This window comes from Pseudomonas sp. GD04091, assembly GCF_029836165.1.
GTDB lineage: Bacteria > Pseudomonadota > Gammaproteobacteria > Pseudomonadales > Pseudomonadaceae > Aquipseudomonas.
The window spans coordinates 56685-111542 of the sequence record NZ_JAOEBG010000015.1; the positions used below are offsets into that span (position 1 = coordinate 56685).

58 protein-coding genes and 3 tRNA genes (2 of these 61 running past the window's edge) are annotated in these 54858 nt (G+C 64.7%); 37 read left to right on the forward strand and 24 right to left on the reverse strand.

What is annotated here, in order from left to right:
- Positions 1-1177 carry the 3' portion of a diguanylate cyclase gene (locus N7422_RS17890; protein ID WP_279807797.1) on the forward strand. Its footprint begins 254 nt before the window's first position, so only the last 1177 of its 1431 coding nucleotides appear in the window; its start codon lies beyond the left edge, outside the window; its stop codon occupies positions 1175-1177.
- 1 nt (position 1178) lies between these two features.
- Here the strand turns inward: N7422_RS17890 and N7422_RS17895 are convergent, their stop codons facing one another.
- On the reverse strand, positions 1179-1940 hold the full coding sequence (locus N7422_RS17895; RefSeq protein ID WP_279807798.1) for a TSUP family transporter: 762 nt from the start codon (positions 1938-1940) through the stop codon (positions 1179-1181).
- A gap of 101 nt (positions 1941-2041) precedes the next feature.
- Between N7422_RS17895 and N7422_RS17900 the strand changes: the two genes are divergently transcribed.
- A complete protein-coding gene (locus N7422_RS17900; protein ID WP_279807799.1) occupies positions 2042-2959 on the forward strand; it encodes a LysR family transcriptional regulator in 918 nt (305 codons plus the stop codon).
- Between the two features lie 118 nt (positions 2960-3077).
- Here N7422_RS17900 and N7422_RS17905 read toward each other — a convergent pair whose 3' ends face one another.
- Positions 3078-3272 (reverse strand): hypothetical protein, encoded by a 195-nt coding sequence (locus N7422_RS17905; protein ID WP_279807800.1) that lies wholly within the window; start codon positions 3270-3272, stop codon positions 3078-3080.
- A gap of 500 nt (positions 3273-3772) precedes the next feature.
- Here N7422_RS17905 and N7422_RS17910 point away from each other — a divergent pair, with 500 nt between their 5' ends.
- Positions 3773-4333: a cysteine hydrolase family protein gene (locus N7422_RS17910; RefSeq protein ID WP_279807801.1), complete on the forward strand. Its 561-nt coding sequence runs from the start codon at positions 3773-3775 to the stop codon at positions 4331-4333.
- Between the two features lie 2 nt (positions 4334-4335).
- On the opposite strand, the gene N7422_RS17915 is transcribed toward N7422_RS17910, so the two are convergent.
- From N7422_RS17915 to N7422_RS17925, 3 genes are all read right to left on the reverse strand, one after another.
- Positions 4336-4689, reverse strand: coding sequence for an SH3 domain-containing protein (locus N7422_RS17915; RefSeq protein WP_279807802.1), 354 nt, complete (start codon positions 4687-4689; stop codon positions 4336-4338).
- Positions 4690-4736: 47 nt separating this feature from the next.
- Positions 4737-5228 (reverse strand): GNAT family N-acetyltransferase, encoded by a 492-nt coding sequence (locus N7422_RS17920; protein WP_279807803.1) that lies wholly within the window; start codon positions 5226-5228, stop codon positions 4737-4739.
- Positions 5229-5306: 78 nt separating this feature from the next.
- Entirely contained in the window at positions 5307-6011 is a 705-nt protein-coding gene (locus N7422_RS17925) for an SDR family oxidoreductase (RefSeq protein ID WP_279807804.1), read from the reverse strand.
- A gap of 103 nt (positions 6012-6114) precedes the next feature.
- Between N7422_RS17925 and N7422_RS17930 the strand changes: the two genes are divergently transcribed.
- The 3 genes from N7422_RS17930 to N7422_RS17940 all read left to right on the forward strand — a co-directional run bounded on the left by N7422_RS17930 (position 6115) and on the right by N7422_RS17940 (position 8767).
- A complete protein-coding gene (locus tag N7422_RS17930; protein WP_279807805.1) occupies positions 6115-7026 on the forward strand; it encodes a LysR substrate-binding domain-containing protein in 912 nt (303 codons plus the stop codon).
- 339 nt (positions 7027-7365) lie between these two features.
- A complete protein-coding gene (locus tag N7422_RS17935) occupies positions 7366-7551 on the forward strand; it encodes a hypothetical protein (protein WP_279807806.1) in 186 nt (61 codons plus the stop codon).
- Between the two features lie 490 nt (positions 7552-8041).
- Positions 8042-8767, forward strand: coding sequence for an META and DUF4377 domain-containing protein (locus N7422_RS17940; RefSeq protein ID WP_279807807.1), 726 nt, complete (start codon positions 8042-8044; stop codon positions 8765-8767).
- 446 nt (positions 8768-9213) lie between these two features.
- Here the strand turns inward: N7422_RS17940 and N7422_RS17945 are convergent.
- A tRNA-Ser gene (locus tag N7422_RS17945) sits at positions 9214-9301 on the reverse strand.
- A gap of 147 nt (positions 9302-9448) precedes the next feature.
- Here N7422_RS17945 and N7422_RS17950 point away from each other — a divergent pair.
- From N7422_RS17950 to N7422_RS17985, 8 genes are all read left to right on the forward strand, one after another.
- On the forward strand, positions 9449-10120 hold the full coding sequence (locus N7422_RS17950; protein ID WP_279807808.1) for a Bax inhibitor-1/YccA family protein: 672 nt from the start codon (positions 9449-9451) through the stop codon (positions 10118-10120).
- Positions 10121-10341: 221 nt separating this feature from the next.
- Positions 10342-11721, forward strand: coding sequence for a uracil-xanthine permease family protein (locus N7422_RS17955; protein WP_279807809.1), 1380 nt, complete (start codon positions 10342-10344; stop codon positions 11719-11721).
- An 86-nt stretch (positions 11722-11807) separates the two neighbouring features.
- Positions 11808-12200, forward strand: coding sequence for a sulfurtransferase complex subunit TusD (gene tusD, locus N7422_RS17960; protein WP_279807810.1), 393 nt, complete (start codon positions 11808-11810; stop codon positions 12198-12200).
- A 1-nt stretch (position 12201) separates the two neighbouring features.
- Positions 12202-12561: a sulfurtransferase complex subunit TusC gene (gene tusC / locus N7422_RS17965; protein ID WP_279807811.1), complete on the forward strand. Its 360-nt coding sequence runs from the start codon at positions 12202-12204 to the stop codon at positions 12559-12561.
- Positions 12561-12857, forward strand: a complete 297-nt coding sequence (tusB, locus tag N7422_RS17970) for a sulfurtransferase complex subunit TusB (protein ID WP_279807812.1) — start codon at positions 12561-12563, stop codon at positions 12855-12857. The genes tusC and tusB overlap by 1 nt, the downstream gene beginning before the upstream one ends.
- Positions 12854-13189, forward strand: a complete 336-nt coding sequence (locus N7422_RS17975; protein WP_279807813.1) for a TusE/DsrC/DsvC family sulfur relay protein — start codon at positions 12854-12856, stop codon at positions 13187-13189. Before tusB ends, N7422_RS17975 begins: the two co-directional genes overlap by 4 nt.
- A 14-nt stretch (positions 13190-13203) precedes the next feature.
- On the forward strand, positions 13204-14187 hold the full coding sequence (locus N7422_RS17980; RefSeq protein WP_279807866.1) for a glycosyl transferase family protein: 984 nt from the start codon (positions 13204-13206) through the stop codon (positions 14185-14187).
- A gap of 97 nt (positions 14188-14284) precedes the next feature.
- Positions 14285-15244, forward strand: a complete 960-nt coding sequence (locus tag N7422_RS17985; RefSeq protein ID WP_279807814.1) for a glutathione S-transferase family protein — start codon at positions 14285-14287, stop codon at positions 15242-15244.
- A gap of 46 nt (positions 15245-15290) precedes the next feature.
- Here the strand turns inward: N7422_RS17985 and N7422_RS17990 are convergent, their stop codons facing one another.
- Positions 15291-15836 carry a thioredoxin family protein gene (locus N7422_RS17990; RefSeq protein ID WP_279807815.1) on the reverse strand — a complete coding sequence of 182 codons (546 nt, stop codon included), beginning with the start codon at positions 15834-15836 and terminating at the stop codon, positions 15291-15293.
- Entirely contained in the window at positions 15826-16101 is a 276-nt protein-coding gene (locus N7422_RS17995) for a DUF2790 domain-containing protein (RefSeq protein WP_279807816.1), read from the reverse strand. Before N7422_RS17995 ends, N7422_RS17990 begins: the two co-directional genes overlap by 11 nt.
- 219 nt (positions 16102-16320) lie before the next feature.
- Here N7422_RS17995 and N7422_RS18000 point away from each other — a divergent pair, with 219 nt between their 5' ends.
- From N7422_RS18000 to N7422_RS18020, 5 genes are all read left to right on the forward strand, one after another.
- The gene (locus tag N7422_RS18000; RefSeq protein ID WP_279807817.1) at positions 16321-17061 is read left to right on the forward strand and encodes a response regulator; all 741 of its coding nucleotides are present in this window, start codon (positions 16321-16323) and stop codon (positions 17059-17061) included.
- Positions 17058-18344, forward strand: coding sequence for a HAMP domain-containing sensor histidine kinase (locus tag N7422_RS18005; RefSeq protein ID WP_279807818.1), 1287 nt, complete (start codon positions 17058-17060; stop codon positions 18342-18344). Before N7422_RS18000 ends, N7422_RS18005 begins: the two co-directional genes overlap by 4 nt.
- Positions 18345-18470: 126 nt before the next feature.
- Positions 18471-19169 (forward strand): AzlC family ABC transporter permease, encoded by a 699-nt coding sequence (locus tag N7422_RS18010; protein ID WP_279807819.1) that lies wholly within the window; start codon positions 18471-18473, stop codon positions 19167-19169.
- The gene (locus N7422_RS18015) at positions 19166-19480 is read left to right on the forward strand and encodes an AzlD domain-containing protein (RefSeq protein ID WP_279807820.1); all 315 of its coding nucleotides are present in this window, start codon (positions 19166-19168) and stop codon (positions 19478-19480) included. Before N7422_RS18010 ends, N7422_RS18015 begins: the two co-directional genes overlap by 4 nt.
- Positions 19477-20310: an AraC family transcriptional regulator gene (locus N7422_RS18020; RefSeq protein ID WP_279807821.1), complete on the forward strand. Its 834-nt coding sequence runs from the start codon at positions 19477-19479 to the stop codon at positions 20308-20310. Before N7422_RS18015 ends, N7422_RS18020 begins: the two co-directional genes overlap by 4 nt.
- Here N7422_RS18020 and N7422_RS18025 read toward each other — a convergent pair.
- A complete protein-coding gene (locus N7422_RS18025; protein WP_279807822.1) occupies positions 20289-21062 on the reverse strand; it encodes a helix-turn-helix transcriptional regulator in 774 nt (257 codons plus the stop codon). The genes N7422_RS18020 and N7422_RS18025 overlap by 22 nt on opposite strands.
- 106 nt (positions 21063-21168) lie before the next feature.
- Between N7422_RS18025 and N7422_RS18030 the strand changes: the two genes are divergently transcribed.
- Positions 21169-22320 (forward strand): Bcr/CflA family efflux MFS transporter, encoded by a 1152-nt coding sequence (locus tag N7422_RS18030; protein WP_279807823.1) that lies wholly within the window; start codon positions 21169-21171, stop codon positions 22318-22320.
- A gap of 15 nt (positions 22321-22335) precedes the next feature.
- On the forward strand, positions 22336-22563 hold the full coding sequence (locus N7422_RS18035) for a hypothetical protein (protein ID WP_279807824.1): 228 nt from the start codon (positions 22336-22338) through the stop codon (positions 22561-22563).
- Between the two features lie 110 nt (positions 22564-22673).
- Here the strand turns inward: N7422_RS18035 and N7422_RS18040 are convergent, their stop codons facing one another.
- From N7422_RS18040 to N7422_RS18065, 6 genes are all read right to left on the reverse strand, one after another.
- Positions 22674-23156 carry a copper chaperone PCu(A)C gene (locus tag N7422_RS18040; RefSeq protein ID WP_279807825.1) on the reverse strand — a complete coding sequence of 161 codons (483 nt, stop codon included), beginning with the start codon at positions 23154-23156 and terminating at the stop codon, positions 22674-22676.
- A complete protein-coding gene (locus N7422_RS18045; RefSeq protein WP_279807826.1) occupies positions 23157-23765 on the reverse strand; it encodes an SCO family protein in 609 nt (202 codons plus the stop codon).
- 184 nt (positions 23766-23949) lie between these two features.
- A complete protein-coding gene (locus N7422_RS18050; RefSeq protein WP_279807827.1) occupies positions 23950-24660 on the reverse strand; it encodes a hypothetical protein in 711 nt (236 codons plus the stop codon).
- Between the two features lie 120 nt (positions 24661-24780).
- Positions 24781-25365, reverse strand: a complete 585-nt coding sequence (nfuA, locus tag N7422_RS18055; protein ID WP_279807828.1) for a Fe-S biogenesis protein NfuA — start codon at positions 25363-25365, stop codon at positions 24781-24783.
- 57 nt (positions 25366-25422) lie between these two features.
- Entirely contained in the window at positions 25423-26457 is a 1035-nt protein-coding gene (locus N7422_RS18060) for an acyltransferase (RefSeq protein ID WP_279807829.1), read from the reverse strand.
- 192 nt (positions 26458-26649) lie between these two features.
- Positions 26650-28950: a fatty acid cis/trans isomerase gene (locus N7422_RS18065; protein WP_279807830.1), complete on the reverse strand. Its 2301-nt coding sequence runs from the start codon at positions 28948-28950 to the stop codon at positions 26650-26652.
- Between the two features lie 174 nt (positions 28951-29124).
- Between N7422_RS18065 and metH the strand changes: the two genes are divergently transcribed.
- Together metH and N7422_RS18075 are read left to right on the forward strand one after the other, a co-directional pair.
- A complete protein-coding gene (metH, locus tag N7422_RS18070) occupies positions 29125-32832 on the forward strand; it encodes a methionine synthase (protein WP_279807831.1) in 3708 nt (1235 codons plus the stop codon).
- Positions 32833-32919: 87 nt separating this feature from the next.
- Positions 32920-33138, forward strand: a complete 219-nt coding sequence (locus N7422_RS18075) for a DUF2970 domain-containing protein (RefSeq protein ID WP_186659654.1) — start codon at positions 32920-32922, stop codon at positions 33136-33138.
- Positions 33139-33418: 280 nt separating this feature from the next.
- Here the strand turns inward: N7422_RS18075 and N7422_RS18080 are convergent, their stop codons facing one another.
- Positions 33419-34495: an ABC transporter substrate-binding protein gene (locus N7422_RS18080; protein WP_279807832.1), complete on the reverse strand. Its 1077-nt coding sequence runs from the start codon at positions 34493-34495 to the stop codon at positions 33419-33421.
- 216 nt (positions 34496-34711) lie between these two features.
- Here N7422_RS18080 and N7422_RS18085 point away from each other — a divergent pair, with 216 nt between their 5' ends.
- Both N7422_RS18085 and N7422_RS18090 read left to right on the forward strand, forming a co-directional pair.
- Positions 34712-36364, forward strand: a complete 1653-nt coding sequence (locus N7422_RS18085; protein WP_279807833.1) for a nitrite/sulfite reductase — start codon at positions 34712-34714, stop codon at positions 36362-36364.
- On the forward strand, positions 36348-36842 hold the full coding sequence (locus N7422_RS18090; RefSeq protein ID WP_028691443.1) for a DUF934 domain-containing protein: 495 nt from the start codon (positions 36348-36350) through the stop codon (positions 36840-36842). Before N7422_RS18085 ends, N7422_RS18090 begins: the two co-directional genes overlap by 17 nt.
- Before the next feature lie 286 nt (positions 36843-37128).
- Here N7422_RS18090 and N7422_RS18095 read toward each other — a convergent pair whose 3' ends face one another.
- Complete coding sequence (locus N7422_RS18095; protein WP_279807834.1) at positions 37129-37989, reverse strand: AraC family transcriptional regulator; 861 nt, start codon at positions 37987-37989, stop codon at positions 37129-37131.
- 259 nt (positions 37990-38248) lie between these two features.
- Here N7422_RS18095 and dkgB point away from each other — a divergent pair, with 259 nt between their 5' ends.
- Complete coding sequence (gene dkgB, locus N7422_RS18100; RefSeq protein ID WP_279807835.1) at positions 38249-39052, forward strand: 2,5-didehydrogluconate reductase DkgB; 804 nt, start codon at positions 38249-38251, stop codon at positions 39050-39052.
- 74 nt (positions 39053-39126) lie between these two features.
- Positions 39127-40308, forward strand: coding sequence for an MFS transporter (locus N7422_RS18105; RefSeq protein ID WP_279807836.1), 1182 nt, complete (start codon positions 39127-39129; stop codon positions 40306-40308).
- 93 nt (positions 40309-40401) lie between these two features.
- Here the strand turns inward: N7422_RS18105 and N7422_RS18110 are convergent.
- Positions 40402-40478, reverse strand: a tRNA-Val gene (locus N7422_RS18110).
- A 252-nt stretch (positions 40479-40730) separates the two neighbouring features.
- A tRNA-Val gene (locus N7422_RS18115) sits at positions 40731-40807 on the reverse strand.
- Between the two features lie 202 nt (positions 40808-41009).
- Between N7422_RS18115 and N7422_RS18120 the strand changes: the two genes are divergently transcribed.
- Positions 41010-42293 (forward strand): FAD-binding oxidoreductase, encoded by a 1284-nt coding sequence (locus N7422_RS18120; protein WP_279807837.1) that lies wholly within the window; start codon positions 41010-41012, stop codon positions 42291-42293.
- A 117-nt stretch (positions 42294-42410) separates the two neighbouring features.
- Here the strand turns inward: N7422_RS18120 and N7422_RS18125 are convergent, their stop codons facing one another.
- Positions 42411-43079: a peptidase C39 family protein gene (locus N7422_RS18125; protein WP_279807838.1), complete on the reverse strand. Its 669-nt coding sequence runs from the start codon at positions 43077-43079 to the stop codon at positions 42411-42413.
- A 228-nt stretch (positions 43080-43307) separates the two neighbouring features.
- On the opposite strand from N7422_RS18125, the gene N7422_RS18130 reads away from it, so the two are divergent.
- Complete coding sequence (locus tag N7422_RS18130; protein ID WP_279807839.1) at positions 43308-43487, forward strand: hypothetical protein; 180 nt, start codon at positions 43308-43310, stop codon at positions 43485-43487.
- 74 nt (positions 43488-43561) lie between these two features.
- Here the strand turns inward: N7422_RS18130 and N7422_RS18135 are convergent, their stop codons facing one another.
- The gene (locus tag N7422_RS18135) at positions 43562-44317 is read right to left on the reverse strand and encodes a TerC family protein (protein ID WP_279807840.1); all 756 of its coding nucleotides are present in this window, start codon (positions 44315-44317) and stop codon (positions 43562-43564) included.
- 26 nt (positions 44318-44343) lie between these two features.
- Entirely contained in the window at positions 44344-44583 is a 240-nt protein-coding gene (locus tag N7422_RS18140; protein ID WP_279807841.1) for a hypothetical protein, read from the reverse strand.
- 132 nt (positions 44584-44715) lie between these two features.
- On the opposite strand from N7422_RS18140, the gene nhaR reads away from it, so the two are divergent.
- The 3 genes from nhaR (at position 44716) to N7422_RS18155 (ending at position 47724) form a co-directional block, all read left to right on the forward strand.
- Positions 44716-45609 (forward strand): transcriptional activator NhaR, encoded by an 894-nt coding sequence (gene nhaR, locus N7422_RS18145; protein ID WP_279807842.1) that lies wholly within the window; start codon positions 44716-44718, stop codon positions 45607-45609.
- Between the two features lie 94 nt (positions 45610-45703).
- Positions 45704-46915, forward strand: coding sequence for a serine/threonine transporter SstT (gene sstT / locus N7422_RS18150; RefSeq protein ID WP_279807843.1), 1212 nt, complete (start codon positions 45704-45706; stop codon positions 46913-46915).
- A 170-nt stretch (positions 46916-47085) separates the two neighbouring features.
- On the forward strand, positions 47086-47724 hold the full coding sequence (locus tag N7422_RS18155; protein ID WP_279807844.1) for a DUF480 domain-containing protein: 639 nt from the start codon (positions 47086-47088) through the stop codon (positions 47722-47724).
- Position 47725: 1 nt separating this feature from the next.
- Here N7422_RS18155 and N7422_RS18160 read toward each other — a convergent pair whose 3' ends face one another.
- Positions 47726-47917, reverse strand: a complete 192-nt coding sequence (locus N7422_RS18160; protein ID WP_279807845.1) for a hypothetical protein — start codon at positions 47915-47917, stop codon at positions 47726-47728.
- A gap of 174 nt (positions 47918-48091) precedes the next feature.
- Between N7422_RS18160 and N7422_RS18165 the strand changes: the two genes are divergently transcribed.
- A complete protein-coding gene (locus tag N7422_RS18165; RefSeq protein WP_279807846.1) occupies positions 48092-48556 on the forward strand; it encodes a DUF1348 family protein in 465 nt (154 codons plus the stop codon).
- Between the two features lie 272 nt (positions 48557-48828).
- On the opposite strand, the gene N7422_RS18170 is transcribed toward N7422_RS18165, so the two are convergent.
- Positions 48829-49887, reverse strand: coding sequence for a sigma-54 dependent transcriptional regulator (locus N7422_RS18170; protein WP_279807847.1), 1059 nt, complete (start codon positions 49885-49887; stop codon positions 48829-48831).
- A gap of 327 nt (positions 49888-50214) precedes the next feature.
- On the opposite strand from N7422_RS18170, the gene N7422_RS18175 reads away from it, so the two are divergent.
- The 4 genes in view from N7422_RS18175 to N7422_RS18190 are tightly spaced (at most 15 nt apart) and all read left to right on the forward strand, a layout consistent with a single transcriptional unit that may run on beyond the window.
- Entirely contained in the window at positions 50215-51282 is a 1068-nt protein-coding gene (locus N7422_RS18175; RefSeq protein ID WP_279807848.1) for a PhnD/SsuA/transferrin family substrate-binding protein, read from the forward strand.
- Positions 51283-51297: 15 nt separating this feature from the next.
- Positions 51298-52521: a lipase family protein gene (locus N7422_RS18180; RefSeq protein ID WP_279807849.1), complete on the forward strand. Its 1224-nt coding sequence runs from the start codon at positions 51298-51300 to the stop codon at positions 52519-52521.
- A 15-nt stretch (positions 52522-52536) separates the two neighbouring features.
- A complete protein-coding gene (locus N7422_RS18185; RefSeq protein WP_279807850.1) occupies positions 52537-53736 on the forward strand; it encodes an LLM class flavin-dependent oxidoreductase in 1200 nt (399 codons plus the stop codon).
- Positions 53737-53740: 4 nt separating this feature from the next.
- Positions 53741-54858 carry the 5' portion of an ABC transporter substrate-binding protein gene (locus tag N7422_RS18190; protein ID WP_279807851.1) on the forward strand. It continues 436 nt past the right edge of the window, so only the first 1118 of its 1554 coding nucleotides appear in the window; its start codon is at positions 53741-53743; its stop codon lies beyond the right edge, outside the window.

Here is a 54858-nt window from a genome sequence, read left to right on the forward strand (position 1 = left end):
ACCCGCGCTATGGCTCAACCTGTGCAACCTCGGCGCCATCGTCACCATCTGGTACCTGATGTCGCGCCTGCCACGCCTGCATCGTCGACTGCGCACGCCCCACGGTACGCTTTGCCTGTTCGCAGCCTGCGCGGCCGGGGCCGTGGTCGCTGCAAGCCTGGCCTGCGTGATGGCTGCGCCCTGGTTCCAACAGTCCCTGCAAGCGACCTGGCTGGCCTGGTTCAGCGAGCAGTTTTCCACCAGCGTGCTGGTGCTGCCGGTGCTGCTCACCGCGCCCTCGTCAAGGGCCTTGACCCGTGGCGGCAGCGCCAGCCAGCCGATTCGCCTGGCGCCGCTACTGGTACTGCTGGCTTCGCTGGCGCTCAGTATCGCCTTCGGCGGGCCCGGCGCGATCGCCTTCCCGATCGCCGCGTTGCTGTGGTGCGCACTGAGCTACTCGCCGTTTCTCGTGTCCCTGCTGGCTCTTACCGCAGGCAGCACGCTGATCGTCGCCGTGGCGCAGAACCTCATGCATTTCAGCGTGCCGCAGAGCGAGCCGGGTGTCTCCACCCTGATGTCGGCACGCCTGGGTATCGCCATGCTGGTGCTCGGGCCGTTGGTGCTGGCCTGCGTGAGCAGCGCCAACCGTAGCTTGATGGCTCGCCTGGCCCACCAGGCGACCATCGACCACCTGACCGGCACCCTCACTCGCAGTGCCTTCACCCGACGCGCCAATGCCCTGCTCGACGAGCGCCAGCGTCCTCCCTCAGGCCTGCCGCTCACCCTGATGATGCTGGACATCGACCACTTCAAGACGATCAACGACCGCTACGGCCATGCGGCCGGAGACCTGCTATTGCGCCAGTTCGCAACCACGCTGCAGGACCAGTTGCATGAAGGCGAACTGCTTGCCCGCCTGGGCGGCGAGGAATTCGCCATCGTCGTGCCGGGGCTGGCGCCCGAGCAGGCCAAGTTCACCGCCGAGCGCCTGCGTCGGGCGGTCCAGGACCTGCACACCACGCATGCCGACCCACGCCTGCAAGTCACGGTGAGCATCGGCCTGGCCGGCTGCGGCGCCGATACTCCGGCGCCCAGCCTGGACCAGCTGCTGGCCCAGGCCGACCAAGCCCTGTACCGGGCCAAGGCTCACGGTCGCAACCGTATCGAACAGGCCGATCCGCAGCGCCAGGTCGTCTGAGCTATCCGCCCAACAGGTCCCAGCTCAACTTGGCGATCAGCACGCACAACAGGACCAGGAACAGCCCCCGCACGAACCCCGCCCCCTTGCGCACCGCCAGCCAGGTACCGGTCAGCGCGCCCAGGATATTGAACAGCGCCATTGGCAGAGCGATGGCCCACAGTACGTTGCCCGAAGGAATGAAGAACACCAGCGCGGCCAGGTTGGTGGCAATGTTGACCAGCTTTGCCGAGGCCGACGCATGCAGGAAGTCCAGGGCGAAGAAACGGATGAACAGGAAGATCAGGAAACTGCCGGTACCCGGCCCGAACAACCCGTCATAGAAACCGATGGCACCCCCGATCAGCACCGCCAGGCATTGCTCCTTGCGTCCGATGGCCGTCGGCTTGTGCAAGGTACCGAAGTCCTTCTTGCAGAAGGTGTAGATGGCCATCAACACGATCAGCACCAGCACCGCCGGACGCATCAGGCTTGCCGGCACCAGCGACACGGTGGCGGCGCCGAAGAACGACATCACGAACGCGCTCAGCGCCGCCGGGACGATCAACCCCCAGTCCAGCTTTACCTTGCGAATGAACGAACGCGCGGCGAAGGCGGTGCCGCAGACCGAGGCCAGCTTGTTGCTGCCCAGCAGGCTTGCAGGTTGCGCGGCAGGCAACACGTTGAACAACGCCGGGATCTGGATCAGCCCACCGCCCCCCACGGCAGCGTCGATCAGGCCAGCAGCGAAAGCGAACAGCGAAAGCAGGGCAATATCCATCATGGCGAATGTCCAGGCGGTACAAGGCAGGCCGCCAGACTAATAAAAGCGTTGCGCTTATGTTGAAATACCACGTTGCGAAAACTGCAACGAGGATAGGCCAGATGGCACTGGACATGCTGCGTGAAATACAAGCTTTCGTCACCGTCGCCCACAAGCGCAGCTTCGTCAGTGCGGCCCGCGCCCTGGGCCGCTCACCCAGCGCCGTGACACGGGCTGTGCAGGCCCTGGAGGACAATAGCGGAGCCAAGCTGCTCAACCGTAATGCCAGCGCCGTGACCCTGACCGAAGCGGGTGAACGCCTGCTGCCCCACGCCGAACGCTTGCTGGATGTGCAACGGGATGCAGCCGATGAACTCGCCGCGCTGTCCGGTAGCGCACAAGGCTGGATTCGCCTGGCCGCCCCCGAGGTGCTTGCCCAGCAAGTGTTGCCGGAGGTGTTGGCCGAGTTCTCCTGCCGCCATCCGCAGGTCACCCTCGACGTGCAGTTCAGTGACCAGGCCCTCGACCCGTTGCAGGGCAAGTTCGACTTCGTGATACGGGGCGCCTTTCCACAATCGAGCGAACTGATCGGCTATCCCCTGTGGCGGTATCGCCGGCACCTGTATGCCAGCCCCCGGTACCTGGCGCATGCCGGCATACCGCTGGAGCTGGACGACCTGGAGCGGCACGCGCTGATCCTGCACACCGCCCCGCGCATCCTCAAGGCCTGGCATTTCTGTCGCGACGGCAGGATCAGCAGCCTGCGCCCCCGGCCACGACTACGGCTGGGTTCAGGCGTCGCGGTGCTGCAGAGCACGCTCGCTGGCGCGGGCATCGCACGCCTGGCCGACTGGCTGGGCGAGCCCGAAGTGCTTGCCGGCCGCCTGGTGCGGGTGTGCCCCGACTATCACTTGACCTCCAGTAGCGGACATGACCCGCAGATGCACGCGGTCTACCCGGCCGGCGACGTGCCGGCGCGAGTCCGCGAGCTGCTGCAGGCACTGCGCGAAGCCCGCCCGCGGCCGGGCAAAATGGCCTGAACAACGCTGCTCAAATTCTGCTCAATCTGACAGAGGCCTTGCCAGACAACATCTGCAGCGTTTTATCCACAGACCTACCCACGTTTTTTGTGGACAGTTTCAGCAAGCCTTGAAGGAATTATCGCAAACGCAGCAAGGCGGCATTGGCCAGTCTTACCAATTCGATCCACTCGCTTGCACTGATCACCCCGGAACGCTCCAACTCTTCGGCACGGCGCAGTGCCTGATCGTATTGCTCTTCGTGAAGGATATCCTCGCCGAGAAAACGACCGCGCCACTCCAGCATCGCTGCAGTGCCTTTCTTGCATTCCATAGTGTGTATCGACTCCAAGGCAAGTGATCGGCCCGTGTGCCCGGGCCCTGGGGTTGGGGGCGCGAGATTACACGAGCGACTTGCACTTGAGAATGACTTGCAGCTACCGCTTGTCCAGACAACCGCGGCGAGGCAAGACAGAGAGCCCGCCTTCAGGCCGGGCGGGCTGGCAGGAAAATGCGGCTCAGCTTGGCGGAATGGTACCGAGCAAGCCAATCATGATAGTCAGCAGCAGAAAACCACCCAGAAACAGCGCGAGCTTGCCCATCGGAACCTCTACAGTGTGATGACGGAACGGCGGGGCTGGCCGTTGCTGGAGCGAAGCGGCGCAGCCTGCCCAGCGCACACCGTGTTGGAAGGCTGGGCCTGGGCATATTGTCGGGCAGTGACTGATACGATCACAGATTCAGGTTCGCGCAAAAAAAGCGGATCAGATGATCCCGCCCCGCTCCTTCACCACTGTGCTACGGTCGCGGCACAGCCAAGGAGAACCGCCGGACATGACCGCTCTCGCCGACAACGCCGCTCTGCTGATCATCGACATGCAAAATGGTATCAACCATCCGCGCCTAGGCCGACGCAACAACCCCGAGGCTGAGCTGCGCATGGGCGAACTCCTCGGCGCCTGGCGCCTGGGGAGGCGCCCGGTGGTCCATGTCCGCCACATCTCCCGCGACCCAGGCTCGGTGTTGCGCCCGGGCCAGAGCGGCTGTGCATTCCAGCCAGCCTTCACCCCACTGGCCAGTGAAACGGTGTTCGAAAAGCACGTGCCAGACGCTTTTTGCAACAGCGGCCTGGAACGCTGGCTGCACCAACGCGACATCAACCAGCTGGTCATCGTCGGTGTGATCACCAACAACTCGGTGGAGTCCACCGCGCGCTCGGCGGGCAACCTGGGGTTCGAAACGGTGGTGGTGGCAGACGCCTGCTACACCTTCGACCAGCACGACCTGCCAGGGCGGTTGTGGTCGGCGGAAGATGTGCACGCATTGGCCCTGAGCAACCTGGCCATGGACTATGCGCGTATTCTCGAAAGCGCCGCGGTGCTCGCCATGACCTGAACTCAGCCGAGCAGGCGCAGCTTCGCCATCGGTACCCAGCCAAGCTCCCCGTTGGCTACCCGGCGACACCAGAGCCAACCGTTCAAGGGGCGCAAGCCTTCCAGTTGCTGGCCAGGGTCGATGTCCAGCTCATGGGCCGAGTAGGCTTCCAGCGCCCTGCCCCGATCGACACCAAGCCGCTCGATCACCTGGGCAGGCACCCAGCCAGGCTCCTGGCCGTGGCAGCCGCACAGGTACCAGTCCTCCCAGTGCTCGTCGCCCTCGTAGCGTTGGCCGATGCTCAGCAACGCGCCACGGGCGAAAGTGATGGGCGCAGGGTACTCACTGCGGTGTGCTGCGATCGCGACGTACTTCACAGGCCTCTCCCTGGCTGCGAAAAACGTCGATGCTAGTCGAAGGGCCCTCAGAGCACCATGACCATTTCATGCCAGGCCATGCCGCCGTGATCGGAGGCTGACGGACGGACGTACGCGTAGCCCATCCTCTCGTACAACCCGACATGCCGCGCCTTGCACATCAGGTGAATGGTCGCTTTGCCTCGTTCGCGCATCTGCTCGACGAACCGCGTCATCAGGCGGCTGGCATGACCCTGACCTTGGTGGACCGGGTCGAGCACGACCGACATGATCACCACATTGGGCGCCTGCGGATCATGCCCGACCAGCTCCTTGAACGCCTCGTCCGACATCAGCACCTCATGGGCGCAGCCGCTGTTGATGAAGCCGATCACCTGGTCATCCGCCTCCAGCACCAGAAAGCCGTCCGGGTACTGGGCGATGCGCGTGGCGATCTTTTCCCGGGTGGCAGCTTCGTCGCCTTCGTAGGCGCTGGTTTCGATCTGGTAGCAGCGGTCTACGTCGGTTGACAGGGCATGGCGGAACGTCAGGGTGCTCATGGGGCGGATCCGGATGGCGGGAAACAGGGGCGGCATGCTAACGGAAGTCGCCGCCCGGCTGCATGCGCCGGGCGCCACTCAGACCGACCGGGTGATACCCCCATCGACCCGCAGGTTCTGCCCGGTGATGTATCCCGCGCCCTCGGAAGCCAGGAAACTGACAGTCGCCGCGATCTCTTCGGCCTTGCCGTAACGCTCCATGGGAATCCGGCTACGAAATTCTTCCTTCTCCGGCAAGCTGTCGATGAAGCCCGGCAGCACGTTGTTCATGCGGATGTTCTCGGCAGCGTAGCGATCGGCGAACAGTTTGGTGAAGGCCGCAAGCCCGGCGCGGAACACCCCCGAGGTCGGGAAGGTCGGATCCGGCTCGAAGGCCGCGAAAGTCGAGACATTGATGATGGCGCCGCCCTTCTGCCGCTGCATGATCGGCGTCACCAGCCGAGTCGGACGCACCACGTTGAGGAAGTACACCTCCATGCCACGATGCCAGTCCTCGTCGGTCAGCTCGAGGATAGGCGCACGCGGTCCGTGACCGGCACTGTTGACCAGCACATCGACCCGCCCCCAGCGCTGCATCACGCTGTCGACCAGACGCTGCAGGTCTTCTACCGACTGGTTGGAGCCGGTCACGCCAATGCCGCCCAGCTCTGCCGCCAGCGCCTCGCCCTTGCCGGACGAGGACAGGATGGCGACCTTGAAGCCATCGGCGGCCAGCCGCCTGGCGGCCTCGGCGCCCATGCCACTGCCACCTGCGGTGATGATTGCCACTTTCTGAGAAGCCATGTGCCGTTCCTTTCAGGAGTTGATCAGGTAGGTGCATGAAGCCAGAATCCGCTTGACCGCACCAATCACAAATACTGGCACGAGCCTGCAGGAAATCTACCGGATGAGCGCTCCCAAGCGACGCAACGCCCCCGCCATCATCAATCACCTGACGGCATTCGAGGCAGCCGCCCGCCTGGGCAGTTTCCGCGCTGCGGCCGACGAGTTGCATGTCACCCCCGGTGCTGTCGCCCAGCAGGTGCGCACGCTCGAAGCCAAGCTCGAGCGCCCGTTGTTCGAACGGCTGCCCCGTGGCCTGCGGACCAACCGGGACGGTGCCGACTATCTCGCCCGCGTGCGCCTGGCCCTGGACATCATCGAAGACGCCACCGGCGAACTGCTGGAGCGTGACAGGCAGCACGACCCTCGGCAGATCCTGCTCAGCACCACGCCGGCCTTTGCCAGTCGCTGGCTGATCCCGCGCCTGGGCCAGCTGGCTCAGGCGCACCCTGAGGTGGCCGTGATGATCGACGCCTCCGACAGCACCCGGCCACTCAGCGGCAAGGGGGCCGTCGACCTGGCAGTGCGCTGGGGGGCGCCGCCTTTTGCCGAGTCCTATGCCCTGCCCTTGCTGCCCGGCGTGGCGGTACCCGTCTGCGCGCCCGCGTTGCGTGGCGAACATCAGTGGCAGCGGGCCATCGACCTGGTCCGGCAGCCACTGATTTCCGATAGCCACAACAATTGGAAACGCTGGTTCGACCACCATGCGCTGCCCGGCACCCGCTTCAACGGCCCTGTGTTCTCCCAGACCATTCTCGCCATCGAAGCCGCCGAGCAAGGCATGGGCATCGCCCTGGTGCCTCGCCTGCTGGTGGAAAACGCCCTGAAGGCCGGCACGCTGGTGCTGGCGCTGGAAGAACACGAACTGCACAGCAGCGCGGGGTTTCATTTGCTCGCAGATCACACGCCGGAGCCGGGGTCTGCCGCCGAACAAGTGGCACGCTGGCTGGAAAGCGAAGCGAAAGCCCAGGCCTGAACGCTGTGTACAGATGCAAACGCCCAGAGGGTGGCCTTCGGATAGCCAATTGCAACATATCGTTTCAGCATGGTGTGGTAAGCCATGCCCTGCTCCGATCCTCGCGCCAAGCCAGCCGTTCAGCGCCAAGGCGTGCCAGGAAAGGCCTGGCGCTGAGCAGGCGGAAGCAAGTGGAAATACTCATACCTACTGTTTCGTAAGACTATTCCTGCGCACTAGTAGGACGCTTCAGCCGCAACGGCTGTCGGTGTATGAATAATCAGTATTGAAGGGTGGATTGAACTGATACCGTCGAGTCTTTCCTACAACGGCACGGATGCCAAGGCATGTGAGAACGACATGGATAACTACGACACCTCGGCCCTCGGATTGCAGAAATGCCTGCTGAACATGCGGCGGGATCACGCAAGGCTCGAAGCACAAGGCGAACTGGAAAAAGCAGCGAGCCTGGCTCGCGTGATTGCGACGCTGGAAGAGGGGTTGAACAGGACGCCCGAACCATTGAAGCCGACGACGTTGCAGTGATCGTTTCAGCTGCCAGGCGCAGCAGTAGCGTAACCAGCAAGCGCCCTCGACAAGCATTGCCGTCACTGATACGACCAGCGCCGGCGCGCTGGTCGAGCGGCTGACGTACAGCCGTCCGGCCAGGTCCTGTCGATCGCCACTTCAGGATTCACGAGGCATGCGAACCACCTCGTAAAATCTAGTAACACTCCCCAGGCAGCCCATTCATGAAACCGAACGGCGTGAATGCTGTCCGATTGCCATCGGTAACGGCAGAGGCCGCCCATCCCGACCAGAAGGCCGGGCAGGATCCGCGCCGCGTGACAATCCTTGAACGGCCTCGATACCCCGGTTTACCGGCGCGTGCATCCCGCCTGCGGAGAATGCCGCACCAATTCAAACAAGGCTGAAAGAGCGAACCATGAAACAGAACATTCTCCTCGTTGCCGTCTGTGCCGCCCTGCTCCAGGCGTGCACCCCGGCTTCCACTTCCCATGAAGGATCGCCCTCCATGCCCGCCTCCACTTCGTCTGTCGCCGCCCAGCCAGAGCTGACCGCTTACTACTGGAACCTGGTATCGGCCAACGAGGCCTCGGGCGCCCCCATCGACGCCCTGACCAAAGGCATCGAGCGCAAGCTACGCCTGAGCTTCGCCGAAAAGAACCTGAATATCAGCGGCGGCTGCAACACCCAGTTCGGCGGGTACAGCTATCAGGACGGCGTATTGAAAGTACAGTCACTGGCCTCGACCCTGATGGCCTGCGACAAGTCTCTGATGGACGTGGATACCCAGGTCGGTCGCCTGCTCAAGGGCGACTTGCGCGCCGCTATCGGCGGCGACACCTCGGAGCCGGTGCTTCAGCTGACCACCCAGGACGGCTCGGTACTGAAGTTCCAGGGCGAAGCCACCCCGCAGACCCGTTACGGCAGCAAGGGCGAGATCAAATTCCTGGAAGTAGCCGCCAAGACCGTCAAATGCAGTCATCCGCTGATCCCGAACTATGAGTGCCTGCAAGTGCGCGAACGCCGTTATGACGACGCCGGCCTGCAACTGCCGACTCAGGACACCTGGCATCCGCTGTACCAGTCCATCGAGGGCTACGAGCACCGTGACGGCGTGCGCACGGTGCTGCGGGTGAAGCAGTACGAGTGGAAGAACCCGCCAGCTGACGCCCCATCGAACGTCTACGTGCTGGACCTGGTGGTCGAGCAGGACACTTCGGGCAAACGCAAGTAATCGCAGCAGAGGCAGGCCGGCATCCACCGGCCTGCAACTCGACGGCGATCATTGCTTCCCGTTCGCCACAGGCATGAAAGCACCGACCAAAAGGACACTCGCAGGCCCCAAGAGGAAACTCACGCTCGTTCCTGGGCTCATCACCGGCACGACAATGGTCATTGCGAACAGGCCTGCGCCTATCCAGAACCGTCGACGCGGCGTGAGCCACCCTCGAATACGCTCCAGCCACTTGGGCATTGCCAGACTCCTGTCTTTTATGGGGCACCACTGCACGGCCGCGCGCTCAAAAGGCGACATTACCGAACGGGCTTATCGCCGAACTGGAGCAACTAGCAAAGTATCGGAAGCGTTTCCGAAATAAACCATTCCCAAGGGTGTTCCCATGGGTAGTTTTTCTGTGCCCCAGAAACGCAAAAAGCCCTGAATAATCAGGGCTTTGAATATGGCGGAAGCGTAGAGATTCGAACTCTAGGATAGTTGCCCATCGACGGTTTTCAAGACCGTTGCCTTAAACCACTCGGCCACGCTTCCAGCTGGTTTTGCGGCGGCAATCATACCGTAATGAAACAAGCTGTCAAACTCTCTGTGTCGCGGGTTGCGGCAGCTCTGATATGCTCCGCATCATACGTTCCAATACCGCAGGTCCCGAACCGCGGTCTCACCCCAAAGGAGTGCGCCATGCGCGAACAGGATTATGCCGTCCAACACGGCCAGCAGGTCGAGCAGCAGGAGGTCAGCAAGGTCCTGCGCAACACGTACAGCCTGCTGGCCCTCACCCTCGCCTTCAGCGGCGTCATGGCTTTCGTCGCCCAGCAGATGCGTGTCGGCTACCCGAACATCTTCGTCGTGCTGATCGGCTTCTACGGCCTGTTCTTCCTCACCGCCAAGCTGCGTGATTCGGTCTGGGGCCTGGTGTCTACCTTTGCCCTCACCGGTTTCATGGGCTTCATCCTCGGCCCGATTCTCAACCGCTACCTGGGCATGGCCGGTGGCGCCGAGGTAGTCAGCTCGGCCTTCGCCATGACCGCCCTGGTGTTCGGTGGCCTGTCGGCCTACGTGCTGATCACCCGCAAGGACATGAGTTTCCTCAGCGGCTTCATCACCGCCGGTTTCTTCGTCCTGCTGGGTGCCGTGGTCGCCAGCTTCTTCTTCCAGATCAGCGGCCTGCAACTGGCGATCAGCGCTGGCTTCGTGCTGTTCTCGTCGGTCTGCATCCTGTTCCAGACCAGTGCCATCATCCATGGCGGCGAGCGTAACTACATCATGGCGACCATCAGCCTGTATGTATCGATCTACAACCTGTTCGTCAGCCTGCTGCAGCTGTTCGGCATCATGGGCCGCGACGACTGACCGGATCAGTTGAGCGCCCCGCGAAAAAGCCCGCCTCGGCGGGCTTTTTCGTACCTGTGGGTTAGGCAACCGGGCCAGTGAATGAGCAAAGAGACATTGACCTAAAAGTCAGCTTACTGCCTGTTTCCTCCCCGATCGTGTGGCCATCGTGCTTGCCTCTACCCCAATGGCTTTTCAGCCCGTAGAATGCGCTCCTTTTTTCTTCCGGGGCAGCATTTCCCATGAGTTCACACGAACACGGCCCGGGCGCGGCGGCGCCTGCCAATGAACTGGTCCTTGGCCTCGAGGACAAGCCACGCCTGCTGATCGGCCTGCTGGCGGCACTGCAACATCTGTTGGCCATCATCGTGCCAATCGTCACGCCGGGCCTGCTGATCTGCCAGGCGCTGGGCGTGTCGGCGCGAGACACCAACCTGATCGTATCGATGTCGCTGGTGATCTCGGGTATCGCCACCTTCGTCCAGTGCAAGCGCTTCGGCCCCTTCGGCGCCGGGCTGCTGATCGTCCAGGGCACCAGCTTCAACTTCGTCGGGCCGCTGATCGCCGGCGGTGCGCTGATGGTCAAGCAAGGCACGCCGGTAGAAAGCGTGATGGCGGCGATCTTCGGCGTGGTCATCGCCGGATCGTTCGTGGAGATGGGCGTTTCGCGCATCCTGCCCTTCGTCAAGCGCCTGATCACCCCATTGGTCACCGGCATCGTCGTGCTGATGATCGGCCTGACCCTGATCAAGGTCGGCCTGATCAGCATGGGCGGCGGCTTCGGCGCCATGGCCAACGGCACCTTCGCCGATGGCGAGAACCTGCTGCTGTCAGGCGTGGTCCTGGCGATCATCGTCATCCTCAACCGTATCCCGGTGGTGTGGATGCGCAGCTGCGCCATCGTCATCGCCCTGGCCGTCGGCTATGCCCTGGCCGGCTACCTGGGTCGCCTGGACTTCACCGGCATGCACCAGGCCGCACTGTTCCAGGTGCCGACACCGCTGCATTTCGGCCTGGGCTTCTCCTGGTCGCTGTTCATCCCGATGCTGGTGATCTATCTGGTCACCGCCCTGGAAGCCATCGGTGACGTGACCGCCACCAGCAAGGTCTCGCGCCAGCCGGTCGAAGGTCCTGTATGGATGCAGCGGATCAAGGGCGGCGTACTGGTCAACGGTGCCAACTCGTTGCTGGCCGGCCTGTTCAACACCTTCCCCAGTTCGATCTTCGCCCAGAACAACGGTGTGATTCAGTTGACCGGCATCGCCAGCCGCCATATCGGTATCTGGATCGCGGTCATGCTGATCCTGCTGGGCCTGTTCCCCAGCGTTGCCGGGGTGATCCAGGCCGTGCCGGAGCCTGTGCTCGGCGGGGCAGCCATGGTGATGTTCGGCGCGGTGGCCGCGTCGGGGATCAATATCCTCGCCAGCACCCGTCTCGACCGCCGCGCCCTGCTGATCATCGCCGTGTCGCTGTCGCTGGGGCTGGGCGTGGCGCAGGTCCCTGAGTTCCTTGCGCATATGCCATCGGCACTGCGCAATGTGCTGGAATCGGGCGTCGCCACCGGCGGCATCTGTGCCCTGGTGCTCAACTGGTTCCTGCCGGAGAGCAAGGAGCAGGCCTGATCCGCACCCGCCTGACCCAAAAGCCCGCGCCCACCCGTGCGGGCTTTTTGCTTTATCATGGCCGAATTCCTTCGCACGAGCGTTCCATGAAATTCGCCATCGCGGTTTTTTCCCCGGCCCATGCGCCCTCCTCGCGCCGCGCCCTGCGCTTTGCCGAGGCAGTGCTGGCCGGCGGGCATGAAATTGCCCGATTGTTCTTCTATCAGGACGGGGTACACAGCGCCTCGGCCAATATTGTCGCGCCGCAGGACGAACTGGACGTGGCCGCGCAGTGGCGCGCCTTCGTCAACGAACACCGACTCGATGCGGTGGTGTGCATCGCCGCCGCCTTGCGCCGGGGCGTGCTCGATGACACGCAAGCCAATCGCTACCAGCGTCCGGCGGTCAATCTGCCGATCATGTGGGAGCTGTCCGGTCTCGGCCAGTTGCACGAAGCCGCACAACAGGCCGATCGCCTGGTCTGCTTCGGAGGTGATTGAGATGGCCAAGTCCTTGCTGATCATCAGCCGCCAGGCCCCCTGGAACGGCCCAGGCGCCCGTGAGGCGCTGGATATCGCCCTGGCCGGCGGCGCCTTCGATCTGCCGCTGGGCATGCTGTTCCTCGATGACGGCGTGTTCCAACTGGCCGCACAGCAGCAACCCGATGCCCTGGAGCAGAAAAACCTGGCGGCCAATCTCCAGGCCCTGCCGATGTTCGGTGTCGAGGAACTGTTCGCCTGTGGTTACAGCCTGGCTCGCCGAGGCCTGGATGGCGGCTCGCTGAGCCTGCCGGTCGAGGTGCTAGACGACGCCGCGCTGACTGCGCTGATTGCCCGCTTTGACCAGGTGGTAACGCTCTGATGACGACCCTGCACGTAATCGCCCACTCCCCCTTCGGTGACGAGCGCCTGGCCAGCTGCCTGCGCCTGCTGGGCCCACAAGACGCGCTGCTGCTGTGCGGCGACGCCACCTACGCTCTCACCCAAGGCAGTGAACCCTGGCAAGCCCTGCAAGCCGCCGCGCTGGACGATCGCCTGTTCGCCCTCACCGAGGACCTGCAGGCCCGCGCGCTCGCCAGCGACCTGGCCCGGGCCGTGGATTACCCAGCCTTCGTCGAGCTCACCCTGCACTACGACAAGGTCAACAGCTGGCTATGAGTACCCTGACCGTCGGCGATCATGCCATCGCCCTGGACAAGGACGGCTTCCTGGTCGACCTGCGGGACTGGTCCCGTGACGTCGCGGATGCCCTCGCCACACGCGAAGGTATCGCGCTGACCGAGGACCACTGGGAAATCCTCGCGCTACTGCGCCAGTTCTATCAGGAGTACCAGCTGTCACCGGCCACCCGCCCGTTGATCAAGTACACCGCGCTCAAGCTCGGCGCGGACAAAGGCAACAGCCCGCACCTGAACCGCCTGTTCAATGGCACCCCCGCCAAACTCGCCGCCAAGCTGGCGGGACTGCCCAAGCCGACCAACTGCATATGAACGAACCACGCCCCCTGACACTGCAGACCCCGGCCGAACATCCATTCGCCGAATTCGTGCGCATCCTCGGCAAAGGCAAGCGTGGCGCCCGTGGCCTGACCCGCGAAGAAGCCCGCGCCGCCATGACCCTGCTGCTCGAAGGCAAGGTCGAGGACACCCAGCTGGGCGCCTTCCTGATGCTGCTGCGACACAAGGAAGAGAGCGCCGAAGAGCTCGCGGGCTTCACCGAAGCGCTGCGTGCTCATCTGCAAGCACCGAATATCGCCGTCGACCTCGACTGGCCCAGCTACGCCGGCAAGAAGCGCCACTTGCCCTGGTATCTGCTGGCAGCCAAGTGTCTGGCAGGCAACGGTGTGCGCATCCTGATGCACGGAGGTGGCGCGCATACCGCCGGGCGGCTGTACACCGAACAGTTGCTCGACCTGCTGCAGATCCCACTGTGTAGAGACTGGACCGCCGTGGGACGAGCCCTCGACAGCGGACGCCTGGCCTTCGTCCCACTGCACGACTGGGCACCACAGTTGCAGCGCATGATCGACCTGCGCAACACCCTCGGCCTGCGCTCGCCCATCCACTCCCTGGCTCGGGTCCTGAACCCCCTCGCGGCCCGCTGCGGCCTGCAGAGCATCTTCCATCCCGGTTACCAGGCGGTACACCGCGAAGCCAGTCGACTGCTCGGTGACCATGCACTGGTGATCAAGGGTGACGGTGGCGAGATCGAGGTCAATCCGGATGTCATCAGCCACCTCTACGGCACCTCGTCCGGTGAGGCCTGGGATGAAGAGTGGCCGGCACTCAGCGCCCAGCGCCATGTGAAGCCCGCGACCCTGCAACCGGAGCACCTGCTCGCCGTATGGCACGCCGAGGCTGATGACAGTTATGGCGAAATGGCGGTGGTCGCGACCATGGCCCTCGCCCTGCGCGGGCTGGGCAAGCCTCGCGAGGAGGCGTTCAATATCGCCCGCACCTATTGGGCAACACGGCAAGACATCGAATAAGTCGATGAGAAGCGCGCATTCTTTGCGCTATTTATTCGAACGGTTTTCTCTAGACTGAGCTCCAACGACAAACGACTTTGTTCCGAGGAGCTCCGACATGGGCCTTTTGATCGATGGACGCTGGCAAGACCAGTGGTACCAGACCAGCAAGGACGGCACTTTCCAGCGCGAAAGCGCCCAACGCCGCAATCAGTTGCCCGCCGCCGAAGCCGGCCGATACCACCTGTACGTGTCGCTGGCCTGCCCCTGGGCTCATCGCACCCTGATTTTCCGCGCCATCAAAGGCCTGGAGCCACTGATCGACGTCTCCGTGGTCAGCTGGCTGATGGGCGAGCATGGCTGGACCTTCGATCAGCAGCAAGGCTCGACCGGCGATCATCTGGATGCGCTGCAGTACCTGCACCAGCGCTATACCCAGGACGACCCTCGCTACACGGGCCGCGTGACCGTGCCGGTGCTGTGGGACAAGAAAGAGCAACGCATCGTCAACAACGAGTCGGCGGAGATCATCCGCATCTTCAACAGCGCGTTCGACGAACTGACCGGCAACACGCTGGACCTGTATCCACAACCCCTGCGCGCCACCATCGACGCGCTCAACGAACGCATCTATCCAGCCGTGAACAACGGCGTCTATCGCGCCGGGTTCGCCACCTCGCAGGACGCCTACGAGGCCGCCTTCGACGATGTATTCAACGAACTGGACCGGCTGGAGGCATTGCTGGATCGACAGCGCTACCTGGCCGGTGAGTACCTGACCGAAGCCGACGTGCGCCTGTTCACCACACTGGTGCGTTTCGATGCGGTGTACCACGGCCACTTCAAGTGCAACCTGCGCCGCCTGGGCGACTACCCGAACCTGTCCAACTGGCTGCGCGAGCTGTACCAGTGGCCGGGCGTGGCGGGCACGGTGAACATGGAGCATATCCAGAAGCACTATTACATGAGCCACAAGACCATCAATCCGAACGGTATCGTGCCCAAGGGGCCGCTGCAGGACTTCAACCTGCCGCATGATCGGCAGCGGCTGCCAGGAAAAGGGATCTGGAAAGGGTGAGCAAACCAGGGCTGCATTGCAGCCCTTTCACGGCACACGCCCGCCTCTACCCACGCTCGTCGAGCAATGCCTGGATCACCCGATCCTGCCCCGCATAGTCGCCCTCGCCAAAGTGCACATGCCTCACCTGCCCCTTGCGATCGACAAAATAATGCGCCGGCCAGAACTGGTTGCCCCAGGCGTTCCAGATCCGATAGTCGTTGTCCACCGCCACCGGGTACTCGATGCCCAGCTGCCTCACCTGCGCCCGCACATGGCCGATATCACGCTCGTGATCGTATTCCGGCGTATGCACGCCGACCACCACCAGCCCCTGCTCAGCGTAGCGCCGCGCCCAATCGTTGACATGGGGCAGGCTGCGCCGGCAGTTGATGCAGTCGTAGGTCCAGAAATCCACCAGCACCACCTTGCCCTCGAGCGCCGGGCCATCCAGCGGCGGCGAGTTGAGCCACTGGCTTGCGCCGGCCAGCGACGGCATGGGGCCGTAGCTGTCCCGGGCCAGCAGATGCCCCGCCAGGCCCAGCCCGACCAGCGCCAGGGCCACGCCGCCGGCCTTGAGCAGGCGGCGCCTGAAACGCACCTCAGTTGTCATGGCAGCCACTGGTGGCGTAGGAGCGGTACTCGACACTCTGCGCCTTGCCTTGGGAATCGAGGTAGTCCATGCGGGTTTTCACCGGACCACAGGTATTGCTGCGGTCATCCTTCACCGACAGCACCTTCTTCACATCCAGCCGGTCGCCGTAGCGGTACTGCATCACGCTGGCATCATTGAGCGAGCTGCTGCTGGCCTGGGCAGCCAGGGCGCCGAGGCCGAGGACGGCGAACAGGGCGGCACTGGCGAGGGTCTTGAGGTTCATGGCATTTCTCCTGGAACGAGGTCGTGGCATGGGGAGGCATCGCTCCCCGGTCGAGAGCCATTTCACGCCCGACAGGTATCTTGCTTGTGTCCACCGGTGGGGTGATGTGCTTGCGTCTGTATCTGCGCCGGGGCCAGATACACTGCAATACAAACCACGGCAGGCAAGCCCGGATCCGCTCGGTACACTGCGCCCATCCCCCCGCACAAGGACACCCCGATGGAACACGTCGATCACATCCTGGTCGTCGACGACGACCGCGAGATCCGCGAGCTGGTCGGCAACTACCTGAAGAAGAACGGCCTGCGCACCAGCATCGTCGCCGATGGTCGGCAGATGCGCGCGTTCCTGGAAAACAACGCTGTCGACCTCATCGTCCTCGACATCATGATGCCCGGCGACGACGGCCTGCTGCTGTGCCGTGAGCTGCGCGCCGGCAAGCACCGCAACACACCGGTGCTGATGCTCACCGCGCGCAACGACGAGACCGATCGCATCGTCGGCCTGGAGATGGGCGCCGACGACTACCTGAGCAAACCCTTCTCCGCCCGCGAACTGCTGGCGCGGATCAACGCCGTGCTGCGCCGCACACGCATGCTGCCGCCGAACCTGACCATCAGCGAAAGCAGCCGCTTGCTCGCCTTCGGCCCCTGGCGCCTGGACACCACCGCCCGCCACCTGCTCGACAAGGAGGGCACCCTGGTGGCGCTGTCCGGCGCCGAATATCGCCTGCTGCGCGTGTTCCTCGACCACCCGCAGCGGGTGCTCAGCCGCGAGCAGCTGCTCAACCTCACCCAGGGCCGCGAGGCGGACATCTTCGACCGCTCCATCGACCTGCTGGTCAGCCGTCTGCGCCAACGCCTGGGCGACGACGCCCGCGAGCCTACCTGCATCAAGACCGTGCGCAGCGAAGGCTATGTATTCTCGCTGCCGGTACAGCTGCTGGAGCCGCCGGCATGAAATGGCCCCGCACCCTGGCCTCGCGCCTGGCGCTGATCTTCTTCACCGGGCTGGTGCTGGCCTACGGCCTGTCGTTCAGCCTGCAAGCCTATGAGCGCTACGTCAGCAGCCGTTCGATGATGCTCAGCAACCTGGAGCTGGACGTCTCGACCTCGGTGGCCATCCTCGACCGCCTGCCCGCCGCCGAGCGCGCGGCCTGGCTACCACGCCTGGAACGGCGCACCTATCGCTACCGCCTCGACGGCGGCCTGCCCGGAGAAGCCATGCCCAGCGCCGACCCACCCATGGCCGCCGAGTCCATCGTCAAGGCCATCGGCGATCGCTACGCACTGACTTTCCAGGAGATCCCCGGCCCCAGCGCGCACTTCCAGGCGCACCTGCGCCTGGCCGACGGCGCGCCGCTGACCATCGACGTCACCCCCGCCACGGTGCCGGTGGCCACCTGGCTGCCGGTGGTGCTGCTGATCCAGCTGGCGCTGCTGCTGGCCTGCACCTGGCTGGCCGTACGCCTGGCGATCGGCCCGCTGACCCGCCTGATCCGAGCCCTGGACACCCTCGACCCGAACAACCCCGGGCCCCAACTGGACGAAAGCGGCCCGCGCGAGGTGCGCTACGCCGCCGTGGCCTTCAATGCCTTGCAGGCACGCATCGCCGCCTACCTCAAGGAACGCATGCAACTGCTCGCCGCTATCTCCCACGACCTGCAAACCCCCATCACCCGCATGAAGCTGCGGGTCGAGCAGATGGACGATGGCCTGGAAAAGGACAAGCTGTGGCACGACCTGGATGCCATGGAACATCTGGTGCGCGAGGGCGTGGCCTATGCCCGCAGCATGGACAGCAGCACCGAGGCACCCTGCCGGGTCAACCTCGATGCCTTCCTCGACAGCCTGGTGTTCGATTATCAGGACAGCGGCGCGCAGGTCGACCGGCGCGGCAGCACCCAGGCGACCCTGCAGACCCGACCCCACGCCTTGCGCCGGGTACTGGTCAACCTGGTCGACAACGCCCTGAAGTTTGCTGGCGCCGCGCAGTTGGAGGTGGGGTGCGAGGACGGCGTGACGCTGATCCGCGTGCTCGACAATGGGCCGGGGATACCTGAAACGGAGCTGGACGATGTGCTCAAGCCGTTCTACCGCGTCGAAGGGTCGCGCAACCGCAGCACGGGCGGCACCGGGCTGGGGTTGGCGATCGCCCAGCAGCTCACCCAGGCCATGGGCGGCAGCCTGACCTTGCGCAATCGCGCCGAAGGCGGGCTGTGCGCGCAGGTCGAGCTGCGCTGAATCCACCACCGCCGGGGCTGCCGTGCAGCCCTTTCGCCGGCACAGGCGACAACAAAGCAAGATCGTTCAAGCCACTCCCGCGGCACTCTGGCATGCTGGTCTGCCCTGTCGATTCGTTGTCGTCCCATGTCCAGCCCGCCAGTCGCCCGCCAAGCCTTCCTCCACGGCGCCATCGCCATCCTGCCGCTGTCACTGGCCGTCGCGCCCTGGGGCCTGCTCGCCGGCTCCATGGCCATCGAGGCCGATCTCAGTGCCTGGCAAGGCCAGGGCCTGTCGGCCATCGTCTTCGCCGGCGCGGCGCAGTTGGTGGCGATCGGCATGCTCAAGGGTGGCGCCAACCTGTTCTCGATTCTGCTCACCACCTTGCTGCTGACCTCGCAGCACCTGCTCTACGGGCTGTCGATGCGCCCGGTGCTGTCGGGCCTGCCGACCCGCTGGCGACTGGGCCTGGGTTTTCTGCTCACCGATGAGTTCTTCGCCTTGACCAGCCACCACGACCAGCAGCAGTTCAATCGCTGGTACGCCCTGGGCGTCGGCCTGACCTTCTATGTGGCGTGGAACCTGTTCACCCTGGCCGGCATCGTGCTTGGCCAGAACATTCCACACCTGGACCGGCTGGGCCTGGATTTCTCCATCGTCGCCACCTTCGTCGCCCTGATCGCGCCGCTGGTACGCAACCTGCCGACGGTGGTGTGCGTGGCGGTGTCGCTGTTCTGCTCGGTGCTGTTCAGCCACTGGCACTGGGAAACCGCCCTGGTGGCGGCAGGCCTGCTGGGCATGACCGCCGGTTTCGTCTGCCAGAAGTTCTCCGGAGGCCGCTCATGATCTGGCTGCTGATCGTTGCCATGGGCGCGGTGGTGTTCCTCAACCGCTACGCTTTTCTCGAACCGCGCCTGCCCCTGCGCCTGAGCTCCAATGCCCGGCAGTTCCTCGGCTTCGCCGTGCCCGGCATGCTCACGGCGATCTGCGGGCCGATCATCTTCCTGCCTGGTCACCAGCTCGACCTCAGCCCACTGAACCCCTACCTGCTTGGTTCGCTGGTGGCCATCGCCCTGGTGCTGTTGACCCGCAGCGTGTTGCTGAGCATGCTGGCGAGCATGCTGATCTTCTTCCTCCTGCGCAGCTGGCTGGCATGAGCACGCCCCTGCGCGAACAGACTCACCTGTGGCAGGCGCCCGCCCTCGGCGACGTCGAGATGCTGCACGCTCGCTACATTCAGCAACGCTTCGCCCCGCATGTGCACGAAGGCTACGTGTTCACCGTGATCGAATCCGGCGCCCAGCGCTTCTGGCACCGTGGCAGCGAGCACCTGGCGCCGGTAGGCAGCATGGTGCTGATCAACCCCGACGAACTGCACACCGGCGCCACAGCCCACGAGGCCGGCTGGCGCTACCGTGGCTTCTACCCCGAGCATGAACGGGTCACCGGCGTACTCGACGAACTGGAGCTAGGCCGCAACGGCCTACCCCGCTTCAAGGACAGCGTGATCCAGGACCCTGCCCTGGCCGCAGCCTTCAGCCAGTTGCACCAACTCTCCGAGTCCGATGCCAGCGCGTTGGAACAGCAGACCGCCTGGCGCCAGGCGGTACTGGCGCTGGTGCAGCGCCACGGCCACTGCGCCGAACCCGCCGCCCCTGGCAACGAGCCGCTGGCCGTGTCCCGCGCGCGCGAGCTGCTGGAAAGCCAGCTCGCCGCCCCTCCCTCGCTGGAGGCCCTGGCGGCAGCGGTGAATCTGTCTCCTTTTCACTTCGCCCGGGTATTCCGCCAGGCCACCGGCCTGCCACCGCATGCCTGGCTCAAGCAGCGCCGCCTGGCCCGTGCCCGCGAGCTGCTGCGCAGCGGGTTGCCGGCCCTGGAGGTGGCCTTCACCCTCGGCTTCGCCGACCAGAGCCACCTCAGTCGCCAGTTCAAGCAGGCCTATGGCGTCCCTCCCGGGGCTTATCGTCAGGCTTGCCTGGCGCTATAGGCCCCCGGGGTGGTCCCGGTCATGCCGCGAAAGAACGCGATGAACGCGCTGTCGCTGGCAAACCCCAGGTCTTCGGCGATATCGCCCAATGGTCGCTGCAACGCCAGCTGCTCCACGGCACGCAACAAACGCCACTGCTGCCGCCACTGCTGGTAGGACATACCGGTGTCTCGACGCAGTACGCGGCTGATGGTCTTCTCGCTGGCGCCGACATGCCGCGCCAGCTCGCCCAAGGCAGGCGGCAGTTGGTCCAGGCGCTCGACCAGCCCGGCGAGGCGCCGGTCGCCCGGCAGCGGCAGGAACATCGGCTGGCGAGGTGCCCGCTGCAGCTCGTCCAGGCACAGCGCCAGCAGGTGCGCTTGCGCACCGGCGCTCCATGCCGTGTCGAACGGCGCCTGGGCAATCCGCTCGAGCAGCTCGCGCAACAATGGATTGACGCTGAGGATCGTGACCTCCCGGGGCAGTCGCTCACCGAGCGTCGGGCTGAAATAGAGCGAGCGATAGTCCACCGTCTCGCGCATGCGCGCCCGGTGCGCCAACCCTGCCGGAATCCACGCCGCCTGGGTCGGTGGAAGCAGGCACAGGCGACCGGGCGCCTGGATGCGGACACAGCCCTGGCGGGTGAACAGCACCTGCCCGCGCCCATGCCGGTGTTCGCCAGAGTCGTGATCGCCCAAGGCCGAACAGATACCCACTACCGGGGCATCGAAGGCATCAGGGTCGAAATGTGCGTCAGGTTGCAGCCAGGCCACGATAGCGTTGTCCGATTTCAACGATAAATAAGCGGAATCGCGATAATAGCCCACAGTGCAGAACCCCTACGATGGCCTCCCGTTCTCGTTCCAAGGCATTCGCTCCATGCGCTCCCCCTCCTGGCTGGCACTGGCCACCGCCCTGCTGATGTTTGCGCAGGTTGCCGAAACCCTCTACAGCCCCGCCCTGGTCTCACTGGCCGAGGGTTTCGCGGTCGACGCCGCCGACGCGTCACTGACGCTGTCGCTGTACTTCGTCGCGTTCGCTGCGGGTGTATTGACCTGGGGGCGTCTGTGCGACCGTTGGGGCCGACGCCCGGCCTTGCTCACAGGTCTTGTGCTGTACACCTGCGCCGCGCTGGCGGCGTTGCTGGCGATAAGCTTTGCCCAGCTGCTGTTGGCGAGGATAGTCGCGGCCTTCGCCGCAGCGGCCGGTTCGGTGGTGACTCAGACTGCGCTACGTGATCGCCACGACGGCGCGGAACTGGCCCGGGTGTTCTCCCTGATCGGCGCCTGCCTGGCGCTCAGCCCGGCGCTTGGCTTGATCACTGGCGCCTGGCTGGACCGACTGTCCGGCTATCACGGCGTGCTCGCCGGCCAGTTGCTGATGGCTCTGCTGTTGCTCGCCTGGACCTGGCGAGGGTTGCCCGAAACACGCCCGACCTCGCTATTCACGCCGACCATGGCCAACGTGCTGCGACGCTTGCTGAGCGACCGTCATGTGCTGCGGGCCAGTGCCCTGGTGGCAGTGTTCAACATCAGCGTGTTCAGCTGGTACAGCCTGGCGCCATTCGTCTTCGAACGACTCGGGGCCAGTCAGTGGATGGGTTATTCCGGCGCAGCGCTGGCATTCGGCTCGGTGCTGGGGGCCCGCCTGAATGGGCGACTACTGCGGCGAGGAATCAACGCCGGTCGCCTGCTGCGTCTGGCCTGCCTGCTCGACCTGCTGGCGGCGCTGGCGGTGCTGGGCTTGGGCGACAGCCTGTGGACGGTGGTGCCCATGACGCTGGTGCTGTGCGCCTTCGCCATGGCGATCCCGCTGGTACTGGGCTCGGCACTGGCCGCCTACGGCGATTGCCGCGGTAGCGCCGGGGCATTGTTCGGATTGTTCTACTACCTGCAGATCGGGGCGGGCATGCTGCTGGCGGGGGCCTGCCAGGCTTTGGGAGCGACGCTGTTCGCCTGTGCCGTGGCGGCCTGGGCACTGGCCATCGGCTACGAGCAGCCTGGCCGGCCGCTGCTACACTCAAGGGGCTGAACGGAGGATCGCGCCATGTCCGAACGAGAAATCACCACCCTCCTGTCGCTGATGAGCCAGCGTCAGGCCTGCCTGAGCAGTGCCTGCAAGGAGATCGCCGACTGGATCGACCGGCAAGGCGATGTGCCCGCCGCCGGCAAGATCCGCGCCAGCCTGAAGGCGCTGGAGGCCGAAGAAGCCCAGGTGCGCAAGACCCTGACTTCGCTGAACATCGAACGGCCGCTGCCACGCTTTCGTAGCTGAGGTTTCTGCAGCCCTTTTGCGAAACAAGGCCGCTCCTGCAAGAGATCGTGGTCCCTTGCAGGAGCGGCCTTGTGTCCGCGAAAAGGGCGCGTAGCGCCCCCGATGCACGGTCAGTGATTCATGTGCATGTGGTCATGCCCGGCACCGGCCTCGGCGTTCAGCGCACGCACTGGCGCCTGCACCTGCAAGGTTTCCTTCGCACCCTTGGCATCCTCGATGGTCAGGGTCAGCGGCACCTGCTCACCTTCCTTCACCTGCTGGTTCAGGCCCATCAGCATCACGTGGTAGCCGTTCGGGTCCAGCTTCACCGCCTTGCCGGCCGGCAGCTCGACGGCCTTGACCTCACGCATGCCCATCACGTCGCCGTTCATGGTCATCTCGTGCACCTGCACAGTCTTGGCCACCGGCGACGCCACGCCGACCAGCTTGCTGTCGCTGCTGGCGGTCAGGGTCATGAAGGCGCCGGTAGCCTGCTGGTGCGGCACGCTGGCGCGCACCCAGGCACCGCTCACGGTGGTCTGGGCGAAGGCAGGCATGGCCAGGGCCAGCAGCGTCAGGGCGGCCAGGCCGCGCTTGATTGGTTGCATCGACATTCAGCAGATCTCCATCAGGGTGGCCAGGTCTTCGGCGCATTCCTTGGCGTTCAGGGAGTGGCCCAGGCTCAGGCGCAAGGTGCCACGTGTATCGTAGACGTAGCTGGTGGACGAGTGAGAGATGGTGTAGGTGTCGCCGGCCGGGACCTTCTCGTAGAACACCTTGAATTCCCTGGCCACCTCGGCGATTTCCTCGGGAGTGCCGGTCAGGGCGATGATCGACGAGTCGAAGGCCTTGACGTAGGCGTCGAGCACTTCGGGGGTGTCACGCTCCGGGTCCAGGGTGATGAATACCGGCTGGAAGATTTCCTGGTCGCGTCCCCTGAGCATCTTCTTGATCTGCACCACACGCGCCAGCGCGGTCGGACAGACCGCCGGGCACTGGGTGAAGCCGAAGAAGATCATCGGCATCGAACCGTAGAAACTCGACAGCGTGCAGTCGTTGCCTCGAGTGTCCTTGAGCTTGAACTTGCGCCCGAGGATTTCGTTGCTCATGTTCTTGCCGTACTTGAAATCCAGGCCTCGGGCCGGGTTGCAACCCGCCAGCAGGCCAAGCCCCAGTACGCCCATCCCGGCGACTACCGCGCGCCGGGTCAACAGATCAGTCATGGAACCATCCTTTACAGGGAAGGTGCCGACCCCTGGGATGGGCCGGCCAGAAAACCGGGGCATTCTGTCACGCTCCCCCCGCACCATCCACCCGACATGCGGCTGATCGGGCTGCAGCCCTTTGTTTACGGGGCGCGACCCGTTGTCGCAGGCCTTGAATCCGTAACACTTTGTTGCTAGGGGGTCAGTGCACATTCGCCTGCGCGGTGCTCATGCGATCGGCAATTCGCGGACAGCCATTGAGGTCCACCGCCTGCTGCCAGTACTCACGTCGCATCGGCGAATCCCTGCGGCCAGCCTTGTGTCCCAGCAGCCGATAGAGTTCGGCCTTGTAGGCCGTGGCCTCTCCCCACTGCAAGCGATTGTCCTTGGGGTCTGGCTTGAAGCATTCGAACCAGACCGCCGGCTGCGGATAGTAACTGGCGAACTGCGGGAAGTCGGCCAGCGCCTTCTGCAGGGCCGGCAGGTACGCCGGGCCATCCACGTAACCGATGCAATCGGTGCTCACGCGCAGCGCCGCGGGAGCGAAGCCTTGTTCCAGGCTGTCGGTCATCAGCTTGCAGGTCGTGGCCACGTCCACGGAAGGTTCATAGGCGAAGTAGTAGAGCGCTAGACGATACTGAGCCACGGCATGGCCCTGGGCCGCTGCCTGTTGCAACTGTACAAGCGCCGGATCGCGCTCCTTGCGCAACGCCGCAGCGTCCGCTGCAAGCGCCTGCGCAGGCGTACCCGCCAGGGAGCGCTGGACCAGTTCGAGCAGGCGTGGTTCCAGCGCATCCAGGGTCGTCACGGCCTCGCGATATTGCTCGTCGGTACCGCCCGGTGGCTGGTAGCTGGCCAACGCCTGCGCGCAGGCTAACGACAACGGGATCAGCAATGCATGCCGGGCTTTCATACCGAGCGTCCTTGTTCAGTAAAGGGAAGAGAGAGACTTGATGCAGCGCGGGGCAAGCCCGCCCCCACAGAGAAAAGCTGCAGGAGCGGGCTCGTCCCGCGACGGCGTCACCACTGTCGATCAGTAGTACGCGTTTTCCTTCTGACTATGGTCAGTCACGTCACGCACGCCCTTGAGCTGCGGGATGCGCTCGAGCAGGGTGCGCTCGATGCCTTCCTTCAGCGTCACATCGGCCTGGCCGCAGCCCTGGCAGCCACCGCCGAATTGCAGCACGGCAATGCCATCGTCGACCACGTCCACCAGGCTCACGGCGCCGCCGTGGCTGGCCAGACCGGGGTTGATCTCGGTCTGCAGGTAGTAGTTGATGCGCTCGTTGATCGGGCTGTCCTCATTGACCATCGGCACCTTGGCGTTCGGCGCCTTGATGGTCAGCTGGCCGCCCATGCGGTCGGTGGCGTAGTCCACCAGCGCGTCCTCGAGGAACGGCACGCTGACCGCGTCGAGGTAGGCGGTGAAACTCTTCAGGCCCACCGGTTCGTCGTCAGGCTTTTCTTCGCCCGGCTTGCAGTAGGCGATGCAGGTCTCGGCGTACTGGGTGCCCGGCTGGGTAATGAAAATACGGATGCCGATGCCAGGCGTGTTCTGCTTGGAGAGCAGATCGGCCAGGTAATCATGGGCGGCGTCGGTAATGGTTATAGCGCTCATGGAAGTTCCTCACAGACTTGCCGGCAGTGTACGCCAAGCCGGCCCCTGAACAAAGTCCTAGCATTTGACTCGGGAAAGCGCCAACGCCGGCTCCCGCGCCGAATCCGTCGCGATCCAGGCCTTGAGCCGCCCGTACAGGCCACGTTCCAGCCATTGGTAGCTGAACCACGACATTAGTCCGATTGACGGCACGCACAAAGCGAACACCAGATAGGGGCTCAGGCCCAGCCGCTCATGCACGAACAGCCCGGCGTACAGCACCAGCACATGGATCAGGTACACCGAATAGGAGCAATCACCCAGCGCCTTGAGCACCCGGTTGCCCTTGAAACAGGGCTCCAGGGCGATGAACGCCAGTACCACCAGCGCGCTGGGCAGTCCCCAGTGCAACAGGCGCGGCGAGGCATCCAGGTGATACAGGGCGAATCCTGCCAGGCCGAGCAGCCCCAGCGGCAGCCACAACCCCTTGCGGATCAACCCACGGCGGTACAGCACGCCCAGGCCAATCCCCAGCAGGAACTCGTAGACGATGTCGTTGTTGTAGAAGCGGCTGAGCACGCCCAGCCGACCCAGCACTTCGCTGACCAGCAGCAATGCCGCCGTCACCAGCAGCAGGTGATGACGCTGACGCACCAGGAAGGCCAGGCCGAACAACAGGTAGAAGAACATTTCGAAGTTCAGTGTCCAGCCGACGTTGAGCGTCGGGTACAGGCCGTAGCCACCCGGGTTCTGCGCCGGAATGAACAGCAGCGAAAGCAGCAGGTGCTGCCACTCGAACACCTGGTGCGGCATCCAGCGGCTGGCGATCAGCATCAGCACGGCCATCAGCAGGGTGTAGAACCAGTAGGCGGGGACGATGCGCAGTGCGCGGTTGAGCAGGAACTGCCCGGGGGCGATGTCCTTGTCGCGGGTCGAGAGGTAGATCACCAGGCCGCTGATCACGAAGAAGATGTCCACCCCGACCGCGCCGCGGTCGGCCAGCAACTGGCCGATGGGGCCGGTGGCGTGGAAGTCGAAGAAGATCTGCATGAAGTGGTGGCAGACCACCACCCAGGCGGCGAATGCCCGAAGAGCCTGAAGCGAATACAGCATGAAATACCCTGTGATCGGCGGTGCATTGAGGCCCGGCGAGCGCTTCGCGCTCGTTTCGCCGGCAAGCCGGCTCCCACAGGATTCGCGCACACCTGTGGGAGCCGGCTTGCCGGTGATGGGCTGCAAAAGCAGTCCCCGGGGCCTACCTACCGATTCCGACCCCATTGGCGCCGCAAAGGTCAGGCCGACCGATCAGAGGTTCTCGTAGCGGTTCATGTCCAGCACGCCCGCCTCCACCGGCTCGGTCTCCTTGATATAGCTGTTCAGGTCGTGGAAGTAGCGCCAGAACTCGGGGTGGCTGCGGCGCACGCCCCAACGCATGACGACGCGCTCGAACTTCGCCGTGTCATCGCGCGCGGCCTCCATGTCCTCGACAAACTCCGGCACATCGGCCGCCGGGATGTTGAAGATGAAGTTGGGATAGCTGCTGAGCACGCCCGGATACAGCGTCAGGGTGTCCAGCCCCGGCTGGTAACGATAGGCCTCGCCCAGCAGGAACGCGACGTTGCTGTGGGCACGGTTGCGCAGCAGGCTGTAGACCTGACGCTGGCCGCCCTGCCCTTCGATGCGCAGCATGGTCGCCTCGGGCAGCTGGCCGATCACCTTGAGCCCCGCGGCCGGACGCGAGACCAGGCGGCTGAGCGACTGCTCGACATCTCGGAATTGCGCCGAAATCGCAGGGCGCGAGCAGTAGGCGCCCAGGCAGCGGTTGATCGGATCGGGCGCCGCGTTCAGGCTGGCGGTGCGCTGCAGCAGCTTGAGGCCGAAGTCACGCTTGGGATCGTGCTTGTCCAGCTTCAGTGCGCTCGGGGTACTGGTGTCGATATCCTCGTAGTCCAGCCACATCTTCACCTTGCCGCTGTTCTGGTACCAGTCGCTGAGGATCGCGCCGCGCTTGCCGGCCGGCATCAGGCGCAGGAAGTTGACCTCGGCGCCATTGCGGATCAAGTCGAAGTACAGGCGCGTCTGCAACTGGTGCGAGACGTTGCCGAACACGTCGAAGTTCACCGCCAGCTGGTAGTAGGTACGCTCGAACAGCGGATAGTCGAACAGCCACATCGTCAGCGGTACGTCACCGATCAGGCCCTTGGTCACCGAGGCGCTGTCGAAGTGGCGGAAGATGCTCAGCAGGGCGTTGTCGTTGCCAGCCCACAGCGTCGACCAGCTGGGCGCCGGCTGCTCGGCATAGGCGTCACGACGCAGCGCTTCGTATTCATTGCGCTTGTCGCGGTAGGCGTGCCACAAGCTCAGCACGCTGCCGACATCGTCGATCTGCCCCGGCATGGCCAGCAGCGGCGTGGCCTCGCCCCGATACTTGGCGTCGGTGACATAGAGGTCGTGGGCCGGCTCCTGGAACAGCGCCCAGAAGTTGTCGCGGATCACGTCGGTGGCGATCTGCCCGCGGCACACCGGGCCGCGGATGAAGGTGCGCACGAAGTATTCGGCGTTGTCCAGCATGAACTGGTAGCGCGCCACGGCCGGAATCGCCTCGAACGTCTCGAACGGGTTGGCGCGGTGGCGCGGGCCGTAACCGGGCAGCGCGGTGGCGTGCCAGTCGCCGCTGTAGAACAGCTGCTTGACCCGCTTGAGCTTCTGCGGCCCCATTGGGTAGGTGATGTGGGTCTTGTGCACGATCACGCCCTGCACCGGGATCAGGCGGTAATAGAAGTCGGTGCCTGGCGGGTCGTTGGGTCGGCGCGTGGCGATCAGGTCCACCGGCTGGCCGCTCGGGGTGCGCGAGCGCACCCACTGGAAGAAGTGGCCCTGCTCGCCGCCGACGAAGTGAATGTGAGCCAGGAACAGGTGTTCGTACAGCCAGCGGCCGACCAGCGCCTCGGTCGAGCCCGGACGATTGAGCAACTCTTCCCATTCGGCGATCTGCTTCGCTTCCACCGCGCTGGGCTGGATCGGCGTCTTCTCCACCGGGGCACCAGCGGCCAGCCAGCGCTGCAGGGTCTGATATTCCTGATCGGTCAGGCCGGTGACCGCCAGCGGCATGCCCTCTTTGGGGTGGACGCCGGCATAGGCATCGAACTCGTGCGGCAGTGGGCACATGTTGTTGCGATTGAGCCCCAGGACGATCTCTTCGGGCAGCTTGGCATTGGGCGTGAGCGGGGTCTTGTGGCCCAGCTCGAGCATGCGCGCCATCAGCGCCGCCTGGTCGCCCTGCTTGTCCAGCACCGAGTAGAAGCCCTGCTTGCGCCAGCCCGCCTCGTCGCGGGCATCGTAGAACAGCCGCGTGGTGGGCACGGCCTGGCTACGCTCGCCCTGGTAGACCGGCACCTTGGAAGCCCCCCGCTCGGCGCCCTCGGCGCTGCCCAGGTTGAGCTGGCAGGCCGCGTCGTTGCAGGCGTGGCAGGCTACGCATTTCTCGGTGAAGATCGGTTGGATATCCCGCGTGTATGAGATCGTCGGGCTCGATTGGGGGGCCTGCCCGAACGCCGCGCCACTGATGAGCAAGGCGAAGGCGCTGGCAAGTATGCGATGCAGCATGTGCCGAATGTCCTGGTTACTTGAAGCCATCACGATGTGCCTGGCGGGTCCTGAGGTGTTGGGAGGCGCGCAACAACATGAGGGAAATTCATGCAAATGGGCGATACGCCTAAAATCCATGCAGCTTTGTTATTATTCGGCACCTTCTGATTTTTGCCCGACCAGGTAGTTCCTATGTCCGACCGCAGCGCTCGTTTACAAGCACTCCAGAACGCACTCCAAGAGCGCATCCTGATCCTCGACGGCGGCATGGGTACTATGATCCAGAGTTACCGCCTCGAGGAACACGACTATCGTGGCACGCGCTTCGCCGATTGGCCAAGCGATGTCAAAGGCAACAACGATCTTTTGCTGCTCAGCCGCCCCGATGTCATCGCCGCGATCGAGAAAGCCTACCTGGATGCCGGCGCCGATATTCTCGAGACCAACACCTTCAACGCCACGCAGATCTCCCAGGCCGACTACGGCATGGAGGCGCTGGTGTATGAGCTCAACGTCGAAGGCGCGCGCATCGCCCGCCAGGTGGCCGATGCCAAGACCCTCGAGACCCCGGACAAGCCGCGCTTCGTCGCCGGCGTGCTCGGCCCGACCAGCCGCACCTGCTCGATCTCCCCTGACGTCAACGACCCCGGCTATCGCAACGTCACCTTCGACGAACTGGTGGAAAACTATATCGAGGCCACCCGTGGCCTGATCGAGGGTGGCGCCGACCTGATCCTGATCGAGACCATCTTCGACACCCTCAACGCCAAGGCGGCGATCTTCGCCGTGCAGCAGGTGTTCGAAGAAGACGATGTCGAACTGCCGATCATGATCTCGGGCACCATCACCGATGCCTCCGGCCGTACCCTGTCGGGCCAGACCACCGAGGCGTTCTGGAACTCGGTGCGCCACGCCAAGCCGATTTCCATCGGCCTGAACTGCGCCCTGGGCGCCAAGGACCTGCGCCCGTACCTGGAAGAACTCTCGGCCAAGGCCGACACTTTCGTCTCGGCGCATCCCAACGCCGGCCTGCCCAACGCTTTCGGCGAATACGACGAGACGCCGGCGGAAATGGCCGCGGTGGTCGAGGAGTTCGCCGCCAGCGGCTTCCTCAACATCATCGGCGGTTGCTGCGGTACCACCCCGCCACACATCCAGGCCATCGCCGAGGCCGTGGCCAAGTACAAGCCACGGGCCATCCCGGACATCCCCAAAGCCTGCCGCCTGTCGGGCCTGGAACCGTTCACCATCGACCGCCAGTCGTTGTTCGTCAACGTCGGCGAGCGCACCAACATCACCGGCTCCGCCAAGTTCGCCCGACTGATCCGCGAAGAGAACTACACCGAAGCGCTGGAAGTCGCCCTGCAGCAGGTCGAGGCCGGCGCCCAGGTGATCGACATCAACATGGACGAAGGGATGCTCGACTCCCAGGCCGCCATGGTCCGCTTCCTCAACCTGATCGCCGGCGAACCGGACATCTCCCGCGTGCCGATCATGATCGACTCCTCCAAGTGGGAGGTGATCGAGGCGGGCCTGAAGTGCATCCAGGGCAAGGGCATCGTCAACTCCATCTCCATGAAGGAGGGCGTCGAGCAGTTCAAGCACCACGCCCGCCTGTGCAAGCGCTACGGCGCCGCCGTGGTGGTGATGGCCTTCGACGAGGTCGGCCAGGCCGACACCGCGGCGCGCAAACGCGAGATCTGCCAGCGCAGCTACGACATCCTGGTCGATGAAGTGGGCTTCCCGCCGGAAGACATCATCTTCGACCCGAACATCTTCGCCGTCGCCACTGGTATCGAGGAGCACAACAACTACGCCGTCGACTTCATCGAAGCCTGCGCCTACATCCGCGATCATCTGCCTTTCGCGCTGTCGAGCGGCGGCGTGTCCAACGTGTCGTTCTCGTTCCGCGGCAACAACCCGGTGCGCGAGGCGATCCACTCGGTGTTCCTCTACCACGCGATCCAGAACGGCCTGACCATGGGCATCGTCAACGCCGGCCAGTTGGAGATCTACGACGAGATCCCGGCCGCCCTGCGCGAGAAGGTCGAGGACGTGGTGCTCAACCGCACCCCGCACGGCACCGATGCCCTGCTGGCCATCGCCGATGACTACAAGGGCGGCGGCGCGACCAAGGAAGTGGAAAACGAAGAGTGGCGTTCGATGCCGGTGGACAAGCGTCTCGAGCACGCGCTGGTCAAGGGCATCACCGCCTACATCGTCGAGGACACCGAGGAGTGCCGCCAGCAGTCGGCGCGCCCGATCGAGGTCATCGAAGGCCCGCTGATGAGCGGCATGAACGTGGTCGGCGACCTGTTCGGCGCCGGCAAGATGTTCCTGCCCCAGGTGGTCAAGTCGGCCCGGGTGATGAAACAGGCGGTGGCCCACCTGATCCCCTTCATCGAAGCCGAGAAAGGCGACAAGCCGCAGGCCAAGGGCAAGATCCTGATGGCCACGGTCAAGGGCGACGTCCACGACATCGGCAAGAACATCGTCGGCGTGGTGCTGGGTTGCAACGGCTACGACATCGTCGACATGGGTGTGATGGTGCCGGCCGAGAAGATCCTGCAGACCGCCCGCGAGCAGAAGTGCGACATCATCGGTCTGTCCGGGCTGATCACCCCGTCGCTGGACGAAATGGTCCACGTCGCCCGGGAAATGCAGCGCCAGGACTTCCACCTTCCGCTGATGATCGGCGGCGCGACCACGTCCAAGGCGCACACGGCGGTGAAGATCGAGCCGAAGTACGCCAACGATGCGGTGATCTACGTCACCGACGCCTCGCGCGCGGTGGGCGTGGCCACCCAGCTGCTGTCCAGGGAGCTCAAGGCCGGCTTCGTCGAGAAGACCCGCCAGGAATACGTGGACGTGCGCGAGCGCACCGCCAACCGCAGCGCCCGCACCGAGCGCCTGAGCTACGATCAGGCCATCGCCGCCAAGCCACAGTACGACTGGGCCGGCTACCAGGCCGCGGTGCCCGCCTTCACCGGCGTCAAGGTGCTGGACGACATCGACCTGCGCGAGCTGGCCGAGTACATCGACTGGACGCCATTCTTCATCTCCTGGGACCTGGCCGGCAAGTTCCCGCGCATCCTCACCGACGAAGTCGTCGGCGAGGCTGCCACCGCGCTGTACAAGGACGCCCGAGAGATGCTCGACAAGCTGATCGACGAGAAACTGATCAGCGCCCGGGCGGTGTTCGGTTTCTGGCCGGCCAACCAGGTCGCGCATGACGACATCGAAGTCTACGGCGACGACGGTCAGCCACTGGCCACCCTGCACCACCTGCGCCAGCAGACCATCAAGCCCGACGGCAAGCCGAACTGGTCGCTGGCCGACTTCGTCGCACCGAAGGACAGCGGTGTGACCGACTACGTCGGTGGCTTCATCACCACCGCCGGCATCGGCGCCGAGGAAGTGGCCAAGGCTTACCAGGACAAGGGCGACGACTACAGCTCGATCATGGTCAAGGCCCTCGCCGACCGCCTGGCCGAGGCCTGCGCCGAATGGCTGCACGAACGCGTGCGCAAGGACTACTGGGGTTACGCCAAGGACGAGCAGCTGGACAACGAGGCGCTGATCAAGGAGCAGTACAGTGGCATCCGCCCTGCCCCGGGCTATCCGGCGTGCCCGGACCACACCGAGAAGGCCACGCTGTTCCGCCTGCTCGATGGCAGCGCCATCGGCGAGACCGGCCCCAGCGGCGTGTTCCTCACCGAGCACTTCGCCATGTTCCCGGCGGCGGCGGTCAGCGGCTGGTACTTCGCCCACCCGCAGGCGCAGTACTTTGCCGTGGGCAAAGTGGACAAGGACCAGATCGAGCGCTACAGCGCGCGCAAGGGCCAGGACATCAGCGTGAGCGAGCGCTGGCTGGCACCGAACCTGGGCTACGACAACTGACCCCGTGGGAGCGGGCTTTCCCCGCTCCTGCGTTCCTCTCAGGATTACCTACACTGTCCCTGATTGCCTCTGACCAAGGAGCCACTCATGGACGACCGCACCCCGGGCAAACCGCCCACCTTCTGGCAAATGCTGCAAAGCATCCTCGCCGCCGCCTTCGGCGTGCAGAGCGGCAAGAACCGCGCGCGCGATTTCACCTATGGCAAGGCCAGCCACTTCATCGTGATGGGCACGTTGTTCACCCTGATCTTCATCTTCGTGCTGATCGGGCTGGTGCAACTGGCCATGCATCTGACGGCGCGCTAGCACGCGCAGGCAAACGCAAGCCGCCCGCGGATATCCCGTCCGCGGGCGGTTCAGGTGCGTTTCACGGTCTGAAGCGGTATCCGCTACTGATGGCTGACCCAATACACGGCAGTGACCACCACCAGCACGATCAGGCACAGGATCGCCCAGGCATCGACGCTGCTGTCAGCTTTGCGGATCTTGGTAGAGTTTCCCATTGCATTGCCTCTTGTAGTGTTTATGGGAATGCACTTCAAGCAGCAGTTAAGTCCAGCAATGCCCTTCGCTCAAGCAGGGTCTTTCAATAGTCGACGGGTGACGTGAGAAACGGGTAGCGAAAGTCCGCGGCACGCCCCTCGGCGCTGTAGCGGTGAAAGTCGATGCCGTAGCCACCCTGCTCCAGCAACTGCAGCCAGCGTCGCGCCTTGACCGGATCGATCAGTTGCAAGGCCGGCACACGGTGTTCGCGCAGGCCATCGCGGTCCAACGCCAACCCTTGGGCATCGTCATGCAGCATGACCATGGCCCAGCCGCCCAGGCTGAAGTGCCCCCCCATCAGCACGCTCAGGCGCCCGTCGATGCGGGCGCGCAGGGCCTCGGGCGAGCTGTTGACCGCGCTGAACAGCACGTCGCGCCCAGGCACCTTGCCCGCGGCCTCGAACGCCTGCATGGCGCCGAACGCCATCTCGTCGTTGGCCGACCACACCAGTTTCGTGTGCGGATAGCGCTTGAGCAGCATCTGCGCCTGCTCGAAGGCCCGCTGGCGACTCCAGCCGCCATACACCACCTGCCGCAGGCGCACCTGGGGATGGTCCGCCAGGGCCCGGCGCATGCCCTGCTCACGCAAGCGCGAGGCCGGCGTGGTGTTGATGCCGGCAAAGGCCAGCAAGTCCACGCGCTCGGTCGTCGCCGGCAACTGCGCGATCATCGCGCCGAGCATCTGGTAGCCAGCCTCTTCGTCGTTGCCGGTGAGCGTGCCGAGCACCTGGGCGTACTTCTCCGGCTGCGCCTGGATGCTGCTCGCCTGGCTGTCGGTCAGACCGTTGTTGACCAGGAACAGCTTCACCCCGGTGCCACGCGACAGGCGGATGATTTCCGGCGCCACGTACTGTTCGTTGACCACTACCAGATAATCCGGGCGTCGCGCCCCCTGCAGCACCGCACGGGCCTGGGACAGGGCGAGATCCGCGCGGCGTTCGCTGTACTGCACGCGCAGATCCATGCCCAGGTCCGTCGCGGCGGCCTGCATGAAGCGCGAATAATCGACCCAGAAGGTTTCGTTGGAATATCCCGGATTGAGAAACACCACCGAAGCGGCCTGTGCGCTCGCTGCCAGCGGCAGACTCAGGCACAGGCTCTGGCACAAGGCCTTGAGCATGCGGTTACATCCCTGCGATACAAACGCCCGATTATAGCCATCCGATGCCCCTGAGCGGACAAATGCCAGTCAGTCTCACTTAGTCCAAATGGTTCTTTTCATATGCAAAAACATCACTTTAGCGCATAAACCCACTCTGCTATCGTTCCCCCGCTCCGACCCGGAGTGCGCGGCCGTGCGCGCGATTAGCTGCATGCAGCCTGAGACAGGACTTATATGTACGTATACGACGAGTACGATCAGCGGATCATCGAGGACCGCGTCAAGCAGTTCCGTGATCAGACCCGCCGCTACCTGGCCGGTGAGCTGAGCGAAGAAGAATTCCGCCCTCTGCGCCTGCAGAACGGCCTGTATATCCAGCGTTTCGCCCCGATGCTGCGGGTCGCCGTGCCCTATGGCCAGCTGAACGCACCTCAGGTCCGCATGCTGGCGAAGATCGCCCGCGACTACGACAAGGGCTACGCGCACATCAGCACCCGCCAGAACGTGCAGTACAACTGGCCGGCGCTGGAAGACATTCCAGAGATCCTCGCCGAGCTGGCCACCGTGCAGATGCACGCCATCCAGACCAGCGGCAACTGCCTGCGCAACGTCACCACCGACCAGTTCGCCGGTGTCGCCGCCGACGAGCTGGTGGACCCGCGTCCGTGGTGCGAGATCGTCCGTCAGTGGACCACCTTCCACCCGGAATTCGCCTACCTGCCGCGCAAGTTCAAGATCGCCGTCAACGGCTCCAAGGATGACCGCGCCGCCATCGAAGTGCACGACATCGGCCTGGAGCCGGTGCGCAACGCCGCCGGCGAACTGGGCTTCCGCGTGCTGGTCGGTGGCGGCCTGGGCCGCACCCCGGTGATCGGTTCGTTCATCAACGAATTCCTGCCCTGGCAGGACCTGCTCAGCTACCTGGACGCCATCCTGCGCGTGTACAACCGTTACGGCCGCCGTGACAACAAGTACAAGGCGCGGATCAAGATCCTGGTCAAGGCTCTCACCCCGGAAGTGTTCGCCGAGAAGGTCGAGGCCGAGATGGCTCACCTGCGCGGCGGCAGCACCACCCTGACCGAGGCCGAGGTGCAGCGCGTCGCCCGTCACTTCGTCGACCCCGAGTACCTGGCCCTCGACAACGTCGACTACAGCGCCCTGGACGCCGAGCACCCGGGCTTCGTCCGCTGGCGTTCGCGCAACACCCGTGCGCACAAGAAGCCCGGCTACATCGCCGTGACCCTGTCGCTCAAGCCCACCGGCGTCGCCCCCGGCGACCTGACCGACAAGCAGCTGGACGCCGTCGCCGAACTGGCCGAACGCTACAGCTTCGGCTACCTGCGCACTTCCCACGAGCAGAACATCATCCTCGCCGACGTCGAGCAGCGCCAGTTGCACGCCCTCTGGCTGGAGCTGCGCGAACAAGGCTTCGCCACCCCGAACATCGGCCTGCTGACCGACATCATCTGCTGCCCGGGCGGTGACTTCTGCTCGCTGGCCAACGCCAAGTCGATCCCGATCGCCGAATCCATCCAGCGTCGCTTCGACGACCTGGACTACCTGTTCGACATCGGCGAGCTCGACCTGAACATCTCCGGCTGCATGAACGCCTGCGGCCATCACCACGTCGGCCACATCGGCATCCTTGGCGTGGACAAGAAGGGCGAGGAGTTCTACCAGGTCTCGCTGGGCGGCAACGCCGCCCGCGACGCCAGCCTGGGCAAGATCCTCGGCCCGTCCTTCGCCCAGGACGCCATGGCCGACGTGATCGAGAAACTGATCAGCGTGTACGTCGAGCAGCGCACCGAAGACGAGCGCTTCATCGACACCTACCAGCGGATCGGCATCGACCCCTTCAAGGAACGCGTCTATGCAGCGAATCATTAAGAACAACCAGATCGTCGACGAAACCTGGCACCTGCTGCCCAAGGACGTCTCGATCGACGAGCTGACCAACTGCGACGACTACATCGTGCCGTTGCAACTGTGGCGCGATCATCCGAGCCTGCTCAAGGCCCGCGACGGCGGCCTGGGTATCTGGCTGGACAGTGACGAGGAAGCCGAGGAGATCGGTGAAGACGTCGAGCACTTCCAGGTGATCGCCCTGAACTTCCCGGCCTTCACCGACGGGCGCAACTACTCCAACGCGCGCCTGCTGCGTGACCGCTACAAGTTCAAGGGTGAGCTGCGCGCCATCGGCGACGTGCTGCGCGACCAGCTGTTCTACATGGCCCGCTGTGGCTTCGATGCGTTCGCCATCCGCGCCGACAAGGACCCGGAAGACGCGCTGCAGAGCCTGAAGGACTTCTCGGTGACCTACCAGGGCGCCACCGACGAGCCGCTGCCGCTGTTCCGCCGCCGCTGATCGCCAGCGCAGCACCGACAAGGCCCGCCTCCTGGCGGGCCTTGTCATTGGGCGACCAGTAGTCCCTGTGGGAGATCGCCCCGCCCTTTGGGCTACGCTGTCGCGCAGGGAGCTTTCCCCCTGTGGGAGCGGCCTTGCGTCGCGAAAGGGCTGCGCAGCAGCCCCCAGCAATTTCGATGGTGGATCGGAATCCGGGGCCGCTGCGCGCCCCTTTCGCGACGCAAGGCCGTTCCCACAGGGCCTAGATAAATCAATAAGCTAGCCCGCAAGGGACTTCACGCGCACCTCAACGCAACGGCACGTAGATGTCCGTCTGCCACTGCTCCAACGGCGTCCGCGGATAGATGCTCAGGTAGTGGAAGAACAGCGGATGATCGCGCAGTTCCTCGCCACTGGCGGGCAACCAGTCGCGATAGATCGGGTAGATCGTCTCGCCGATATGGTCCGGCGACCCCACATGTCGCACCACCGCGCAGCGACCGCCCGGCAGGCTCAGCTCCCGCACGCCCTGGGCGTTCGCTCCCACGGCCTCGTGGATCTCCCCGCAGATGGCGAAGCGAAAGTCTTCCGGCGCCGTGGTATCCGGATTGTTGTAGGGAATACCGAAACTCCGGCTGGTAGCCACGGGCGACTGTCCGCTGCTCATGCGCCAGTCGATGAACCGCTGGACGGTCTCGCTGACTTGATTGGGCGGCCCACGGTGCTCTAGCGCGGCGAGACGGACGGTGGCGAAATCGACGATTCGTACCTGCATGGTGATGCTCCTGGAAAAATGAGGGATGGCAAACACCGTATTCCATAGCTGCCAGCCTGGCTGACGCCTGAACCCACTGGGCGCCTGCCCGAAGGCCCGCCGGAATGCCCTGCTGAAAGCCTCGGGGCTTTCGAAGCCGGCCTCCAGCGCCACCTCCAGCACCGAATGGCGGGACTGGCCGACCAACCGGTGCGCGGCACGACGCAGGCGCATCAGCTGCACGTAGCGGGCAACCGGCACGCCCACATAGGCGCTGAACTGCCGATGAAAGTGGAACACCGAAAAGTGCGCCACGGCACTGAGGGTCTCCACCGACAGGTCGCCTTCGAGGTTGTTCTCGATATAGGCCAGCACGGTATCGAAACGCTGCTGGTAGAGGGCGTTGACTGACAAGGCCGATTGCTCCTGGAAATACGATCCGCGATAGGTTCCTCGATTCACCCTGGCCAGCACCTAGCCGTCTTTGCTCACTTGCCGATTGCCTTTACTCCACTCACGACCCACCCATGCATTATTGATTCAAGGTCAAAAGACCTTGGCCCGCCGGCGCCTTAATCAAATCGCGCCAACACTGCAGACTGCACCCACTCGATCGAACCCACCCGCCACTGTTGCAGGTCCGATCCTTACACCGTCCACCAGGAGCAGATCCATGAGCATTCCATCCTTCGGCCTCGGCACCTTCCGCCTCACCGGCCAGACCGTCATCGATTCGGTCAAATCGGCCCTGGAACTGGGCTATCGCGCCATCGATACCGCGCAGATCTACAACAATGAAGCCGAAGTCGGCCAGGCCATCGCCGAAAGCGGCGTGCCACGTGACGAGCTGTTCATCACCACCAAGATCTGGATCGACAACTACGCCGCCGACAAACTGATCCCAAGCCTGCGGGACAGCCTGGCCAAACTGCGCACCGACCATGTCGACCTCCTGCTCATCCACTGGCCGGCGCCTGGCAACGGTGTCGAATTGAGCGAGTACATGCAAGCCCTGGCCGAAGCCAAGAAGCTGGGGCTGACCCGCCAGATCGGCGTATCCAACTTCAATATCGAGCTGACCCGCCAGGCGATTGCCGTGGTCGGCAAAGGCGAGATCGCCACCAACCAGATCGAACTCAGCCCGTACCTGCAGAACGGCAAGCTGACCGCCTTCCTGAACGAACAAGGCATCACCACCACCTCCTACATGACCCTGGCCTACGGCAAGGTCCTGAAGGACCCGGTGCTGGCCGAGATTGCCGCCAAGCACAACGCCACCGTCGCCCAGGTGGCCCTCGCCTGGGCGCTGCAGCTGGGCTATGCGGTGATCCCATCGTCCACCAAGCGCGAGAACCTGGCCAGCAACCTGCTTGCCCGTGACCTGCGCCTGGACAGCGACGACCTGGCACGCATCGCAGCACTGGAACGCAACGGTCGTGAAGTCAGCCCTGACGGCCTGGCGCCAGCCTGGGACTGATTCCCGCCACCTGTGCCGTCCGGCATCCGGACGGCACCTGAAATTCCGCTATCGCGTAAAACACGGAGCTCCCGATGAGCACGCTTTCCCCCAAACGGGTCCTGTTCGCCCTGGCCATCGGCGCCTTCGGCATCGGCACCACCGAGTTCACCCCCATGGGGTTGCTGCCCGTCATCGCCGAAGGCGTCGACGCCAGCATCCCCACCGCCGGGATGCTGATCACCGCGTACGCGATCGGCGTGATGGTCGGCGCACCGATCATGACCTTGCTGTTCAGCCGCTTCGGCAAACGCGCCGCACTGATGATGCTGATGGGCATCTTCACCGTCGGCAACCTGCTCTCGGCCCTGGCGCCGGACTACTACACCCTGTTGGCTTCACGCCTGGTCACCAGCCTCAACCACGGCGCCTTCTTCGGCCTCGGCGCGGTGGTCGCCGCCAGTGTGGTGCCAAAGGACAAGCAAGCCAGCGCCATCGCCACCATGTTCATGGGCTTGACCATCGCCAACATCGGCGGCGTGCCAGCCGCGACCTGGCTGGGGCAACAGATCGGCTGGCGCATGGCCTTCGCCGGTACCGCCGTGCTCGGCGTGCTGGCCATCGCCGCGCTGTGGTATGCCCTGCCCAAGGGTGAACGCGGCAGCGCACCGCATGTCCGCAAGGAGCTCGCGGTGATCGCCCGCCCCAACGTATTGCTGGCCATGGCCACCACGGTGCTCGGTGCCGGCGCCATGTTCACCCTGTACACCTATGTCGCGCCGGTGCTGGCCGAACTGACGGGCGCCTCCGACACGTTCGTCACCCTCGGCCTGGTGCTGATCGGCATCGGCTTCACCCTCGGCAACAGCCTGGGTGGCAAACTGGCGGACTGGTCGCTGGATGGCGCGGCAAAGATCTTCCTCGCCGCACTGGCCGCGATCATGCTGCTGATGCCGCTGGTGCTGGGCACCCCTGTCGGCGCAGCCATCGCCCTGCTGGTCTGGGGAGTGTTCACCTTTGCCGTGGTGCCGCCACTGCAGATGCGCGTGATGACTGCCGCGATCGAAGCACCGGGCCTGGCCTCGTCGATCAACGTCGGCGCATTCAACCTGGGCAACGCGGTGGGCGCCGCGCTGGGCGGCGCCGTGATCAGCCTGGACCTGGGTTATGCCGCCGTACCGATGGCGGGCGGGCTGTTGGCAGCGGGAGGGTTGCTGCTGGTATGGCTCGGCGGGCGGGGCAAGGTAACGGAGAAGGCCTTGGGCGACGCCGCCTAAGATGCATCAGGGGCGCTTGCGCCCCTTTCTCGTAGCTTGACCGAAAGACAGAAAGCAAAAAGGGCGATCCTTGCGGATCGCCCTCTTCTGATTTGGTAGGCACAATTGGACTCGAACCAACGACCCCCACCATGTCAAGGTGGTGCTCTAACCAACTGAGCTATGTGCCTGTCGTGTGGGGCGCATATTAGTGATCGAGAACATACCTGTAAAGCGTTTTTTTCAAAAAAATCAAAAACTTTGCGGAACAGCTCGACGCGACCTAGGTAAGAGCGGCTTCAACCGCGAAGCAGGCACCACGGTGTCTGGCACTCGCTTGGCGAGTGATCGCGGCTGCAGCCGTTCCTGCCGGGAACGCGTAAACGCCCGAGCGCAAGCAGAATGCAAAAAGGGCGATCCTTGCGGATCGCCCTCTTCTGATTTGGTAGGCACAATTGGACTCGAACCAACGACCCCCACCATGTCAAGGTGGTGCTCTAACCAACTGAGCTATGTGCCTGTCGTGTGGGGCGCATTCTACCGATTCCCGATAGGGTGTCAACTGTTTTTTTCAAGCTAACCTACTGAATATTAAAAATATTTGCGGCATGGGCAGCAACCTCGGGCTGTAAAGGATTTTCACCGGACGACTAGCGGGTGTTTATTATTATTGATAGCATCGGTACATTCGTTAAAAATATAAAACACGAGGTTCCTCGAGCATGGCTAACACCCCCTACCCCCAGTCCTACTACGCCGCCTCGGCCAACCCGGTGCCGCCACGTCCGGCGCTGCAGGGTGAGGTGGAAACCGATGTGTGCATCATCGGTGCCGGCTACACCGGCCTGTCCAGCGCCCTGTTCCTGCTGGAAAACGGCTTCAAGGTAAGCATCGTCGAAGCCGCCAAGGTCGGTTTCGGCGCCTCGGGCCGCAACGGTGGCCAGATCGTCAACAGCTACAGCCGCGACATCGACGTCATCGAGCGTACCGTCGGCCCCAAGCAGGCCCAACTGCTGGGCCAGATGGCCTTCGAGGGCGGGCGCATCATTCGTGAGCGCGTGGCCAAGTACAACATCCAGTGCGACCTGAAGGACGGCGGCGTGTTCGCGGCCCTGACCTCCAAACAGATGGGCCACCTGGAATCGCAGAAACGCCTGTGGGAACGCTTCGGCCACACCCAGCTCGAGCTGATGGACCAGAAGCGCATCCGCGAAGTCGTCGCCTGCGACAACTATCTGGGCGGCATGCTCGACATGAGCGGCGGCCACATCCACCCACTGAACCTGGCCCTCGGCGAAGCCGCAGCGGTCGAGTCGCTGGGCGGCATCATCTATGAACAGACCCCGGCCGTGCGCATCGAGCGTGGCGCCAACCCGGTCGTGCACACCCCGCAAGGCAAGGTGCGCGCCAAGTTCATCATCGTCGCCGGCAACGCCTACCTGGGCAACCTGGTGCCAGAGCTGGCCGCCAAGTCCATGCCGTGCGGCACCCAGGTGATCACCACCGAGCCGCTGGGCGATGAACTGGCCCGTACCCTGCTGCCGCAGGACTACTGCGTCGAGGACTGCAACTATCTGCTCGACTACTACCGCCTGACCAGCGACAAGCGCCTGATCTTCGGCGGTGGCGTGGTCTACGGCGCGCGTGACCCGGCCAACATCGAAGCGATCATCCGTCCAAAGATGCTCAAGGCCTTCCCGCAGCTGAAGAACGTCAAGATCGACTACGCCTGGACCGGCAACTTCCTGCTGACCCTGTCGCGCCTGCCGCAGGTCGGTCGGATCGGCGACAACATCTACTACTCGCAGGGCTGCTCCGGCCACGGCGTCACCTACACCCACCTGGCGGGCAAGGTACTGGCCGAGGCCATGCGCGGCCAGGCCGAGCGCTTCGACGCGTTCGCCGGGCTGCCGCACTACCCGTTCCCGGGTGGGCAGATGCTGCGCGTGCCGTTCAGCGCCATTGGTGCCTGGTATTACAGCCTGCGCGATCGTCTGGGCTTCTAAGACAGTTCGGGGCCGCTTTGCGGCCCTTTCGCGGCACAAGGCCGCTGCTACAGGGGATCGTGGTCTTCTGTAGGAGCGGCCTTGTGCCGCGAAAGGACCGCAAAGCGGTCCCAGCCCTCAATGCCCGAGGCTGGTGACCGCCTGCTTCGCCGCGATCTCCTGCCCTGCACGGGCCAGCTCGTCTGCCGCCTGCAACCAGCGCTGGCGATCCACCTGGGCCGGCAGTTGCCGTGGCGACTGCAGCAGCACCGCCCAATTGCCCTCCTTGGCCCACGCCGACTCGAAATCATCGAAGGCCATCAACTGGCGCCGATGCATCCCTGAGCGCAGCAGCACCCGCTGCTTGTAGCGGTCGTAGCCGATCAGCACCGCGTAACGCGGCTCGCTCCACCAGGCCGAACCTTCCTGATAGCGCAACAGCACCGGATAACCGGCGGCTACCTGCGCCAGCAAGGCGTCCAGGCGCTTGTCCAGTGGGTAGACCACCCTGCCGTATTCGCGGGCCACGCGGGGGATTCCGGTATCCAGTGCCTCGGCGGCCCTGGGCAGGCCCAGCGACTTGTCGAGCAGGCCCGGTGTGATCGGCGCCCCTTGTTGCGACAACATGGCGGCCAGGGCCATCGAGCCACTGTGATTGGCGTTGCCGCGATAGAACGGCACGCTGCTGATCTCGACCCGTTGCGGCAGGGCCCCGAGCGTGGAGGGAGGGGCGCCGGCACAGCCAGTCAGGGTCGCTGCCACCAGGCAGGCGGCCAACAGACGACGTGGGCCGAAGGCCCGAAACATGGGGAGCTTTTGCAACGTAGGCACTCGCTTGTTCCGATGCCAGGCGGCAGCGCCCGGCGATGAGCACTGATCATAGGACGCGGGCGCGTCCGGGTATAGCCCGGGGCTGGCTAGGAACGAAACGGCCCAAGCACTCGACCTTCGGTCAATGGAACGTCACAGCGCGCCAGCTAGACTAAAGCTGTGTCTGGATGGCGAGCCCGACTCGCCGGAGAGAAGGAGGCACACATGAGCCTGACAATGGCGATTTTCATGCTGGTCGGCATGTGGCTTAGCGTCGCGGCGGCCATGCTCTGGGGAGTGTTGCGCATCGTGCGCAGACATTCCCACCCGCACCACCCATCACCTCAAGCTTCGGCCAAGCCACCACCCGTGCGTCGCGCACGCCGGCATGCAGGCGCCCACTGACAGCAGTCACACGCTCAGAGCCATGAACGACAAGAGGGAGCCTAAGCTCCCTCTTGCCTTTTGTAGCTTGCCGCTCAGTTGCCTTCAGCCGCCTCGCGCCTCAACCGCGCCCGGCGAGCCATGATGTTGAGGATCTCGATCGCCGTCGAGAACGCCATGGCGGCGTACACATAGCCTTTCGGCACATGGGCGCCGAAGCCTTCGGCGATCAGCGTCATGCCGATCATGATCAGGAAGCCCAGGGCCAGCATCACCACGGTCGGGTTGTCGTTGATGAACTTGGCCAGCGGGTCGGCCGCCACCAGCATCACGATCACGGCGCTGATCACGGCGATGATCATGATCGGCAGGTGCTCGGTCATGCCCACGGCGGTGATGATGCTGTCGATCGAGAAGACGATGTCCAGCAGCAGGATCTGGAAGATCGCCGCGGTGAAGCCGATGGTCACGGTGCCGCCGAGCTTGGATTCTTCCTTGGCGCCATGGGGATCGACGCTTTCATGGATCTCCTTGGTCGCCTTCCACAGCAGGAACAGGCCACCGGCGATGAGGATCATGTCCTTCCACGAGAACGTGTGGCCGAACACGTCGATCACCGGCTCCGTCAACTGGACGATCCACGCCACGGTGCTGAGCAGCGCCAGCCGCATGATCAGGGCCATGCTGATACCGATACGCCGTGCCTTCGAGCGATAGGCTTCGGGCAGCTTGTTGGTGAGGATGGAGATGAAGATCAGGTTGTCGATGCCCAGCACGACCTCCATGGCCACCAGGGTGGCGAGGGCAACCCAGGCGGTGGGGCTTGCGGCGAGTTCCAGCAAATATTCCATTGGTCAGTCCTGCTTCGTGTCCGGGGTCAGATGTCCTGGGTGTCTTTCTTGTCGTCTTCGGCCTTGGCTTTCTCGCCCTCGGTGCCGATGGCCTCGCTCAGGGCCTGCTGAGCGGCATCGTTGGTCTTGTCGATGGCCTGCTTGGCCGTTTCCGCCGCCTGGTCGAGCATCTGCTGGGCGGATTTCTCGGCCTGGTCGCAACCTGCCATGGCAAATAGCGCCAGTACCAGCACCAACGGCGTGCCAATGGATTTGAGTTGTAGCATGGAGTCCTCGCTTGTCGAATTCCGGGCGGCGCGTCGTGCGCCTGATGGGGTCGCATTCTAGAGAGACTGAAACATCCGGAAAATTCGTATTTTCAGCGTATATACTTCGGTTTTTACGAATATGGAAAAGCCATGCTCAACTACCGCCAGCTCCATTATTTCTGGGCTGTGGCCAAGACAGGCAGCATCGCCCGCGCCAGCGAGCAGTTGAACCTCACCCCGCAGACCATCAGCGGCCAGATCAGCCTGTTCGAGCAGACCTGGAGCCTGGAGTTGTTCCAGCGCGTCGGCCGTCAGCTGGAACTGACCGAGACCGGCCGCCAGGCGCTGGTCTACGCCGAGCAGATGTTCCAGATCGGCGGCGAGCTCGAAGCCATGCTGCGGGCCGGCCCGCAGGAGCAGATCCTGTTCCGCGTGGGTGTGGCCGACGTGGTGCCCAAGTCCATCGTCTACCGCCTGCTGGCACCGACCATGGAGCTGGACGAGGTGCTGCGCATCAACTGCCGCGAGGACAAGCTCGAGCGCCTGCTGGCCGACCTGGCGATCCAGCGCCTGGACCTGGTGATTTCCGACAGCCCGATGCCCAGCCACCTGGATATCAAGGGCTACAGCCAGAAGCTCGGCGAGTGTGGCCTGAGCTTCTTCGCCACGCCCACGCTGGCCGCGCGGCTCGACAAACCCTTCCCCGCCTGCCTGGACGATGCGCCGATGCTGGTTCCCGGCCCGGAAACCGTGGTGCGCAGCCGTCTGCTGCGCTGGCTGGCCGAACAGCAGGTGCAGCCACGGATCGTCGGCGAGTTCGACGACAGCGCCTTGATGCAGGCCTTCGGCCAGTCAGGCAGCGGTATCTTCGTTGCCCCCAGCGTGATCGCCGAGGAAGTCTGCCGGCAATGCGGCGTGCGGCTGATCGGCCAGACCGAAGCGGTGAACGAGTCGTTCTATGCCATTTCGGTGGAGCGCAAGGTCAAGCACCCGGGGATCCTGGCGATCACCGAAGGGGCGCGGCGGGAGTTGTTCCACTGGTAGGCCGGCCGCCACTCAAGGCAGGCCGTCTCCCACGATATGCCCCATGGGTCTGTGGTAAAGTCGCGCGCTTTCCCGTAACTGGATTGCGCTGCACATGACCCCCATCCTCCGCCTCATCAACCGCACCGGCCTGGTGACGCAGATCTGCATCGGCCTGGTGGCCGGCATCGCCCTCGCCCTGCTCGCCCCTGCCGTGGCCCGCGACCTGGGGTTCCTCGGCAAGGTCTTCGTCAGCGCCCTGAAGGCCGTGGCACCCGTGCTGGTGTTCATCCTGGTGATGGCCTCGATCGCCAACCACCGGCATGGCCAGGAAACCCACATCCGCCCGATCCTCTGGCTGTACCTGCTCGGCACCTTCGCCGCCGCGGTGGTCGCCGTGGCCGCAAGCATGCTGTTCCCGTCGAACCTGGCGCTGACCACCGGCGAAGCCACGCTAAGCGCCCCCGGCGGTATCGCCGAGGTGATGCAGAACCTGCTGCTCAGCGCCGTCGACAACCCCATCAACGCCCTGCTCAATGCCAATTTCATCGGTGTGCTGACCTGGGCCATCGGCCTGGGCGTGGCCTTGCGCCATGCCGGCGAGACCACTCGCACGGTGGTCGAGGACCTGTCCAACGGCGTGACCCTGATCGTGCGCGTGGTGATCCGCTTCGCCCCGCTGGGCATCTTCGGCCTGGTCAGCGCAACCCTGGCGCAATCGGGCCTGGACGCGTTGCTCGGCTACCTGCACCTGCTCGCGGTGCTGATCGGCTGCATGCTGTTCGTGGCGCTGGTGATGAACCCGCTGATCGTGTTCTGGAAGATCCGCCGCAACCCCTATCCGCTGACCCTGCTGTGCCTGCGCGAAAGCGGCATCACCGCGTTCTTCACCCGCAGCTCGGCGGCCAACATTCCGGTCAACCTGGCGCTGTCGGAAAAGCTCGGCCTGCACGAGGACACCTACTCGGTGTCGATCCCGCTGGGCGCAACCATCAACATGGCCGGCGCGGCGATCACCATCACCGTGCTGACCCTGGCCGCCGTCCACACCCTGGGCATTCCGGTCGACCTGCCGACCGCGGTGCTGCTCAGCGTGGTGGCGGCGGTCTGCGCCTGTGGCGCCTCGGGCGTGGCCGGTGGCTCGCTGCTGCTGATCCCGCTGGCCTGCAGCCTGTTCGGCATTCCCAGCGAAATCGCCATGCAGGTGGTCGCGGTCGGCTTCATCATCGGTGTGCTGCAGGATTCGGCGGAAACCGCGCTGAACTCCTCCACCGATGTGCTGTTCACCGCCGCGGCCTGCCAGGCCATGGAGCAGCGCTCGGCCTGAGGTCGCCGGGGCCGCCCTGCGGCCCTTTCCCCGGCAAGCCGGCTCCCACCAGGATTGGTGCGCGTCGAGGGAGCTCGGCTTGCCGGCAGCGGCCCCGTTCTGACCAGCGATTGCTTAAGCCAGACGCTTTACCTAGGCTAGTGGCCTTTTCCTCGCAATGAGACAGGGCCATGTCAGAATACGAAACCATCGGCGAAGGCCGCTTCAACAGCATCGAGATCCGCGTGCTCGGCTCGCTGATCGAGAAGCAGGCCACCAGCCCGGAAACCTACCCCCTGACCCTCAATGCCCTGGTCCTGGCCTGCAACCAGAAGACCAGCCGCGAACCCGTCATGAACCTCTCCCCCGGCCAGGTCGGCCAGGCCCTGCGCGCCCTGGAGAACCAGGAAATGACCCGCCTGCAGATGGGCAGCCGCGCCGACCGCTGGGAGCAACGGGTGGACAAGGCCCTGGAACTGGTGCCGGCGCAGCTGGTGCTGATGGGGCTGATGTTCCTGCGTGGCCCACAGACCCTCAGCGAGCTGCTGACCCGCAGCAACCGCCTGCACGAGTTCGAGGATGTCGATCAGGTCCAGCACCAGCTGGAGCGCCTGATTTCTCGTGGCCTGGCCCTGCACCTGCCACGCCAGGCCGGCCAGCGCGAGGACCGCTACACCCATGCCCTGGGCGACCCGGCGGAGATCGAGGCGATCCTGGCCGCTCGCCAGCAGGAAGGCGGCTCGCGCGCCAGTGTGGCGGACGAGCGCATCGAAGCGCTGGAAGCACGGGTGGCCGCGCTGGAGGCACGCCTGGCCCAGTTCGAAGGTTGACTCAGGGCTTTTCGGCCTCGGGGAAGTGACGGCAGCTCTTGCGCTCGGCCAGTTCCCGCTCGCTGGGGCGCTGATCGACGAACACCGTGCGGCCGTCGGCGTAGATTTCCAGGTAGCCCCAGTGCAGGTCCCGCTCGGTCTGCCCGGGCTTGGGCGGGACGAGCCACCAGGGCTCGCGGCTGATCAGGGTCATGGATGGGCTCCTGCGGGTGTCTGGGGTAACTATAGACAGGCCGTCCAGATACCCCGCTGCGATTGTTCCACCGAGGACAATTATGAAGTGCCCGGGGCACGGATTCCCGCCGCCGCCCTGCCAGACTAGTCTCGATCGTGAGCACCAAGCCCCTGACCCGGAGGATCGACCACGATGTCCCGCCCGCCACTGCCACCGTTCACCCGTGAAACCGCCATCGAAAAGGTCCGCCTTGCCGAAGATGGCTGGAACAGCCGCGATGCCGCCAAGGTGGCGCTCGCCTACACCCTCGATACCCGCTGGCGCAACCGGACCGAGTTCTGCCGCAACCGCGAAGAAGCCCAGGTCTTCCTCACCCGCAAGTGGAACCGCGAGCTCGAGTACCGCCTGATCAAGGAACTGTGGGCCTTCACCGACAATCGCATCGCCGTGCGCTACGCCTACGAGTACCGCGATGACAGCGGCCAGTGGTACCGTGCCTACGGCAACGAGAACTGGGAATTCGCCGAGGACGGCCTGATGCGCAACCGCCACGCCAGCATCAACGAACAGCCCATCGGCGAAGCCGAGCGCAAGTTCCGCTGGCCATTGGGTCGCCGCCCGGACGATCACCCGGGGCTGAGCGACTTCGGCTTCTGAAGACCGACGCAGGAACTGCGGGGCCGCTCGACGGCCCCGTTTCAGGTTTTGGAAACGGACTACACGGATAGAACAAAGTGTTGTGCCAGACTGGGTGGCGGTCCAAAGCCATTCACGACTCCTGTAGGAGCGGCCTTGTGTCGCGAAAGGGGTGCGAAGCGCCCCCAGGATTTGTGCCTCAAGCTGATATCGCCGGGGCCGCTACGCGCCCCTTTCGCGACACAAGGCCGCTCCTACAGAGAAACGCGTATAGCTGTCATTCGCCACCACACTCAGCGCCCCCCGAGTTCCCCGATCTTCTCCAACCGCGCCCGCACGATATTGCGGCTGATGTTCAACAACCGTCCGGTCTGCAGCTGGTTGCCATGGCAATAGCGATACGCCGCCCGGAACACGGTCTCCTCGATGTGCTCGTACAGGTCCGGAATGTTCTGCTCGAACAGCGCCAGCAAGGCACTTTCCAGGCTCACCGGTACCGCCGCCGGCGCCGTCAACGCAGCCATCTGCGCATGCCCGAGCGCCTGCGGGCGCATGTCCACCAGGTGCAGGTCACCCGGCGCCACCTGCTGCTGGCGGCACACCAGCAACGCATGGTGAATGGCGTTCTCCAGCTCACGAATGTTGCCCGGCCAGCTGTGCGCCAGCAGCTTGCGCTCGGCATCGACACTCAGGCGCGCGCGCTCGTAGCCCAGGCGTCGGCAGTGCTCTTCGATGAAGAACTCGGCCAGCGGCAGGATATCCCCCGGCCGCTCGCGTAACGGCGGCAGGCGAATGGTCGCCACGTGCAGGCGATAGAACAGGTCTTCGCGAAAATGCCCGGCCACCACGGCGTCGGCCAGGTTGACGTTGGTCGCGGCCACCAGCCGCACATTGATCGGCACCGGCGTGCGCGACCCGAGCCGCACCACTTCGCGCTCCTGCAGCACCCGCAACAACTTCACCTGCATGTTCAGTGGCAGGTCGCCGATCTCGTCGAGGAACAGCGTCCCGCCATTGGCCGCCTCGAACCAGCCGGCCTTGTTCGAAGTGGCGCCGGTGAAGGCGCCCTTCTCATGGCCGAACAGCTCGCTTTCCACCAGGGTTTCGGCAAAGGCACCGCAGTTCACCGCGACGAAGGGTTCTCGGTGGCGACGGCTGAGGTTGTGGATGTGGCGGGCCACCAACTCCTTGCCGGTGCCGGTCTCACCGATGATCAGGGTGTTGGCTTCGCTGGGGGCCAGGCGCTCGATACGGCTGAGCAGCTCCTGGGAGCGCGGATCCTTGAACACGAGCACGGTGGCGCGCACGGATTTGGTCAGCTCGCGGGCATGGGGATGGGTGATCAGCGACATGGTGCATTCCTGGCAATGGGTGCGCATGGCCATAGTGCATGAAACAATTTAGACCGAAAAATTATTAATAAATATTTATATATTCGAATAACGAATATATGGAAAACCAACCGTTCCATTGCTGCTGGAGCAGCAACCGGTCAGCAGTGGCCTGCATGCCGACCAGCAACCGAGACTTCGTAGGGGTGCCTGCCAGTTCGTCTGGATCCCTTGCCAGACAAGGCCTGCAGCCATGCCAGAGGCGCCCTGGCATGCATTTCGCTCCTGCCTGGCGAACGCCTGGGCCGCTCAAGCACGCGGCCCGCACATTGTCAGGAGCAGAACATCATGAAGATTCTCTTGCGCCAGGGCCTGGCCCTGCTCGGCCTGCTGCTGAGCCTCACCACCTTGGCCAGCGAGCCGCCCAGATCCGTTCGGATCGCCATCGTCGCCTTCACCCAGGGGGGCGTGCCGGTGTTCGGCGGGATCCCGGGGCGGGTGATCGAAGAAGGCTGGCTCGCCGAGCAACTGAGCCAACGCGGTATCACCCTGGACTGGATCGCCCTGCCCCACGCCGGCGCCGGCCCGCAGATCAACGAAGGCTTCAGCAACGACAGCCTGGATTTCGCCGTACGCGGCGACCTGCCGTCGGTGATCGCCGGCGCAGGCAATGTGCCGGGCAAGCTGGTGGTACCCGGCGGCAGCGGCAACAACGTGTACCTGGTGGTACCGGCCGACTCGCCGGCACGCGGCATCCAGGACCTCAAGGGCAAACGCCTGGCGCTGCACCGTGGCCGGCCATGGGAGTTGGCTTTCAGCAACTTCCTCGACAGCCAGGGGCTGAAGCTGAGCGACTTCAAGATCGCCAACCTCAACCCGCAGGTCGGCGCGGCGGCGGTGTCGGCGGGCAAGGTGGACGCGGCGGTGCTGCTCAACGAAGCCTATGCCCTGGAAGACAAGGGCGTGGCGCGCATCCTCTGGTCGACCAAGCAAGGCGCCGACGACTGGCGCCTGGTCTCGGACCTGTGGGCCACCGACCGCTTCGTCGCGCAGCACGCCGACCTCACCCAGCTGGTGGCCACCGCCTGGGTCAAGGCCGCCTGGTGGATCTCCCAGGAGCAGAACCGCGACGACTACTACACGCTGTCATCCCGCGCTGGCGTCGCCGAAAGCGTGCTGCGTCGCGATGACCAGGACGATCCGGTGGCCTGGAAGGAACGCTGGGCGCCGAAGAGCGATGCCCAGCTCAAGGCGCATTACCAGGCACTGGCCCGCTACGCCCTGGACAACCGCCTTGTCCGCACGCCCTACGACATCGGCCCGGACCTGGCCACCGGCTTCACCCGCCAGGCGCTGAGCGACCTGCAACTCACCCACTACTGGCCGTCCCTCGACGCCCAGCTCAGCCAACACTGATCAAGAGAGCCGCCCATGAAACTGCCTGCCTCACTCGCCCTGGGTCTGTCGGCCCTGGCCTTGTCCATCGGCGCCGTGGCCGCCGACACCTTCGCGCCCAAGCCCGACCCGCAACAAGGCGACGGCCGAGTCTCGACCTTCTACACCTGGAGCACGGCCATCCCGGCCACCCCCGGCAAGCTGCTGCGCAGCGAGCCGCTGGACAGCGCCCTGAGCCTGCCCAACGCCGCCAGCGCGCAACGCATTCTCTACACCTCGTTGGACGGCATCGACGGCAAGACGCCGATCGTGGTCTCCGGCGCGCTGTTCATCCCCAAGGGCAAGGCGCCCACAGGGGGCTGGCCGGTGGCGAGCTGGGGCCACGGCACGGTGGGCATCGCCGATATCTGCGCGCCGTCCTGGGCTGGCCGCTCGTACCGTGACGTGCAGTACCTCAACCGCTGGCTCGACGAGGGCTATGCCATCGTCGCCACCGACTACCAGGGGCTGGGCGTGCCCGGTGGTCACCCGCTGCTGAACAACCGCATGGCCGCCTACGGCATCCTCGACGCCGCGCGGGCGGTGGTCGCGGGGGTACCTGGGCTGGCCAACAAGGTGCTGATCGTCGGCCAGTCGCAAGGCGGCGCCGGCGCCTTCGCCGCGGGCGCCTATGCAGCCACCTACGCGCCGGACCTCGGCGTGAAGGGCAGCATCGGCACCGGGGTGATCTACACCATCGGCGCAAAGAACGTCGGCGAACAGGATGTGAACAAGGTCGACCCAGCGCTGGCCTACGGCTTCTACACCCTGCTGGCGGCGCAGCAGTACGACCCGAGCATCGACCCGCGCGACTTCTACACCGACAAGGCCCTGCCGCTGTTCGAACAGGCGCGCAGCAGTTGCCTGTCATCCCTGGTCAGCGATGTGGTCGGCACCGGGCTGACCCCGGCCAATGCCAAGAAGGACTACCAGGGCGAGCAGCTCAAGGCCTGGCAGGCCCAGGTGTCGTACCCGACCCTGAAGCTGGCGCAACCGATCTTCATCGGCACCGGCGCCGAGGACAAGACCCCCGCCGCCAGCACGCAGGTGGCCCTGATGCAGGACGCCTGCAAGGCCGGCTCGGTGGTCCAGGGCCACCTGTACAAAGGCCTGGGCCACAGCGAGACGGTCAACGCCTCGTTGAAGGACTCGATCCCGTTCGCCCGCCAGGTCATCAGCGGCCAGGCCGTCACCCCGATCTGCAACCCCAGTGTCCAGTAAGCCAGGAGCGCGACCATGAGCCTCGAATTCTTCACTCGCCTGCCGCTGCATGGCGAGACCCAGTTCCTCCCTGGCGACCCGCGCAACCGCGGCGACTGGCATGCCGCCGGCCCGAGCACCGGGGCCGTCTCGGGCTTCGCCGTGGGTGATCACTTCAGCTACATCGACTACCTCGGCCAGGTGGCCCGCGCCGCCGAGATCAACGGCTTCGGCGGCGCGCTGATGGTCAACGCGCCGACCGGCGAGGAGCCGTGGACGGTGTGCTCATTGCTGGCCCGCGAGACCCGCACGCTGACATTCGTCACCGCCTTCCAGCCCTACCACTACACGCCCTGGGTGGCGGTGCAGCAGGCCGCCACCTACCAGCGCGCCACCGGCAACCGACTGGTGTGGAACATCATCAACGGCGGCTCGGACGCGATCCAGCGCCAGGTCGGCGACTTCGAAGGGCACGATGAGCGCTATGCCCGCGCCACCGAGTTCATGGACGTGGTACGCGGCTACTGGCACAACGACAACTTCCACTACCAGGGTCGCTACTACCGTGCCGAAGGCGGCGGCCTGCGCGGACCGTTGAAAAAGGCCGAGCTGCCGCTGATCTGCACGGCGGGCTCGTCGGAGGCGGCACGGGAGTTCGCCGCCAAGCACGCCGACTTCTACCTCATGCGCGCCGAACACCCCGACGAGATCGCCGCGCTGATCGCCGACATCCGCACGCGCGCCTTGAAGCATGGGCGCAGCGATATCCGTTTCGGCTTGTCCATCGATGTCATCACCCGCGACACCGAGGAGGCCGCGCTGGCCGAGGCCAAACGCTTCTTCGACGAGGGCGTGGCCAAGGGCACGGTCAAGGCCCGCGCCGCCCATGCCGGGCTGCGCACCGCGCGCAAGCTGAGCTACGAGCACGAATACACCGACCAGGGCGAAGCGCGGGCCTTCGACGACTTCTTCATCCACCCCAACGTGTGGACCGGCTTCGGCTACATCGGCATCCCGCCGGGCTGCGCCCTGGTCGGCAGCCACGCGAACGTGGTGGCGCGGATCCGCGAATACCACGCCATCGGCATCGACCTGTTCTTCCTCGCCGGCTACCCGCACCTGGAGGAGGCGTACCGCATCGGCGAGCACATCCTGCCGCATTTCCGTGACCAACGCGCCCCACTCGCCCGCCCAGCCGACCCGCCCGTGCAGTTGCACGCCGCCAACGGAGCCTGACGCCATGGCCACGGACGGTTACCCCATCAGCCGCCGGCGCCTGCTCGGCAGCGCCGGCATTCTCGCCGGCGGCCTGCTGGCCGGTTGCGGCCCAGGCGACGCCCCGGCCAGCGCGGCCCTCGATCAGCCGCGCCATGGCGGGCGCCTGCGCCTGGGCATCATCGACGGCAACCAGGCCGGCAACCTCGATGCCCACAAGCCCATCGGCGGCGGCATCGTGCGCGGCTTCGCGCTGTACAGCAAGCTGTGGGAATGGGACGAGCAGATGCAACCGCGCCTGGCCCTGGCCGAGTTCGCCGAGCCCAACGCCGATGCCAGCAGCTGGACCCTGCGCCTCAAGCCCGGGCTGGAATTCCACCACGGCAAGACCATCGACGCCGACGACCTGATCTTCTCCATCCGCCGCCTCACCGACCCGCAGCTGGCCTCGCCCTACGCGGCGCTGCTGCACTGGGTCGATCGCGACAACCTGGTCAAGCTCGACGCGCGCACCGTGCGCCTGGGGTTCCGCGAGGGTCGCAGCTATCTGCCGTTGCCGGAAACCTGGGTGAATTTCGGCGGCATCGTGCCAGTGGACTATCACCCGGTGACCAATCCGGTGGGTGCCGGCCCCTACAAACTGAAAAGCTTCACCCCGGGCCAGCGCTCGCTGTTCACCCGCTTCGACAACTACTTCAAGCCCGGCAAGCCCTATGCCGACGAGCTGGAGATCATCGACTTCAAGGACCAGACAGGGCGTCTGGCCGCCCTGCGCGCCGGGCAGATCGACCTGGCCAACGTGCTGGCCACCGAGCATCTGCAAGTGCTGCAGGCCGACCGGCGCCTGCGCCTGCTGACTTCGGTCAGTGGCAACTGGCTGTCGTTCGACATGAACACCGCCCGGCCACCGTTCGACGACTCACGCGTACGCGAGGCATTCCGTCTGCTGGCCGACCGCGAGGAGCTGGTGCGCCGCGCGCTCAATGGCCAGGGCCGGGTGGCGAACGATCTCTACGCGCCGTTCGACCCGACCTTCGACCACAGCCTCGGCCCCCGCCCCTACGACCCGCAACGCGCCGTGCAACTGCTCAAGGAGGCCGGCCAGGAAAACCTCAACGTGGAGCTGGTGACCACAGCGGGCCC

What these genes read in the sequence shown, in the direction of transcription:
- N7422_RS17895 (WP_279807798.1), bottom strand. Translation starts at nt 1,940, where the DNA reads ATGATGGATATTGCCCTGCTTTCGCTGTTCGCTTTCGCTGCTGGCCTG.
- N7422_RS17900 (WP_279807799.1), top strand. Translation starts at nt 2,042, where the DNA reads ATGGCACTGGACATGCTGCGTGAAATACAAGCTTTCGTCACCGTCGCC.
- N7422_RS17905 (WP_279807800.1), bottom strand. Translation starts at nt 3,272, where the DNA reads ATGGAATGCAAGAAAGGCACTGCAGCGATGCTGGAGTGGCGCGGTCGT.
- N7422_RS17910 (WP_279807801.1), top strand. Translation starts at nt 3,773, where the DNA reads ATGACCGCTCTCGCCGACAACGCCGCTCTGCTGATCATCGACATGCAA.
- N7422_RS17920 (WP_279807803.1), bottom strand. Translation starts at nt 5,228, where the DNA reads ATGAGCACCCTGACGTTCCGCCATGCCCTGTCAACCGACGTAGACCGC.
- N7422_RS17925 (WP_279807804.1), bottom strand. Translation starts at nt 6,011, where the DNA reads ATGGCTTCTCAGAAAGTGGCAATCATCACCGCAGGTGGCAGTGGCATG.
- N7422_RS17930 (WP_279807805.1), top strand. Translation starts at nt 6,115, where the DNA reads ATGAGCGCTCCCAAGCGACGCAACGCCCCCGCCATCATCAATCACCTG.
- N7422_RS17935 (WP_279807806.1), top strand. Translation starts at nt 7,366, where the DNA reads ATGGATAACTACGACACCTCGGCCCTCGGATTGCAGAAATGCCTGCTG.
- N7422_RS17940 (WP_279807807.1), top strand. Translation starts at nt 8,042, where the DNA reads ATGCCCGCCTCCACTTCGTCTGTCGCCGCCCAGCCAGAGCTGACCGCT.
- N7422_RS17950 (WP_279807808.1), top strand. Translation starts at nt 9,449, where the DNA reads ATGCGCGAACAGGATTATGCCGTCCAACACGGCCAGCAGGTCGAGCAG.
- N7422_RS17955 (WP_279807809.1), top strand. Translation starts at nt 10,342, where the DNA reads ATGAGTTCACACGAACACGGCCCGGGCGCGGCGGCGCCTGCCAATGAA.
- tusD (WP_279807810.1), top strand. Translation starts at nt 11,808, where the DNA reads ATGAAATTCGCCATCGCGGTTTTTTCCCCGGCCCATGCGCCCTCCTCG.
- tusC (WP_279807811.1), top strand. Translation starts at nt 12,202, where the DNA reads ATGGCCAAGTCCTTGCTGATCATCAGCCGCCAGGCCCCCTGGAACGGC.
- tusB (WP_279807812.1), top strand. Translation starts at nt 12,561, where the DNA reads ATGACGACCCTGCACGTAATCGCCCACTCCCCCTTCGGTGACGAGCGC.
- N7422_RS17975 (WP_279807813.1), top strand. Translation starts at nt 12,854, where the DNA reads ATGAGTACCCTGACCGTCGGCGATCATGCCATCGCCCTGGACAAGGAC.
- N7422_RS17985 (WP_279807814.1), top strand. Translation starts at nt 14,285, where the DNA reads ATGGGCCTTTTGATCGATGGACGCTGGCAAGACCAGTGGTACCAGACC.
- N7422_RS17990 (WP_279807815.1), bottom strand. Translation starts at nt 15,836, where the DNA reads ATGACAACTGAGGTGCGTTTCAGGCGCCGCCTGCTCAAGGCCGGCGGC.
- N7422_RS17995 (WP_279807816.1), bottom strand. Translation starts at nt 16,101, where the DNA reads ATGAACCTCAAGACCCTCGCCAGTGCCGCCCTGTTCGCCGTCCTCGGC.
- N7422_RS18000 (WP_279807817.1), top strand. Translation starts at nt 16,321, where the DNA reads ATGGAACACGTCGATCACATCCTGGTCGTCGACGACGACCGCGAGATC.
- N7422_RS18005 (WP_279807818.1), top strand. Translation starts at nt 17,058, where the DNA reads ATGAAATGGCCCCGCACCCTGGCCTCGCGCCTGGCGCTGATCTTCTTC.
- N7422_RS18010 (WP_279807819.1), top strand. Translation starts at nt 18,471, where the DNA reads ATGTCCAGCCCGCCAGTCGCCCGCCAAGCCTTCCTCCACGGCGCCATC.
- N7422_RS18015 (WP_279807820.1), top strand. Translation starts at nt 19,166, where the DNA reads ATGATCTGGCTGCTGATCGTTGCCATGGGCGCGGTGGTGTTCCTCAAC.
- N7422_RS18020 (WP_279807821.1), top strand. Translation starts at nt 19,477, where the DNA reads ATGAGCACGCCCCTGCGCGAACAGACTCACCTGTGGCAGGCGCCCGCC.
- N7422_RS18030 (WP_279807823.1), top strand. Translation starts at nt 21,169, where the DNA reads ATGCGCTCCCCCTCCTGGCTGGCACTGGCCACCGCCCTGCTGATGTTT.
- N7422_RS18035 (WP_279807824.1), top strand. Translation starts at nt 22,336, where the DNA reads ATGTCCGAACGAGAAATCACCACCCTCCTGTCGCTGATGAGCCAGCGT.
- N7422_RS18040 (WP_279807825.1), bottom strand. Translation starts at nt 23,156, where the DNA reads ATGTCGATGCAACCAATCAAGCGCGGCCTGGCCGCCCTGACGCTGCTG.
- N7422_RS18045 (WP_279807826.1), bottom strand. Translation starts at nt 23,765, where the DNA reads ATGACTGATCTGTTGACCCGGCGCGCGGTAGTCGCCGGGATGGGCGTA.
- N7422_RS18050 (WP_279807827.1), bottom strand. Translation starts at nt 24,660, where the DNA reads ATGAAAGCCCGGCATGCATTGCTGATCCCGTTGTCGTTAGCCTGCGCG.
- nfuA (WP_279807828.1), bottom strand. Translation starts at nt 25,365, where the DNA reads ATGAGCGCTATAACCATTACCGACGCCGCCCATGATTACCTGGCCGAT.
- N7422_RS18060 (WP_279807829.1), bottom strand. Translation starts at nt 26,457, where the DNA reads ATGCTGTATTCGCTTCAGGCTCTTCGGGCATTCGCCGCCTGGGTGGTG.
- N7422_RS18065 (WP_279807830.1), bottom strand. Translation starts at nt 28,950, where the DNA reads ATGCTGCATCGCATACTTGCCAGCGCCTTCGCCTTGCTCATCAGTGGC.
- metH (WP_279807831.1), top strand. Translation starts at nt 29,125, where the DNA reads ATGTCCGACCGCAGCGCTCGTTTACAAGCACTCCAGAACGCACTCCAA.
- N7422_RS18075 (WP_186659654.1), top strand. Translation starts at nt 32,920, where the DNA reads ATGGACGACCGCACCCCGGGCAAACCGCCCACCTTCTGGCAAATGCTG.
- N7422_RS18080 (WP_279807832.1), bottom strand. Translation starts at nt 34,495, where the DNA reads ATGCTCAAGGCCTTGTGCCAGAGCCTGTGCCTGAGTCTGCCGCTGGCA.
- N7422_RS18085 (WP_279807833.1), top strand. Translation starts at nt 34,712, where the DNA reads ATGTACGTATACGACGAGTACGATCAGCGGATCATCGAGGACCGCGTC.
- N7422_RS18090 (WP_028691443.1), top strand. Translation starts at nt 36,348, where the DNA reads ATGCAGCGAATCATTAAGAACAACCAGATCGTCGACGAAACCTGGCAC.
- dkgB (WP_279807835.1), top strand. Translation starts at nt 38,249, where the DNA reads ATGAGCATTCCATCCTTCGGCCTCGGCACCTTCCGCCTCACCGGCCAG.
- N7422_RS18105 (WP_279807836.1), top strand. Translation starts at nt 39,127, where the DNA reads ATGAGCACGCTTTCCCCCAAACGGGTCCTGTTCGCCCTGGCCATCGGC.
- N7422_RS18120 (WP_279807837.1), top strand. Translation starts at nt 41,010, where the DNA reads ATGGCTAACACCCCCTACCCCCAGTCCTACTACGCCGCCTCGGCCAAC.
- N7422_RS18125 (WP_279807838.1), bottom strand. Translation starts at nt 43,079, where the DNA reads ATGTTTCGGGCCTTCGGCCCACGTCGTCTGTTGGCCGCCTGCCTGGTG.
- N7422_RS18130 (WP_279807839.1), top strand. Translation starts at nt 43,308, where the DNA reads ATGAGCCTGACAATGGCGATTTTCATGCTGGTCGGCATGTGGCTTAGC.
- N7422_RS18135 (WP_279807840.1), bottom strand. Translation starts at nt 44,317, where the DNA reads ATGGAATATTTGCTGGAACTCGCCGCAAGCCCCACCGCCTGGGTTGCC.
- N7422_RS18140 (WP_279807841.1), bottom strand. Translation starts at nt 44,583, where the DNA reads ATGCTACAACTCAAATCCATTGGCACGCCGTTGGTGCTGGTACTGGCG.
- nhaR (WP_279807842.1), top strand. Translation starts at nt 44,716, where the DNA reads ATGCTCAACTACCGCCAGCTCCATTATTTCTGGGCTGTGGCCAAGACA.
- sstT (WP_279807843.1), top strand. Translation starts at nt 45,704, where the DNA reads ATGACCCCCATCCTCCGCCTCATCAACCGCACCGGCCTGGTGACGCAG.
- N7422_RS18155 (WP_279807844.1), top strand. Translation starts at nt 47,086, where the DNA reads ATGTCAGAATACGAAACCATCGGCGAAGGCCGCTTCAACAGCATCGAG.
- N7422_RS18160 (WP_279807845.1), bottom strand. Translation starts at nt 47,917, where the DNA reads ATGACCCTGATCAGCCGCGAGCCCTGGTGGCTCGTCCCGCCCAAGCCC.
- N7422_RS18165 (WP_279807846.1), top strand. Translation starts at nt 48,092, where the DNA reads ATGTCCCGCCCGCCACTGCCACCGTTCACCCGTGAAACCGCCATCGAA.
- N7422_RS18170 (WP_279807847.1), bottom strand. Translation starts at nt 49,887, where the DNA reads ATGTCGCTGATCACCCATCCCCATGCCCGCGAGCTGACCAAATCCGTG.
- N7422_RS18175 (WP_279807848.1), top strand. Translation starts at nt 50,215, where the DNA reads ATGAAGATTCTCTTGCGCCAGGGCCTGGCCCTGCTCGGCCTGCTGCTG.
- N7422_RS18180 (WP_279807849.1), top strand. Translation starts at nt 51,298, where the DNA reads ATGAAACTGCCTGCCTCACTCGCCCTGGGTCTGTCGGCCCTGGCCTTG.
- N7422_RS18185 (WP_279807850.1), top strand. Translation starts at nt 52,537, where the DNA reads ATGAGCCTCGAATTCTTCACTCGCCTGCCGCTGCATGGCGAGACCCAG.